Source organism: Brachybacterium horti (genome assembly GCF_054777615.1).
Genome location: NZ_BAAHAM010000001.1, coordinates 1 through 56247, shown reverse-complemented (window position 1 = coordinate 56247; position 56247 = coordinate 1). Strand labels below are relative to the sequence as shown.

Below are 56247 nucleotides of genomic sequence, written 5' to 3'. Positions count from 1 at the left end.
CGAGGCCGTCGTCGGTGACGATCACGTCGATCTCCTCGAGGTCGGCGATGCGGACGAGGCGGCGGGCGCCGGCCTTCGAGGAGTCCGCGAGGACCACCCGGCGCCCGGCCTGCTGCAGGAGCGCGGTCTTCACGGCGCCCTCGGAGGGGTCCGGGGTGTAGAGGCCCTCGGCGTCGAAGCCGTTGCAGCCGAGGAAGGCGACCTCGGGGCGCAGGGCACGGATCGCGTCGACGGTCGCGGCGCCGACGGCGGCCCCGGTCCCGGGGCGCAGCCGCCCGGGCAGGAGGTGCACGGGCGGGCCGTCGAGGGCGAGCAGCGCCTGGGCGACGTCGAGCGCATGGGTGACGACGGCGCCGGTGCGCTCGGAGAGATGGGGGACGAGGGCGAGGGTGCTCGTGCCCGCGTCGAGCTGCACGGCGGCCTCGGGGTCCAGCGGCAGGAGCGTCGCGGCGGCCGCGGCGATGCGCTCCTTGAGGTCGGTGCGGGTGCCGCGGCGGGAGGCGAGGTCCGGCTCGAGCACGGCGGCGGCGCGGGGGATGGCGCCGCCGTGGACGCGGGCGAGGACGCCGCGGCGGTCCAGCTGGTCGAGGTCGCGGCGCACGGTCTCGGTCGTGACCTCGAACTTCTCGGCGAGATCCGAGACGGCGACCCGGCCCTCGGCCGCGAGGGCGTCGAGGATCGCACGGTGGCGCTGGGGGGCGTACATGGGGATCGATCACCTGCGTCGTCGGAGGAGAGGGTGCTGCGGGGTGTGCCCACCGTAACTCCGAAGGCCACACAAAGCAACATGTGGATCTGTTGTTTTATGGGGGAGTGCGCGGAGGGCGGGGCGTGCGACGAGTTCGCCGACCGCCGAACCCCTGCCGTTCGGCGCCGCGTGGTGGCAGGGTGGGTCCCATGAAGATCACGATCGTCGGAGGACATGGCAAGGTCGCGCTGCTCGCGGAGCCGCTGCTCGCGAAGGCCGGCCACGAGGTGAGCGCGGTGATCCGCAACCCGGAGCATCGCGCCGAGATCGAGGAGGCGGGCGCGACGCCCGTCGTCGCGGACGTCGAGACGCTCGACGACGCCGGCTGGGACGCGCTGCTCGCCGGCAGCGACGCCGTCGTGTGGTCCGCGGGCGCCGGCGGCGGCGCCCCTGAGCGCACGTACCGCGTGGATCGCGACGCGGCCATCGCCTCCATGGAGGCAGCGGGGCGCCAGGGCGCCCGCCGCTACGTCATGGTCAGCTACTTCGGGGCCGGCCCCGATCACGGCGTGGACCCCGAGGACGGCTTCTTCGCCTACGCCGAGTCCAAGGCCGCGGCGGATCAGCACCTCCAGGGCACCGACCTCGACTGGACGATCCTCGGACCCAGCGGTCTCACCCTCGAGGAGCCCACCGGCCGCATCGACACGCAGGCCGCCGAGGGTCACACCGTGAGCCGCGCCGACGTCGCCGCCGTCATCGCCGAGGTCGTGGACCGCGAGGACACCCACGGCCGCTTCATCGCCTTCAACTCGGGCGAGACGCCGATCGCGGAGGCCGTCGGCCGCTCCTGAGTCCACCCGCACAGGAGAGAGGGCCCCGCACCGGACGGTGCGGGGCCCTCTCCCTGCGCTCAGGGCTCCGGGCTCAGTGGTCGGTGCGCGGGGCGGCCCCCGCCGCCTCGTCGGCGCCCGCCGCGCCGTGCTCGGACGATCCGCCGTGCTCCTTCTTCCCGAAGGGCAGCACGTGCAGCACCGCGACGATGATCGCGCCCCACACGAGCCCCAGCACGAAGCTGAAGAACGTGTTGACCAGCCAGGCGAGCGCCGCGCCCACGCCCGGGACGCCCGCGACGGCCTCCTCGAGGTGGTGGACCAGGCCGTAGGGCTGGGCGAGGCCGAAGGTGTGCAGGCCCTCGAGGATGATGTGGCCGCCCACCCACAGCATCGCGACCATGCCGACGTAGCTGATGACGGTCATGACCACGGGCATCGCCGTGACGAGCGCCTGGCCCAGCTTCTGGCTGCCCTTCCGCTCGCGACGGGACAGGGCCAGGCCCACGTCGTCCATCTTCACGAGCAGCGCGACCGCGCCGTAGACGGCGATCGTCATGAGGATGCCGACGCTCGCGAGGATGATCGCGCGCATCCAGACCGAGTCCGCGTCGATCGAGTTCATGGAGATGACCATGATCTCCGCGGAGAGGATGAGGTCCGTGCGCACGGCGCCGGAGACGATCCCCTTCTCCGAGTCCGCCCCCTTCGCCGCCGCGGGCTCCTCCTCGTGCTCGGCCCCGGAGACGAGCTCCCAGACCTTCTCCGCGCCCTCGAAGCACAGGTAGGTGCCGCCGATCATGAGGATCGGCGTGAGCGCCCACGGCGCGAGCCACGAGAGCAGCAGCGCGATCGGCAGGATGATCACGAGCTTGTTGATGAACGAGCCCCGGGCGATCCGCCAGATGATCGGCAGCTCGCGGGAGGGGTTCAGCCCCTTCACGTACTGCGGGGTGACGGCGGCGTCGTCGATCACCACGCCGGCCGCCTTCGCGGACGCCTTCGCGCTCGCGGCGGCGACGTCGTCGGTGCTCGCGGCCGCCATCTTCGCGATCGCGGCCACGTCGTCGAGCAGTGCTGCCAGGCCTCCGGCCATGCGGGTCCCCCTCAGGAGTCGTCGGGCGCCGGCCCTGCAGGTCGCGGCGGCGGCTCAGGGCCACAGCGTAGTCGGTCGCCCGGCCCTAGGCTGGTCCGCGCTGCGCGCCGCCGGCGACGCAGGAGCGACGAGGAGCAGGAGGAGCGGGAGCCGATGCGGAGATGGTCCGGGGTCGTGTCCCTCGCGGTGGGGATCTTCGTGCTCATCACGATCGAGGAGCTGCCGATCGGCGTGCTCTCCGTGATGTCCGCGGAGCTCGGGATCCCCGAGGGCGTCGCCGGGCTCGCGGTCACCGTGCCCGGCCTCGTCGCGGCCGCGACCTCCGTGACGACCCCCGTCCTCGTGCGGGGCCTGGACCGCCGGCTCGTGCTCGTCATCGCGCTGCTCTGCGTCGCGGCCTCCTCGCTGCTGACCGTCCTCGCCCCGGGCTTCGCCGTGGTGCTCGCGGCGCGGGTCCTCGCCGGGGTGTCGATCGGCCTGTACTGGGCGGTGCTGCCGATCGTCGCCGTGGGCCAGGTGGACCCCTCCCGGCACGCGACCGCCCTCACCCTCGCCTTCAGCGGCACCGGCGGCGCGCTCGTGCTCGGCGTGCCGCTCGCCACCTGGATCGGCACGCACCTGGGCTGGCGGGAGGCCTTCGCGGTGGTCGGCGCCGCGGCGCTCGTGATGGCGCTGCTCGTCGCGGTGCTCGTGCGGCCCGTGCGGGCGGCCGTCCCGGTGACCCCGGCGATGATGTGCGAGGCCGCGCGGGGACGCGGGGTGCGCCACGCCGTCGGCCTCACGCTCCTGCTGATCGTCGCCCAGTTCGTCACCTACAGCTATGTGAGCCCGCTGCTGCAGGAGGCGGGGGTGCCGCTCGGGCGCACGGGCCTGCTCCTGCTGCTCTTCGGGATCGCGGGGATGGTCGGGAACGTCGCGATCGCCCCGGTGATCCGTCGTCGCGGCGCCCCGACGGCCGTGCTCGTCGTCGCCGCAGGGCTCACGCTCTCCCTGCTCGCGGTCGCGCTGCTGCTGCGCAGCCCCCTCGCGGCCACGCTCCTGCTGCCCGCCTGGGGGCTCTTCGCCGGCGCCGCCTCCGTCACCATCCAGTCCTTCGTGGACTCCGAGGCCGGCGCGCACGTCGAGGAGGGCACGGCGCTGAACAGCGCCGCCTTCAACGTCTCGATCGCGCTCGGCGCGGCCCTCGGCGGGATCCTCCTGGAGACCGCGGGCCGCGGCGGCATGCTCGCCCTCTCGGTGCTCCTCGGCGCCGCGGGCACCGCGCTCGTGGCCCGCTACCGGGCCCGGCCCGGACCCCGCACGGCCTAGAGCACCCGGAATCCCGACGGGGGAGCGGCGTGCGGGGACCGCTCCGTCACCTCGGTGCGCTCGACCCGCGCCGACGACGGCCCGTGGCCGAGCCAGTCCACGAGCGACGCGACCTCGGCGGCCGGCCCCTCGACGTCGGCCTCGACGGTGCCGTCGAGCAGGTTCCGCACCGTCCCTGCGACGCCGAGGCGCTCCGCCTCCTGCGCGGTTGCCCAGCGGAAGCCGACGCCCTGCACCCGGCCGTGCACCCGCACGACCCGGCGCAGGGCGTCGTCACCGCTCATTCGTTGTCGCCGCCGGTGTCCGCGATGGTGCCCTTCCCGGCGTCGGCCTCGTCGGCGTTGTCGTCCCACTGCCAGCCGGCGACCTCGGGGAGGTCCTCCCCGTGGGCGTAGGCGTGGGCCCGGGCGCGGATGCGCTCGTCCGCCATCCGCTGGCGCAGCCCGGCGGAACGGGTGCCCAGGCCGTCCACGCGGTCGATCACGTCCATCACCAGGTGGAAGCGGTCGGTGTCGTTGCGCATGAGCATGTCGAAGGGCGTGGTGGTGGTGCCCTCCTCCTTGTAGCCGCGCACGTGGATCCGGCCGTTCCGGTCGTGGCGGTAGGCGAGGCGGTGGATGAGCCAGGGATAGCCGTGGTAGGCGAACACGACGGGCACGTCCTGCCCGAAGATCCCGTCGAAGTCCTTCTCGGAGAGCCCGTGCGGGTGCTCGGAGTCGTCCTGCAGGCGCATGAGGTCCACGACGTTGACCACCCTCACCTTCAGCTCGGGCATCTCCTCGCGCAGGATCCGCGCGGCCGCGAGCACCTCGATGGTGGGGATGTCCCCGGCGCACGCGAGCACCACGTCCGGCTCCTCGCCCTCGACCTCGGTGCCCGCCCAGTCCCAGATGCCCAGGCCGCGCGTGCAGTGCAGCACGGCCTCCTCCATCGTGAGCCAGTTCGGGTTCGGCTGCTTCCCGGCCACCACCACGTTCACGTACTGACGCGAGCGCAGGCAGTGGTCGTAGGTGGACAGCAGCGTGTTGGCGTCCGGCGGCAGGTACACCCGCACGATCTCCGCCTTCTTGTTGACCATGTGGTCGATGAAGCCGGGATCCTGGTGGCTGAAGCCGTTGTGGTCCTGCCGCCACACGTGCGAGCTGAGCAGGTAGTTCAACGAGGCCAGCGGCCGGCGCCACTCGATCTCGTTGGTGACCTTGAGCCACTTCGCATGCTGGTTCACCATCGAGTCGACGATGTGGATGAACGCCTCGTAGGAGGAGAACAGGCCGTGGCGCCCGGTGAGCAGGTAGCCCTCGAGCCATCCCTGGCACTGGTGCTCGGAGAGCATCTCCATCACGCGGCCGCTGCGCGCCAGGTGCTCCTCGAGGTCCTCGGGCACGAAGTCCGCGTTCCACTGCTTGTCCGTCACGTCGTAGACGGCCTGCAGACGGTTCGAGGCGGTCTCGTCGGGACCGAAGATCCGGAAGTTGTCCGGGTTCTGCGCCACCACGTCCCGCAGCCAGTCGCCGAGCACACGGGTGGGCTCGGAGATGCTGCCGCCCGGGTGGGGGACGTCCACCGCATAGTCCTGGAAGGCCGGCAGACGCAGGGCGCGCAGCACCGCGCCGCCGTTGGTGATGGGGTTGGCGGACATCCGGTGCGTCCCCGTCGGCGCCGCCGCGGCGATCTCCGGTCGCAGGGCGCCGTCCTCGTCGAACAGCTCCTCCGCCCGGTAGGAGCGGAGCCAGGCGTCGAGGTCCGCGAGGTGCTCGTCGGTGTCGCGGGCGCTCGCGAGCGGCACCTGGTGCGAGCGCCAGGACCCCTCGGTCTTCTTCCCGTCGATCTGCTTCGGGCCGGTCCAGCCCTTGGGGGTGCGGAAGACGATCATCGGCCACGCGGGGCGCTCGTACTCCCGCCCGGCCTCCGCCGCCGCGGCGGCCTCCGCCTTGATCGCGGCGACCCGGTCCAGCACCTCGTCCAGCAGGGCGGCGAAGCGGGCGTGGGTCTCGAGCGGGTCCTCGTCGTCGAACCCGCCGGTGAACACGAACGGCTCGTGCCCGTAGCCGCGCATGAGCGCCTCGAGCTCCGCGTCCCCGATCCGAGCCAGCACGGTCGGGTTGGCGATCTTGTAGCCGTTCAGGTGCAGGATCGGCAGCACGACCCCGTCGGAGTGAGGGTTGACGAACTTGTTCGAGTGCCACGAGGTGGCCATCGGACCGGTCTCCGCCTCGCCGTCGCCCACCACGGTGAAGGCGATCTGGTCGGGGTTGTCGAACATCGCGCCGTAGGCGTGCGAGAGGGCATAGCCCAGCTCGCCGCCCTCGTGGATCGAGCCCGGCGTCTCCGGTGCCACGTGGGAGGGGATCCCGCCCGGGAAGGAGAACTGCGTGAACAGGCGCTTGAGCCCGGCCTCGTCCTGCGTGATCGCCGGGTACGTCTGCGTGTAGGTGCCCTCGAGGTAGCTCGCCGCCACCAGCCCCGGGCCGCCGTGACCGGGGCCGGTCACGAAGATCGCGTTGAGGTCGCGCTGCGCGATCGCCCGGTTCGCATGGGCGTAGAGGAAGGTCAGGCCCGGGGTGGTGCCCCAGTGACCCAGCAGGCGCGGCTTCACGTGGTCCCGGGTGAGGGGGGTGCGCAGCAACGGGTTGTCCATGAGGTAGATCTGCCCCACGGAGAGGTAGTTCGCGGCGCGCCACCAGGCGTGGAGAGCGGTCAGCTCCTCCGTCGAGGGTGCGTGGGACGGAGAGTTCGGCCAGACGGTAGCGGTGTTCATGGTGCCTTCCTGGAGCCGGGGACCGGAAGCGGGCGGGAAGCGCCCGCGTCGCCAACGCTACGGCTCGCGGACGGTGCCGGGGAAGGCCTTCGGTCCCGGCGCCCTCGCCGCTCAGCGCGGGGCGATGACCGGCTCGCCGTCGGCCCCGCGGTGCATGACCTCCTGGCCGGACTGCCACACGCGCAGGGTCCGGTTCCGGACGTCGAGCGGATCGCCCTCCCAGAGCACGAGGTCCGCCTCCTTGCCCACCTCGAGGCTGCCCACGCGGTCGTCGATCCCGAGCACCCGCGCGGGGTGCAGGGTGATCGCGGCGAGGGCGTCCGCGGGGTCCATGCCGTGCTTGACGGCGAGCGCCGCCTGGTGGACGAGGAACTCGATCGGCACCACCGGGTGGTCGGTGATGATCGAGACCTCCACCCCGGCGCGGGTGAGGATCCCCGGCGCGGCGGGGGTGCGGCGGCGCACCTCGACCTTCGAGCGGGAGACGATCAGCGGTCCGTACAGCACGGGCACCCCGGCGGCGGCGACCCGGTCGGCGATGAGGTGGGACTCGGTGCCGTGGTCGAGCACGAGGTCGTAGCCGAACTCCTCGGCCAGGCGCAGCGCGGTGGCGATGTCGTCGGCCCGGTGGCAGTGCTGGCGCCACGGGATCTCGCGGGCCAGCACCTTCGCGAGCGCCGCGGAGACGAGGTCCACGTCCCGCTCCTCGGGGTCCTCCGCGGCCCACGCGCGGGCCTTCGCGAGCGCCGTGCGGATCGTCAGCGCGACCCCGAGCCGGGTCGAGGGGGTCTGCTTCTTCTCGCCGTACACCCGCTTGGGGTTCTCGCCGAGCGCCGCCTTCAGCCCCGAGGGCTCGCGCAGCACCATCTCGTCCACGACCCGGCCGTGGGTGCGCAGCGCGACCGCGAGCCCGCCGATGGGGTTGCCCGAGCCGGGGTTGACGTTCACGGCGGTGACGCCGCCGATGATCGCGTCGTCGAAGCCGAGGTCCAGCGGGTTGATCGCGTCGATCGCGCGGGCCGCGGCCATGACCGGGTCGGTCATCTCGTTGGTGTCCTCGCCGGCCCAGCCCTCGCCCTCCTCGTGAACGCCGAGGTGCACGTGCGCGTCCACGAGCCCCGGGGTGAGCCAGGCACCGCCCGCGTCCACGACCTCCGCGCCGCGGGGGACCTCCACCGCGGGGCCGACGCCGGAGATCCGACCGTCCTCGATGACCACCGTCCCCTCGACGGCGGGGGACGAGACGGGCAGGACGTGGGCGTTCGTGATCGCGAGGGTGCTCATGGGCGCACCCTTCCGCGCGGTCGGGGCCCGGTCAAGCCGGGACGGGGGCCGTGACTAGAGTGTGCCCATGTCAGCGAAGAAGCAGAAGGACACGCAGGACACCCCGCGTGGCGTGCTCATCGAGCCGAGCTGGACGGGCACCGTCCGCGACATCGACCCGCGCTCCACCCCGGGCTTCGACGGGAGGAAGAAGGACGGGCAGGAGCGGCTCGCGGCGCTCGTCGCCCCGATCGACGAGCTCCAGGAGCGGCTCTACGCCCAGTCCCGCGCGACCGGCGAGGGACCCTCGGTCCTGCTCGTCGTGCAGGGCATGGACACCTCCGGCAAGGGCGGCATCATGCGCCACGTGGTCGGCGGCGTGGACCCGCAGGGCGTGCAGATCACCGGCTTCAAGGCCCCCACCCGGGCGGAGAAGCGCCACGACTTCCTCTGGCGCATCCGCAAGCGCGTGCCCGGCCCCGGCATGATCGGTGTCTTCGACCGCTCCCACTACGAGGACGTGCTCATCCATCGCGTGCACGGCTGGGCCGACGGCAACGAGATCCGTCACCGGTACGCCGCGATCAACGCCTTCGAGAAGGAGCTCGTCGAGGCCGGGACGACGGTCGTCAAGGTCATGCTCCACCTCTCCTACGCGGAGCAGGGCGAGCGGCTCATGGAACGGCTCGAGCGCCCGGACAAGCACTGGAAGTACAACCCCGGCGACGTCGACGAGCGGCTGCGCTGGGAGGAGTACATGGATGCCTACGACAAGGCGCTCGCGGCGACCTCCACCGAGGCGGCCCCCTGGCACGTGGTCCCCGCGGACCGCAAGTGGTACGCCCGGATCGCCGTGCAGCAGCTGCTGCTCGACGCGCTGCAGGGGATCGACCCGCAGTGGCCCGCGGCGGACTTCGACATCCGCGGCGAGCTCGAGCGGCTCACGGCGACCCTCGACTGACGGGGCCGGGCAGGGCGAGCGCGGAGCCGGCTTGAGGTTCCCCCGCACGGGGGCGAGGATGGGGGCATGGCTTCCATCACCTTCAAGAACTCCCCCGTGACCACCGTCGGCGAGCTCCCCGCCGTCGGCTCCGCCCTGCCCGCCTTCGAGCTCGTGGGCCAGGACCTCGCCTCCGTCTCGAGCGCGGACCTCGCCGGCAAGCGCATCGTGCTGAACATCTTCCCGTCGCTCGACACCGACACCTGCGCGCTGTCCGTGCGCGCCTTCAACGAGATCGCCGCGGGCCTGGAGAACACGGTCGTGGTCTGCGTCTCGAAGGACCTCCCCTTCGCGCAGGCCCGCTTCTGCGGCGCCGAGGGCATCGAGAACGTCGTCACCGGCTCCGCCTTCCGCTCCTCCTTCGGCGAGGACTTCGGCGTCACCATGCAGGACGGCCCGCTCGCCGGCCTGCTCTCCCGCGCGGTCGTCATCGCCGACGCCGACGGCACCGTCACCTACACCGAGCAGGTGGCCGAGGTTTCCGAGGAGCCCGACTACGAGGCCGCGAAGGCTGCCCTGGCCTGACATGGAGATCGACCTGGAGCGCGTGCACGACGTGCTCGACGACGACGGCTCGGTCGACGGGCAGCTGCGGGTGCTCGTCGACCGGCTGTGGCCGCGCGGGGTGAAGAAGGAGCGCCTGGCGCACGACGAGTGGGACAAGGACGCGGCCCCCTCGACGGACCTGCGCCGCGCCTTCCACTCCGGCGAGCTCGACGTCGAGGAGTTCGCCGCGCGGTACCGGCGCGAGCTCGACCGGAGCGGCGCCGCCGCTGACCTGCTCGAGCGCGCGCGGAGCGCCGGTGTCTCCAGGATCACGCTGCTGTACGCGGCGAAGGACGTGGAGAAGAACCACGCGCAGGTGCTGCGCCAGGCGCTCCTCGACGCCGAGCGCGGCGAGGACGGCTGAGAGATCGGTCCGCGCAGGGGACCGGGACCTCGGTCCATCGACTCTCCCGCGCACCCTCCTACCGTGGAGGTGCCACGGCGTCCCGCCGCCGCGGTCCCCCGGAAGAGATCAGGAAGGACCACCCATGACCGAGGACGTCTCCGCGGCGCGGCCCCTGCAGCCCGGTCTCGACACCGCCCGTCGCCTGAGCCCCGAGCACGAGGAGATCGTTCGCGCGACGCTCCCCGCCGTCGGCGCGAACATCGCCGAGATCGCCGCGACCTTCTACCGCCTCATGTTCGCGGCCCGGCCCGAGCTTCTCGCCGACACCTTCAACCGCGGGAACCAGGCGCAGGGTGCCCAGCAGAAGGCGCTCGCCGCCTCCGTCGCGAGCTACGCGACGATCCTCGTGGCCCCCGAGGGGCCGAGCCCGAGCGAGATGCTCGGCCGCATCGGCCACAAGCACGCCTCCCTCGGCATCGTCGAGGACCAGTACGGCATCGTCCACGAGCACCTCATGGCCGCTATCGGTGAGGTCCTCGGTGAGGCCGTCACCGAGCCCGTCGCCGCGGCCTGGTCCGCCGTCTACTGGCACATGGCCGAGACCCTCATCTCCTTCGAGAAGGACCTCTACGCCGCTGCCGGCGTCGAGCCCGGCGACGTGTTCCGGGAGGCCGTCGTGGCGGCGCGCGTCGAGGAGAGCAGCGACGTCGCGAGCTTCGAGCTGATCTCCCCGGCCGGCGGCGCACCGCTGCCGGACTTCGTGCCCGGGCAGTACGTCACCGTCGGGGTGCGCCTGCCCGACGGGGCCCGCCAGCTGCGCCAGTACTCCCTCTCCGACGTCCCCGGCGGTGGCCGCTGGCGGATCTCCGTGCGCCGTGTCGACGCGGTCGACGCCGACCCCCGCGGTGAGGTCTCCACCTGGCTGCACGAGAACGTGGCCGTCGGTGACCGCCTCCAGGTCACCCTGCCGTTCGGCGATCTCGCCCTGGACACGGACTCCGACGCCCCGGTGGTGCTAGTCTCCGCTGGCATCGGGGCGACCCCGATCCTCGGAATGCTCCGGTACCTGGCCGTGCACCAGCGCGGACGCCGTGCGATCGTCCTGCACGCCGACGCGGACGCCCGCGACGCGGCTCTCGTCGACGAGCTCGCTCGCACCGTCGCCGGTCTGCCGCACTACACGACCTCCCAGCTCGACCTCTGGTTCGCCGCGGGCTCCGCTGAGCACGTGCCCGGCGGCGCCCCGGATCCCCGGATCACCGTGCACGAGGGCCGCATGGCGCTCGCCGGCGTGCCGCTGCCCGAGGACGCCGAGATCTACCTCTGCGGCGGAAGCGGGTTCCTGAAGGATCTGCGTGACCAGCTGCGCGCGGCCGGGGCCGACGAGGAGCGGGTGCACTTCGAGCTGTTCTCCCCGAACGACTGGCTGCTGCCGGCCTGAGGACGCCCCGGTGCCCGCCCCGACCCCCGGTGCGGGCACCGCATCCGTCCACGCGGGACGCGTGAGAGCGCCCGTCACGCCCGGCGGTAGGGTCGTCCCTCGTGGATCCCCTCTCCCTGCTCGTCCTGCTGATCATGGGCACCCTCGCGGGCGCCATCAACGCGGCCGTGGGCTCGGGGTCCCTGCTGACCCTCCCCGTGCTGCTGGCCCTCGGGATCCCGCCGGGCACGGCCGTGCGCACCAACACGATCGGCATCCTCTTCTCGACGATCGGCTCGGTCACCGGGTACCGCCGCGAGATCGCCGCCGAGGGCCGCGCCCTGATCCCGCTGATCGTCACGACGGCCGTGCTCGCCGCGACCGGCTCCGTGCTGCTGCTGCTCTCGCCCTCGGACGCGCTCGACGTGGTGGTGCCCGTCCTCATCGTCGTCGCCCTTCTCATGGTGGTCTTCCAGAAGCGGGTCACGCGCGCGATCAGCGCCCGGCGTGAGCGGCGTGCGGCGGTCGCCCCCGCCGCCGCCCGTGCTGCCAGCGCCGCGGAGCAGAGCCCGTACCGCTCCCCGGCGCTGCTCGCCGCGATGGGCGGTGCCTCCGTCTACGGCGGCTACTTCACCGCCGCCCAGGGCATCCTCTACCTCGGCGTGCTCGGCGCCTTCACGGGCAGGCCGATGGGCAGGGTCAACCACGTGAAGAACCTCGCGAGCCTCGTCGTCAACGGCGCGGCCGCGACCGTCTACCTCGTGGCGCACGTCGTGCTCGGCGTGGAGATCGTCTGGATCGCGACCGCCGCGATCGCCGTGGGCGCCCTGCTGGGCGGCTACTTCGGGGCGCACCTGGCCAAGAAGCTGCCCGAGGGCGTGCTGCGCGGGATCATCGTCCTCGTCGCGATCGTGGCCCTCGTGCGGCAGGTGCTCTGAGCCCCGAGCCCGCCCCGGCGGCGGCGCTCACCGAAGGAAGGGCAGGACCTCCGCCAGCACGGGCTCCGCGGGGCTGAGCGTGCCGCCGTGGGTGCGGCCCGGCAGCTCCACGAAGCGGGCCCCGGGGATCACCGCGGCGGCCTCCCGGGACTCCTCGCAGCGCGGGTGGTCGTCCCCGCCGGCAATCCACAGCGACGGGACCGCGAGCGCACGCAGGTCCTCCTCGGGGATCGCGGGGGTCGCATCGGTCGCGGCGAGCAGGGCCGCCATCGCGGAGGGGTCCGCGGCGAGGAAGGCCGCGCGCGTCGCCGCCTCCCGGCGGGAGGTGACCTCGGGGCCCAGGCCCTGCTCGGCGCAGAACTCCTCCATGCCGTGCTCGCGCACCGAGTCGATCACTCCCGGGTAGAACACCTGATCGACGGCGCCGTGCTGGGCGGCGGCGCTCCCGCCGAGGCTCACCAGGCGGGTCACCCGTTCCGGGTGGCGCAGCGCCGCGGTGAGCGCGACCCTCGCGCCGAGCGAGTAGCCCACGAGCGCGGCACGGTCGGTCCTCTCCGCATCGAGCACGGCGATGAGGTCGGCGACGAAGGCGTCCTGGGTGTACGCGGCGGGATCGTCGGGCTTCCCGGAGCGGCCGTGGCCGCGCAGGTCCACCCGGATCACCCGGTGCTCCGCCGCGAGCGGGGCGAGGTAGCCGAGCCCGCGCCAGATCGCGCGGGAGAGCACCGATCCGTGCAGCAGCACCACGGGCGATCCCACGCCGGTCACGTCGTAGCGCAGGTCGATGCCGTCGACGGGGGAGGGGATGACGGGCACGGAGGATCCTTCCGGGACGGACCTGCCGGCCGGCCCGAGGGGGCCGGCCGGCAGGCGCTGAGGGGAGCGGGCGGTCAGAGGGCCGCGGCGATCTCCTCGAGGATGCGGTTGAAGGTCGCCGAGGGGCGCATGACGGCCGCGGCCTTCTCGGGGTCCGGGCGGTAGTAGCCGCCGATGTCCGCGGGGGAGCCCTGCACGGCGAGCAGCTCCGCGGCGATGGTCTCCTCGCCCTCGGTGAGCTCCTTCGCGATCGGCACGAAGGCCGCCTGCAGCTCCTTGTCCTCGCTCTGCTGGGCGAGCTCCTGCGCCCAGTGCAGGGCGAGGTAGAAGTGGCTGCCGCGGTTGTCGATCGTGCCGAGCTTGCGCTGCGGCGACTGATCGGCGTTCAGCAGCGTCTCGGTCGCCCGGTCCAGGGCGTCCGCGAGCACCGCCGCGCGCGGGTTCTCCGCCGTGCGGGAGAGGTGGCGCAGGGACTCCGCGAGGGCGAGGAACTCGCCGAGGCTGTCCCAGCGCAGGTAGTTCTCCTCGACGAGCTGCTGCACGTGCTTGGGCGCGGAGCCGCCCGCACCGGTCTCGAAGAGTCCGCCGCCGGCCATGAGCGGCACCACGGAGAGCATCTTGGCGCTCGTGCCGAGCTCCATGATCGGGAAGAGGTCCGTGAGGTAGTCGCGCAGCACGTTGCCGGTCACCGAGATCGTGTCCTCGCCGCGGCGCACGCGCTCCAGGGTGTGCCGGGTCGCCTCGACCGGGTTCAGGATCCGGATGTCGAGGCCCTCGGTGTCCTCCTCGGCGAGGTACGCCTCGACCTTCGCGATGAGGTTGCGGTCATGGGCGCGGGACTCGTCGAGCCAGAACACGGCCGGCATGCCGGAGAGCCGCGAGCGGCGCACGGCGAGCTGGACCCAGTCGCGGATCGGGGCGTCCTTCGCCTGGCAGGCGCGGAAGATGTCCCCGGCCTCGACGTCGTGGCTCATGAGCACGGCGCCGGAGGCGTCGCGCACCTCGACCTTCCCGGCGGCGTCGAGCTCGAAGGTCTTGTCGTGGGAGCCGTACTCCTCGGCCTTCTGCGCCATGAGGCCCACGTTGGGGACGGTGCCCATGGTGGTCGGGTCGAAGGCGCCGTTGGCCTGGCAGTCCTCGATCGTCGCCTGGTAGACGCCCGCGTATGAGGAGTCGGGGATGACGGCGAGGGTGTCCTGCTCGGCGTCGTCCGCGTTCCACATGTGGCCCGAGGTGCGGATCATCGCGGGCATGGAGGCGTCGACGATGACGTCGGAGGGGACGTGGAGGTTGGTGATGCCCTTGGCGGAGTTCACCATGGCGAGGGCGGGGCCGTCGGCGAGGTCCTGCGCGACGGCGGCCTTGACGCCCTCGCGCGTCGCCTCGTCGAGCGCCTCCACGCCGGAGAGGATGCCGGCGAGGCCGTTGTTGGCGGAGAGCCCGGCCTCGGCGAGCACGTCGCCGTACTGCGTGAAGAGCGTCGGGAAGAAGGCGCGGACGACGTGCCCGAAGATGATCGGGTCGGAGACCTTCATCATCGTGGCCTTGAGGTGCACGGAGAACAGCACGCCGTCGGCCTTCGCGGCGGCGATCTGCTCCTGGAGGAAGGCGTCGAGCGCGGCGGCGTGCAGGACGGTCGAGTCGACGACCTCGCCGGCGAGCACGGGCAGCTCCGCCTTGAGGACGGTCTCGGCGCCGTCGGCGGCCACGTGGACGATCGAGAGGGTGTCCTCCTCCTCGAGGACCACGGACTGCTCGGAGTCGCGGAAGTCCTGGCCGTCCATCGTGGCGACGCGCGTGCGGGAGTCCGCGCTCCAGGCGCCCATGCGGTGGGGGTGGGTCCTCGCGAAGTTCTTCACGGCGAGCGGGGCGCGGCGGTCGGAATTCCCCTCGCGCAGCACCGGGTTCACGGCGGAGCCCTTGACCGCGTCGTAGCGGGCGCGGGCGTCCTTCTCTGCGTCGGTCTCGGGGTTGTCCGGGTAGTCGGGGAGGTCGATCCCCTGGCCCTGCAGCTCGGCGATCGCTGCCTTCAGCTGCGGCACCGAGGCGGAGATGTTGGGCAGCTTGATGATGTTCGCCTCGGGGGACTTCGCGAGGTCGCCGAGCTCGGCGAGGGCGTCCGCCTCCCGCTGGTCCTCGGGCAGGAGGTCGCCGAAGGCCGCGACGATGCGGCCCGCGAGCGAGATGTCCCGGGTGGCGACGTCGATCCCGGCGGTGGTGGAGAACGCCTCGAGGATCGGCAGGAACGACGCCGTCGCCAGCATCGGCGCCTCGTCGGTGTGGGTGTAGATGATGCGCGCCATGGTGTCGGGGGGCTCCCTCGGGTCGACGTGGCAGATGTCTTGACGTCAAGACTAATAGACGGCGCCTGGGCGGGGCCTCGGCGCCCGTCGGTCCGGACATGCCCACGGTACGGGAGCGGAGGAGCGTGCGGGAGGGCTCGGCCGGGACCGAGGGCCGGGCTCCCCGGTCCGGCACCGGGCGCCGCTCCTAGACTGGTCCGCATGCCTGATCCCGCTCCCTTCCTCTCCGTCCTCGACCTGCGCGAGCGCAGCCTCAGCGCCGCGGAGCTCAGCGCCGCGCTGCCCCGCGCCGAGCTCGACGTCGAGGCCGCCGCCGCGGCGGTGCGTCCCGTCGTCGAGGACGTCGCCGCCCGTGGCGCCGCCGCGGTGCTCGACGCCTCCGAGCGCTTCGACGGGATCCGGCCGGAGCATCTGCGCGTGCCCGCCGCCGCGATCGAGCAGGCCCTCGCGGAGCTCGACCCGGCGATCCGCACCGCCCTCGAGGAGTCCATCGCGCGCGTGCGAGCCGTGGACTCCGCCCAGCTCCGGCCCGACGAGCGCGTCGAGGTGGTGCCCGGCGGCACCGTCACCCAGCGCTGGGTCCCCGTGCGGCGCGTGGGGCTCTACGTGCCGGGCGGCCGCGCCGTGCTCCCGAGCTCCGTGATCATGAACGTGGTCCCGGCGCAGGTCGCCGGGGTGCGGCAGATCGTCCTCGCCTCCCCGCCGCAGAAGGAGCGCGGGGGCCTCCCGGACCCCACGATCCTCGCGGCGTGTGCGCTGCTCGGCGTCACCGAGGTGATCGCCGCGGGCGGCGCGCAGGCGATCGCCCTGCTCGCCCACGGCGCGGTGGACCTCGGCGACGGCCGCGGCCTCGACGCGGTGGACATGATCACCGGTCCCGGCAACGTCTACGTCGCCGCCGCGAAGCGCCTCGTGCGCGGCCGCGTCGGGATCGACGCGGAGGCCGGCCCCACGGAGATCGCGATCCTCGCGGACGCCGAGGCGCACCCGGCCTATGTCGCCGCGGACCTCATCTCCCAGGCCGAGCACGACCCGATGGCAGCGAGCGTGCTCGTCACCGATGCGCCGGAGCTCGTCGACGCCGTCGAGGCGGAGCTCGCCGTGCAGGTCCCGCAGGCCCCGCGCGCCGATCTGATCGCCGAGGCGCTGCGCGGCGAGCAGAGCGGCGTCGTGCTCGTGCGGGACGTCGAGCAGGGGATCGAGGTCGTCGACTCCTACGGCGCCGAGCACCTCGAGATCCAGACCGCGGAGGCCGCCGAGGTCGCCGCCCGGGTCACGAACGCGGGCGCCGTGTTCGTGGGCCCGCACGCGCCGGTGAGCCTCGGCGACTACGCGGCCGGCTCCAACCACGTGCTGCCCACGGGCGGCAGCGCGCGGTTCGGCGGCGGGCTCGGCGTGCAGACCTTCCTGCGCGGGATCCACGTCGTCGACTACGACGAGGCCGCGCTGAAGAGCGCCCGGCAGGCCGCGACCACGCTCGCCGCCGCCGAGGGGCTGCCCGCGCACGGGCGCGCGATCGACATCCGCTTCGAGCGCTGAGCAGGGCGGGGGCCGAGACGCCCTCGCCGCTCCGGAGCGGTCCGGAGAATTCGGACACCTGACGCCGGGCCGGGAAGTTGTGGGCTCCCCGGCCCTGCGCTCACGTTGTCGCGTGATGTAAGCGCTTCCATACGTGGGGCGCCGGCGCTGCGGGCCCCTCCCGACGGCGCCCCGGACGAAGGAGTCACCATGGATCACCTCTCCCGCCGCGTGTTCACCGGCCTCGGTATCACCGCCACCGCCGCCCTCGCCGCCTCCTGCGGCCGGCCCGACGCCGGCACCTCCACCGGCGCCTCCGCGAGCGCCGAGCCCCTCGCCGACGGTCCCGCGACCGGCAGCCTCACCGTCTGGGCCATGGGCGCCGAAGGCGAGAAGCTCCCCGAGCTCCTGAAGGGCTTCCAGGAGCAGAACCCCGACGTCACCGTCGAGGTCACCCCCGTCCCCTGGGACAGCGCGCACGACAAGTTCACCTCCGCGATCGCCGCCGGCACCGCCCCCGACGTCGCCCAGGTGGGCTCCACCTGGATGGCCGAGTTCGTGGGCCTGGACGCCCTCGAGCCCACCCCCTCCCAGATCGCGACCGACGACTACTTCGCCGGCGCGCTCGACTCCGTCACCGTCGACGGCACCGTCTACGGGGTGCCCTGGTACGTCGAGACCCGCGTCGTCTTCTACCGCAAGGACCTCGCCGAGAAGGCCGGCATCACCGAGCCGCCCACCGACTGGGAGGGCCTGCTCGCCCTCGCCCAGGCCTTCCAGCAGAAGGCCGACGCCACCTGGGGCATCTCCCTCCAGCCCGGCGGCCAGGGCTCCTGGCAGACCCTCATGCCGCTCATCTGGTCGAACGGCGGCGACGTCGTCGACGAGGCCGGCATCGCCTTCACCTTCGAGTCCGCCCCCAACGAGGAGGCGCTCGCCTACTACCAGTCCTACTTCACCGGGAAGGTCGCCAACCCCGCCCCGGCGGACGGCGTCACCGAGCAGGACTTCGTCTCCGGCGCGGTCCCCATGTTCATCTCCGGCCCGTGGATGATGAGCGCCGTCGAGGCGCTCGGCGGGGACGGCTTCGCCGACAAGTACGGCGTCTTCGTCATGCCGCAGAAGGAGACCAGCGCGAGCTTCCTCGGCGGCGCGAACCTCGGCGTCTTCCATGGCACGAAGAACCGCGACGCCGCCTGGAAGCTGGTCCAGCACCTCTCCACCCCCGAGGTGCAGGTCGAGTGGTTCGGCCTCTCCACCGACCTCCCCTCCCTCCAGAAGGGCTGGGAGGACAAGACCGTCGCCGCGAACGAGAAGTTCGAGGTGTTCCGGAAGCAGCTCGACACCGCCCTCGCCCCGCCCGTCATCGGCACCTGGGAGCAGGTCGCCGCGAAGTTCGACGCGCAGATCGAGGAGGTCTGCAAGAACGGCCTCGCCCCCGCGGACGCCCTGGCGACCACCCAGTCCGAGGCCCAGGGCATCGGCACCGGGGCCTGAGATGACGAGCTCCACCGCGCCGGCGCCGGCCCCCGCCTCCGCCCGCCGCCGCTCGCGCCGCGGCGGTGCGGAGGCCCGGGCCGGGCTCCTGCTGGCCCTGCCCTTCGTGGTCCTCTTCCTCGTGTTCACCGCCTGGCCGGTGCTGCAGTCGATGATCATGTCCTTCACGGACATGCGGATCTCCGACATCCGCAGCCCCTTCGCCGTGAACTTCGTGGGCCTGCAGAACTACCTCACCGCCTTCGAGGACCCGGTGTTCCGCCGCGCGGCCCTCAACACCGGCGTGTTCGTGCTGCTCGGTATGCCGCTGACGATCATCGCCGGGCTCGCCGCCGCGATCGCCCTGGACAAGGGCGTCGGGAAGCTCCGGGCCGTGTTCCGGGTCGGCTTCTACACCCCGGTCATCACCTCGATCGTCGCCGTCGCCGTGGTCTGGCGCTTCCTGCTCCAGCCCGAGAACGGCCTCGTCAACACCGTGCTCGGCTGGGTCGGGATCGACGGCCTGCACTGGCTCGGCGACCAGCGCACCGCGCTGCTCTCGCTCGTGATCATGGCGGTGTGGCGCAACTTCGGCACCTCGATGGTCATCTTCCTCGCGGGCCTGCAGGCCGTGGACCGCCAGCTCCACGAGGCCGCCGCGCTCGACGGCGCGAACGCCTGGCAGCGCTTCCGCAGCATCACGGTCCCCTCGATCCGCCCCACGCTGCTGTTCGTGCTCGTGACGACCTCGATCGGCTACCTGCAGTTCTTCGAGGAGCCCTTCGTCATGACGAACGGCGGGCCGCTCAACTCGACGATCTCTGCCTCGATGTACACCTACAGCCAGTTCGGCTTCGGCAACTACGGGGTCGCGGGCGCCATGGCGTACCTGACCTTCCTCGTCATCGCGATCGTCACCCTCGTCCAGTTCCGCCTCATGAGGGAGAAGTGATGATCGAACGTCGCCGCCCCGTCCTGACGTACATCGTCCTCACCGTCTTCCTGCTCCTGGTCATCACGCCCTTCGTGTGGATGATCCTCGGCAGCCTCAAGACCCAGGGGGAGCTGCTGCGCACCCCGCCCACCTGGTGGCCCGAGCAGCCCACGCTGGACAACTTCCGCCGCCTGTTCGAGCGGCCCTTCGGGCGCTACTTCACCAACTCCGCCGTCGTCGCCGTGGTCGTCACCGCCGGCAACCTCGTGCTCAGCTCGATGTTCGGCTACGCCCTCGCGCACCTGCGCTTCCCGGGCAAGAGGATCCTCTTCGGCATCGTGCTCGCGTGCCTCATGATCCCCGGGCTCGTCACCTTCATCCCGCAGTACGTGCTCGTGGTGAACATGGGGCTCGCCAACACGATCCCCGCGCTGATCCTGCCGTTCCTCGTGCAGCCCTTCAGCGTGTTCCTCATGCGCCAGTTCTTCCTCGGCATCCCGCGCGAGCTGCTCGAGGCGGGACGGATCGACGGCGTGGGGGAGATCGCGATCTTCTTCCGGATCTACCTCCCGCTCGCGGGCCCCGCCTTCGCGACCCTCGGGATCCTCACCTTCCTGGGCTCCTGGAACAACTTCCTGTGGCCCCTCGTGGTCTCCTCCTCGGAGAGCACGTACACCCTGCCCGTCGCCCTCGCCCTCATCTCGACCGGCCAGAACGAGACGGACTACGGACTGCTGCTCGCGGGCGCCACGCTCATCGTGCTGCCGATCCTCGTGGTCTTCCTCTTCTTCCAGCGCCACTTCATTCAGGGCATCGCCACGACCGGCATCAAGTGACCCCCCGGGGCCCACGGGGAGCCCCCCCCGTCTGCCCCGGTCGTCGGCCCCCGGCCGGCACCCGGTCGCCCGCCCCCGGGCGACCGTCCACCCCCTCCGGCAGCAGGACCCGCCGGTGCACCATCCCCCCCAGACGACGACGTCGAAGGAGCACCCCGTGCACGCCGCATCCCCCCGCCCCGACCGCCGCCCCGCCTTCCCCTGGCAGGGCACCGACCGCGCCGCGCCCGGACCGGGCCGCTCCGAGCGCGCCCACGCCGCCCCCGGGCGCCTCACCCGCCGGGGCATGCTCGGCGCCGTCCCGCTGCTCGGCGCCGGGGGAGCCCTCGCCGCCGGTGCGCCCGCCTCGGCCGCTCCCCCCGCACCCGCGGCGCCCGCCGCCCCCGGCGCGGAGGAGCGCGAGCGGACCCTGCGCCGCTGGGCCGCGGACACCTGGCGCTCCCTCGACGCCATGACCCACCCCGGCACCGGCCTCGCCGCGGACAACATCGGCGCGGACCTCGCCACCCGCTCCGGCTACACCTCGCCCACGAACATCGGCGGCCTGCTGTGGTCCACGCTCGTGGCCCGCGAGCTGGGCCTCATCACCCCCGGCGAGTCCCGCCGCCGCGTCGCCCGCACGCTGCGCACCCTCGCCGCCATGGAGCGCCACGAGCCGTCGGGCATGTACGTCAACTGGTACGACGAGGCCGACGGGTCGATCCTGCGCACCTGGCCCGGCTCCGGCGACGTGGTCGTCCCCTTCGTCTCGAGCGTCGACATGGGCTGGCTGGGAGCCGCCCTTCACGTCGTCGCCGAGGCGGACCCCTCGAACCGTCGCGCCGCCCGCGCGCTCACCGACGCCATGCGCTGGGACGTGTTCCTGGACCGCGAGGTCGAGGCGCAGCCCGGGCAGGTCGTCGGCGGGTTCTGGCTCGAGGACCCGTCCCGGGACGGCGTCATCGCCTCCGCCCCCTGGAACGGCGTGGGCGGCGAGGACGTCTGGTACCACGCGACCCACCACTACGACACGGCCGTCTCCGAGGCACGCATGGTCACCTACCTCGGGATCGCCGCGGGGCAGTTCCCCGCCGGCGTCTACTTCACGACCTTCCGCACCTTCCCGCCCGACTGGACCTGGCCCGAGACGGCGCCGGTCGGGGAGTGGGCCACGTACGAGGGCGTCGACGTCTTCGAGGGCGCGCACCCCTACCGCGGCATGCACGTCGTGCCCGGCTGGGGCGGCTCCATGTTCGAGGAGCTCATGCCGGACCTCTTCGTCCCGGAGGCGGAGTGGGCCCCGGACAGCTGGGGCGTGAACCACCCGCTCCACGTGCGCGCCCAGCGCGAGCACGGGCTCGACGAGGCCGGCTACGGCTACTGGGGCTTCTCCCCGAGCTCCGACTCGCACGCCGGGTACCGCGAATACGGCGTCGACGCGCTCGGGCTGAACCCCACCGGCTACTTCTCCGACGCCGCCGGCACCGACTGGCACGCCGGCGAGGACTATCCCCGCGGCCTCGACGGGGTCGTCACCCCGCACGCCGCGGCACTCGCCCTCCAGTACGAGCCCGAGGCCGCCTTCGCGAACCTCTCCCGGATCGAGACGGACCTCGGCGCCTACGGGGAGGGCGGCTTCCACGACGCCGTCGCCGTGGGCACGGGCGTGCGCGCGGAGCGGCACCTCTCCCTGGACCAGTCGATGATCATGGGGGCGCTGGGCAACGTGCTGCTCGGCGGGATCCTCCACGACTGGTTCGGGACACCCGCCGTCGAGGAGGCGCTGCGACCCGTCATCGCGCAGGAGCGCTTCGGCGCAGCGGGCTGACCTCGCCCCGCTGTGGGGTCGTGGCGCCTCTCAGCCGCCGAGGACCCGCAGGTCGATCGTGATCCGCCGCGCCGCGCCGTCCTCCCGGCGGTCGACGGTGAGCAGGACGCGGTCGCCCTGCGCGGGCCGGCTCGCCGCGACCTCCTCCGGCGGGAGGTGCAGCGGCGGTCCGGTGACGGAGGCCGGATCGACGTCCACGACCCAGCGGTGGCACCGCCACGGCGGGCCGGGGGTGCCGTGCGGGGCGGCCTCGTGCTCGCCCTCGTCCACCTCCTCGGGGGACAGGGCGCGATCGCGGCGCGTGTCGCCGGTGTCGACGCAGAACTCGCCGTGCAGCACGGGGCGCCTCAGGCGGTGGGCTCGGGCTCCACGGGGGCGGGGCGGCGCTCGGCGCGGGTCGCCCACAGGGCGACGGCGCGCCAGCCGAGCATGAGCACCCCGGTGAACACGGCGGAGACGATCACGAAGGACACCTCGGTGCCCGCCCCGAAGAGGGTGCGCACGGCCATCGCGGTGACGATCGTGATCGCCCAGATCAGCACGCCGTGCGGCCACAGCCGGAACGGGTGCCGCCAGGCCCGCAGCACGAGGTGCCCCAGCAGGGTGCCCAGCGCGTAGGGCCAGCCCACCTGGGCGATGTTCTCCATGGAGAGCGAGAGGTCGTGCTGGAACAGACCGATCGCCACGAACAGCAGGATCACGAGGAGATCGGCCACCAGGGCACCGAAGGAGCGGAACATCCCCCCAGGGTAGCCACGTGCTCGGTGCGGGGACGGGGACGGAGGGCCCCGCACGGTGTGGGACGTGCCGCATCGCGCGGCGGCGACGGGGCCCGGACGACCCCCTCCGCACGGCCGGTGGACCTCTACCATGGAGCCATGCCCGTCGACACCCCTCAGGACCAGGCCGTGCCTGCGTCCCTCTCCAGCACGGCGCGCCCCGGCATCCCGGCGCGACGCGACGACCTCGCGGGGGAGGAGCCCTACGGCGCTCCCCAGATCGACGTGGCCCATCTGCTGAACGTCAACGAGAACCCCTTCGGGCCCTCGGCCGCGCTCGCCGCGGACATGGGCGCCGCGGTCGCCGAGGCCGCCGCGGGCCTGCACCGCTACCCGGACCGCGAGTTCACGGCCCTGCGCGAGGACCTCGCGGCCTATCTCGCCGCCGAGTCCGGCATCCCCGCCCCGCCGGCGGAGGCCGTGTGGGCCGCGAACGGCTCCAACGAGGTCATGCACCAGCTGCTGCTCGCCTACGGCGGGCCCGGGCGCACGGCCCTCGGCTTCACCCCGCACTACTCGATGTACCCCGAGTACGCGCGGGACACCTTCACCCGCTGGGTCACCGCGGAGCGCGGGCCCGCCCCGGACTTCGCCCTCACCGCCGCGCAGGTCACCGCGGCGATCGCCGAGCACCGGCCGCAGATCCTCGTGCTCACGAGCCCCAACAACCCCACCGGCACCGCCCTCGACCCCGCCGTCGTGCGCGCCGCCGCGGAGGCCATGCTCGCCGCGGGCGGACTGCTCGTCGTCGACGAGGCCTACGGGGAGTTCCGCCGCGACGGCGTCCCGAGCGCCCTCGAGCTGCTGCCCGAGTTCGCGAACCTCGTCGTCACCCGCACCATGTCGAAGGCCTTCGCGCTCGCCGGCGGCCGGATCGGCTACCTCGTCGCGGATCCCGCGATCGTGGACGGCGTGCGGATCGTGCGCCTGCCCTACCACCTCTCCGCCGTCACCCAGGCCGTCGCCCGCACCGCCCTCGCCCACCGCGAGGAGCTGCTCTCCCAGGTGGCGACGCTGCGGGAGGAGCGGGACGCGCTCGCCGCCCATCTCACGGAGCGCGGCCACGTCGTCGCCCCGTCGGACGCCAACTTCATCTTCTTCCAGCCCCTCCTGCGCACCGCCGCGGACCGCCACGCGGTGTGGCAGGCGCTGCTCGATCGCGACGTGCTGATCCGTGAGGTGGGGCCGCAGCCCTGGCTCCGGGTCTCGATCGGCACCCCGGAGGACAACGCCGCATTCCGCACCGCCCTCGAGGAGGCAGACCCCCGATGACCACCGCCCCCGCGCGTCCCGCGCGCACCGCGAGCATCACCCGCACCACCCGCGAGTCGAGCATCGAGCTGAGCCTCGACCTCGACGGCACCGGCCAGGTGGACGTGTCCACCTCCGTGCCCTTCTTCGACCACATGCTCACCGCGCTCGGCACCCACGCGCGCTTCGACCTCACCGTGCGCGCCACCGGCGACACCCACATCGACGTGCACCACACCGTCGAGGACACGGCGATCGTGCTGGGCCAGGCGCTGCGCGAGGCGCTCGGAGACAAGAAGGGCATCGCCCGCTTCGGCGACGCGATGGTCCCGCTCGACGAGGCGCTCGCGCAGGCCGTCGTGGACCTCTCCGGCCGCCCCTACTGCGTGCACACCGGGGAGAGCGAGGCGCAGGCCCTGCACCTCATCGGCGGCCACTTCACCGGCTCGCTGACCCGCCACGTGCTCGAGTCCATCGCTCACCACGCCGCGATCTGCCTGCACGTGCGCGTGCTCGCCGGCCGCGATCCCCACCATGTCGTGGAGGCCCAGTTCAAGGCCCTCGCCCGTGCGCTCCGCGCGGCCTGCGCCTTCGACGACCGCGTCCTCGACGTCCCCTCCACGAAGGGAGCCCTGTGACCACCGCCGACCGCCCCGACCCCCAGCAGCCTGAGGAGAACCCCTCCGGCGACGGCTCCCACGACATCGACGCCGAGTTCGCGCGGCTCACCGCGGGCCTCGGCCTCGGCGACGAGCCGCTGACCGTCGACGACGTGCTCGCCGAGTCCGCCGAGGAGGAGGAGCCCGCGATCGCCGTGGTCGCGACCTCCGTCGCCTCCGCGAAGGCGCTCGCGGGCGCGATCCGCCTGGGCCGCGAGGCCCGCACCGACGGGATCGACATCCCCGGCGGCACCCGCACCCTCGACACCGAGACCGGCGCGATCGCCGTGGGCGAGCTCAAGGAGCAGTTCGCCCACGACCTCGCCGCGATCACCTCCACCGCCCTGCAGCGCACCGGCCTGGTGCTCTTCTGGCGCCGCGGGGACCGCATGACCGCGACCCGCTACAAGGCGGGGGAGCGCGGCGAGGACGTCTCGCCCGCGATCGTGCTCGGCGCCGTCGCGGACGAGGTCGAGCAGCTGCTGCTGGGCGCCCTCACCCTCGACGAGCTCGGCGAGGGCATCGACCCCTCGACGCTCACGCGCAACGAGGCGCTCTCCTGGATCTCGAAGAAGAAGCGCTGATGACGACCGCTCCTGAGGTCGTGGTCCTCGACCACGGCTCCGGCAACGTGCGCTCCGTGGTGCGCGCCCTCGAGGCCGCCGGTGCGCACGTGCAGCTCACCGCGGACCGCGAGGCGGCCCTCGCGGCCGACGGCCTCGTCGTCCCCGGCGTGGGCGCCTATGCGGCGACCATGGAGCAGGTGCTCGCCGTGGGCGGCGACCGGATCGTCGAGCGCCGCCTCGCGGGCGGCCTGCCGGTGCTCGGCATCTGCGTGGGCCTGCAGATCATGTTCGCCGCCGGCACCGAGCACGGGGTGCGCAGCAAGGGCCTGGACCAGTGGCCCGGCGAGGTCACCCGGCTCGAGGCGGAGATCGTCCCGCACATGGGCTGGAACACCGTCGAGAGCCCCGAGGGCTCCGTCCTGTTCGACGGCGTCGCCGAGGAGCGCTTCTACTTCGTGCACTCCTACGCGGCCCGCAGCTGGGAGCTCGACAGCATCGGCCCCCTGACCCCGCCGCTGGTGACCTGGGCGGAGCACGGCGGCGACCGCTTCGTCGCCGCCGTCGAGAACGGCGCGCTCACCGCGACCCAGTTCCACCCCGAGAAGTCCGGCGCGGCGGGCGCGCGCCTGCTGCGCAACTGGCTCGCGGCCCTCCCGCGCCGCGGGGCCGGGGACGAGGGGACCGCCCCGTGATCCTCGCCTTCCTCATGCTCTTCGCGGGCGGCCTGCTGCTCGGCGGCGCCTGGTCCTTCCTCCGCTCGAAGAAGCCGCTGTGGTCCGTCATCGCCCTCGCGGTGGTGGGCCTGGTGTGCCTGGGCGTCTCGATCTGGCGCATCCAGACCGGCTGACCGCCGCCCCTGCCGCCCCACCGTTCCTCACCCCCACAGTCCTGACCAGGAGACACCCCTCATGACCGCTCCCGTGCTCGAACTCCTCCCCGCCGTCGACGTGCAGGGAGGCCAGGCCGTGCGCCTGGTCCAGGGCGAGGCCGGCTCCGAGACCGCCTACGGCGCCCCGCTCGAGGCCGCGCTCGGCTTCCAGGAGGGCGGCGCCCGCTGGCTCCACCTCGTGGACCTCGACGCCGCCTTCGGCCGCGGCAGCAACGCCTCGCTGCTCGCGGAGGTCGTCGCCGCCGTGGACATGAACGTCGAGCTCTCCGGCGGCATCCGGGACGACGAGTCCCTCGCCGCGGCCCTCGCGACCGGCTGCCGCCGCGTCAACCTCGGCACCGCGGCCCTCGAGAACCCGGACTGGACCGCGGAGATCCTCGCCGAGCACGGCGACCGCATCGCCGTCGGCCTCGACGTGCGCGGCACGACCCTCGCCGCCCGCGGCTGGACCCGCGACGGCGGTGACCTCTGGGAGACCCTCGAGCGCCTCGACGCCGCCGGCTGCCAGCGCTACGTCGTCACCGACGTCACCAAGGACGGCACCCTCCAGGGGCCCAACGTCGACCTGCTGCGCGAGGTCTGCTCCCGCACCGAGGCGAAGGTCGTCGCCTCCGGCGGCATCTCCTCCCTCGCGGACCTCGAGGCGCTGCGCGGGCTCGTCGCCGACGGCGTCGAAGGGGCGATCGTCGGCAAGGCCCTCTACGCCGGCGCCTTCACCCTGCCCGAGGCGCTCGACGTCGCGGGGCGGGCGTGACCTCGCCCCAGGACCCCGCGACGAGCCCCGCCCGTCGGGACCTCCCGGCCCACTTCGTCGAGAAGTCCCCGCTCACCGACACCGCCGGGGTCTCCTGGAAGGGCCGCGACTACACCGTGAGCCCCTTCCCGGGGGACGACGGCTCCACCCCGGCCGACGTCGCCGCCGCCCTCGCCGCGCACCGCGCGGGGGAGGACCCGCACCGGCGTGCGCTTGTCGCCGCGATCGCCGGCTCCCGGCTGCTCGTGCCGATCATGGCCGTCGCGACCGAGGAGGGCGAGACCGCCCACGGCCTCACCGGGGACAACGGCGCGGACATGGCCATGGTCTCGCTGACCGCGCCGGACGGCTCCCGCGTGCTGCCCGTCTTCACCTCCGCCGCGGCGCTCTCCGCCTGGCGCCGTGAGGCGCGGCCCGTGCCCGTGCTCGCCGCCCAGGCCGCGCAGGCCGCGGTCCAGGAGGGGTGCACGTCGCTGCTGCTGGACGCCTCGGCTCCCGAGGACGACGGCGGGCCGATCCCGCTGCCGCGCTCCGTGCTGTGGGCGCTCGCCCAGGGCCGCACGTGGATCCCGCCCCACGAGGATCCCGAGCTCGCGGCCGAGCTCGACGCGATCGCGGCCGCCGTCCCCTCCGTGCTCGCGCTCGCCGCGACCCCGGGGGAGCGCACCGAGGTCGTGCTCCGGGTGCGGCTCGAGGACGGCCTGGACCGGGACGGCGTGCAGGCGGTCGTCACCGATCTCTCCGCCCGCCTGGGGGCCTCGACCCTCGTCGCGGAGCGGATCTCCTCGCTCACCCTGGCCCTGGGACGGTAGATGGACGCCTATCGCCGGGTGCTCGCGGCGCCCGGCGTGGCGGGCGTGCTCCTGCTCGGGTTCCTCGCCCGCATCCCGTTCTCCACGCTGGGCCTGCTGCTGACCCTCCACTGCGTGCGCACCCTGGACCGCTCCTACCTCGAGGCGGGCCTCGTCGTCACGGCGACGACGATCGGCACCGCGATCTCCTCCCCGTGGCGCGGCCGGCTCGTGGACACCAAGGGCCTGCGCCGGGCCGTGCTGCCCTCGATCCTCGTGCAGTCCGTCGCCGTGGTCGCCATGGCCTTCGCCCCCTTCGAGGCGGTGCTCGTGCTCGCGCTGATCGGCGGGCTGTTCGGGCTCCCGGTCTGGGCGATCGTCCGCACCTCGCTGTCCGTGCTCGTGCCGGCGACGCTGCGCCGCAGCGCCTTCGCCCTCGACTCGGTGTTCACCGAGCTGGTGTTCATGATCGGCCCGGCCGCCGTGACCCTCGCCGCGCTCGCCGCGGGCACCCGGGCGAGCCTCGTGGTCGTCGGCGTCCTCGTCGCCCTCGCCGGCATCGGCATGGCCGTGACGAACCCGCCCACCCGGAGCGACCAGCTCATGCTGCCCGCGCGGCTGCCGGCCCCGCTCGAGGCCGCGGAGGGCGCCGTCCTCGCCCAGCAGGAGCTGCTCGCCGAGCGCCGGGTGGCGGAGGACCTGCGCACGGGCCAGATCCCGGTGATCGCCCCGGGACAGGGCGACCCCGGGAAGACCGCCGCACGCCGCGCCCTGCTCACGGCCGGGGGACTGTCGGTGCTGCTCGCGACCGCGACGGGCTCCCTCGTCCTCACCGCGACGGACCTCTCGATCGTCGCGATCCTCGACGAGCGTGGCCTCGCCGCGATGATCGCCGGGATGATGGCGCTGTGGTGCGCGGGCAGCCTCGTGGGCGGCCTCGTCTACGGCGCGATGAGCCGTGGGCTCGACCCGCTGTGGGTGCTGCTGGGCCTCGGGGCGCTCTCGCTCCCGGTCGCCGTCACCGCCTCGGGGGACCTGCTCCTGCTCGCGGTGACGATCACCCTCGCGGGGCTGTTCATCGCCCCCATGATCACGGCGACGGGAGAGGCGATCGCGCAGCTCGTGCCGGAGGCCGTGCGCGGGGAGGCGATGGGCTGGCACGGCACCGCGATGACCGTCGGCGCCGCCGCGGGCTCCCCCGTGGTGGGGGCCGTCATCGACGGGGCCGGCCCGGCCTGGGGCGTGGGCGCCGCGGGAGCGGTCGCGCTCCTCGTCGCGCTCGCGGCGCTGCTCGCCCGGCGGGTGCGGCGCTCCCGGCGACGGGGTCGCTGGGAGGCCGCCGCCGGCTGAGGCGGTGGGGCGGGGTCAGGAGACCCGGCCGGTCCACTTCTCGCCCGGGGCCTCGCCCGGCGCATCGGGGAAGGGCAGTGCCTCGGCGAAGGCGAGCTGCAGCGAGCGCAGACCGTCGCGCAGGGAGCGGGCGTGCTCGTTGCCGATCTCGGGAGCCGCCGCGACGACGAGCCCGGCGAGCGCGGTGATGAGCTTGCGGGCCTCGGAGAGGTCCTTGTGGCCGGCCTCCTCCTCGTCCTCGCCGAGCCCGACCTTCACCGCGGCGGCGCTCATGAGGTGCACGCAGGAGCTCGTGATGATCTCGACGGCGGCGACGTCGGCGATGTCGCGCAGTGCCTGCGCGGCGAGCTCGTCCTCGGTGGTGGGGTGCTGCTGCTCGGTCATGGGGGTCCTTTCGGGGTCGGCGGGGGAGTGCGCGGGTCGGACGTGAATCGGGTGCGGTGGGGGAGCGGGGCTCATCCGCCGAGCGGCAGCGTGCCCCGGCCCACCTCGGGGGCGGAGGAGAAGGCGAGGTCGAGCCCGGTGACCTCGGTGCCCGCGGGGACGTCGAAGACGCCGTGGTAGACGGCGGTCTCGCCCGCGCCCACCGTGCCGAAGGCCTCGGAATCCGCGACGAGCGCCCGGTTCGCCTCCTCGGAGACGGGATAGCGGTCGCCCGCGGCGGAGACCAGCTCCATGGTGCCACCGCCGGAGCTCACCAGGAGCGGGGCCTCGCCGTCGTTCGTCATCTCGACGGTCACGACGACGAACTCGCCCTCGGGCTCGATCCGGCCGGAGGCGCCGCCCACGGAGCGCACGCCGACCTCGGTGGAGACCTCGCGGAAGGTCGCGGGGCCCAGGGCGACCGTCCCCGTCGCCGCGGCACTCGCGGCCGGGTCGGAGCTCGCGGTCGCCGCGTCCTCCCCGCCGCCGGTCAGGGCGCGAACGGCGAGGATCCCGCCGCCGGTCAGCACCGCGAGCAGGAGCACGGCGGCGACGGCGATCGCGGCGATCCGGAGGCCGCGGCCGGAGCGGGGGGCGGGCTCGTCGGCGACGGGGAGGGCGGGGGCGCGGTGGGAGCGGCGCGGGGCGACGGCGGGCGCGGGGAACCCTTCGGGCACGGGGCGCAGCACGGCTCGCGGGGAGGTCGGGGCGGGCGGCTCCGCGGCGCCACCGGCGGGGGAGTCGGCCGCGGGGGCATCAGCGGCGCCGGGGGCCTCGGAGCTGCCGGAGGCGTCGTCGGAGCCGTAGTCGTAGCTGTGGGGTGCCGCGCCGGCGTCCTCCCCGGGCGTGGGATCATGGTCCGTGGTGTCCACCGGTGCTCCTCGTCCTCGCGGCGCGGGCGTCCCCCTGCGCGATGCACATCACCCAGGACCCGCTGGACGCGGCGCTCTGCCCTGCTAGGATAGACGACCGGAACATGTCATCGGTCTGTCCGTCCCGTTCGGGATGGAGGGGCCGGGCAGTCCTCAAGTGGAGTCCCTCCCACCTCGTGGCCACCGTCCCGAGCGCAATGCGCCGGGCGACCGTCACCGGGTCAGTACCAGACCGGCCCTCACGGGTCGGCCGGCGTTCACGCGCCATGGTGTCGGGGCCTCCGCAGGAGCGGGGGCCCTTTTCTCATGTTCCGTGTCGACACCGAGGTGAGGAGCCACCATCAGCGAACAGCGCATCAACGGTCAGATCAAGGTCCCCAAGGTCCTCCTGGTCGGCCCCAACGGCGAGCAGGTCGGGATCGTCCGCGTCGAGGACGCCCTGCGACTCGCCCAGGAAGCCGATCTGGATCTGGTGGAGGTCGCCCAGGGCGCCAATCCGCCTGTTGCGCGGCTCATGGATTACGGCAAGTTCAAGTACGAAGCCAACATGAAGGCCCGCGAGTCGCGGAAGAACCAGGCCAACACCGTCCAGAAGGAAATCCGGATGGGCCTGAAGATCGACAAGCACGACTACGAGACCAAGCGTCGCAACGTCGAGAAGTTCCTCAACGGTGGCGACAAGGTCAAGGTCATGATCCGTTTCCGCGGTCGTGAGCAGTCCCGACCGGAGATGGGCATCAAGCTGCTCGGTCGCATGGCGGAGGACGTCGCCGAGCTCGGTTTCGTCGAGTCGCACCCGCGACAGGACGGCCGCACGATGGTGATGGTCCTCGGACCCCACAAGAAGAAGGCCCAGGCGATGGCCGAGGCGCGCAAGCGTCGCACCGACGCCGAGAAGGCCGAGAGCAACTCGTCGAAGCAGGCCGAGGCGCCTGCCGAGGACGTCGCGCCCACCGGCGACGAGTCCTGAGACAGCACGAAGGAGACAAGGCACCATGCCGAAGAACAAGACCCACTCGGGCACCAAGAAGCGCATCCGCGTCACCGGCTCCGGCAAGCTCATGCGGGAGAAGGCGAACGCTCGCCACCTCCTCGAGCACAAGAGCTCGACCCGCAAGCGCCGTCTCGGGAACGACACCGATGTGGCCAAGGCGGACGTCAAGCGCATGAAGAAGCTGCTCGGCCGCTGAACCTCCTCGCGGGAGGAGAGTTCCCGCAGCACTGAACTCACATACCAGCGAAGGAGAATCACGTGGCACGCGTGAAGCGGGCGGTCAACGCCCATAAGAAGCGTCGGGAAATCCTCGAGCAGGCCAGCGGCTACCGCGGTCAGCGCTCGCGCCTGTACCGCAAGGCGAAGGAGCAGGTCCTGCACTCGCAGACCTACAACTTCCGCGACCGCAAGAAGAACAAGGGCAACTTCCGCCAGCTCTGGATCCAGCGCATCAACGCTGCGGCCCGTGCGAACGGCATGACCTACAACCGCTTCATCCAGGGCCTCGGGCTCGCGGGTGTCGAGGTCGACCGCCGCATGCTCGCCGAGCTCGCCGTGAACGACGCGCCGGCCTTCGCCGCGCTCGTCGAGGTCGCCAAGGGCGCGCTGCCCGAGGACGTCAACGCCCCCGCGGCCTGACTCCACCAGCGTGAACCCCGAGCGCCCGGACCAGTCCCCGATCACCTCGCCCCGCTCCGAGCGGGTGCGGCGGATCGCGGCACTGTCCGGGCGCTCCGCGCGTCGCAAGCAGGGGCACCTCCGCGTCGAGGGCCCCCAGGCCGTCCGCTCCCTGCTCGCCGAGCGCCCGGAGCTCGCGCTCGAGCTCTTCCTCACCGCCCGCGCCGCCGAGGACCATCCCGAGCTGGCGCGGCTCGCCGCGGAGGCCGGTGTCCCGACCCGCGAGGTCGACGAGACGCTCATCCGTGCCATGACCCGCGAGCCCGGCGGCGGGGAGGGCCAGGACCGCCCCGAGAGCGGTGCCGCGGGCGCCGTCTCGCCCCAGGGCGCGATCGCCGTGGCCCGCCTCCCCGAGGAGAGCGCCGGCGCGGCCCTCGCCGCGATCGCCGCGCTGCCCGCCGAGGGGCCGCTCACCGCGGTCGTCCTGCACGAGGTGCGGGACCCCGGGAACGTCGGCACCCTGCTGCGCACGGCAGACGCCGCCGGCGCGGACCTCGTGCTGCTCACCCGCACGAGCGCGGACCCGTACTCCCCGAAGGCCGTCCGCGCCGCCGTCGGCAGCACCTTCCACCTCCCCGTGATCGCCGGCGCCGTGGCCCCCGCCCTGCTGGACGCCCTCGCCGGCCGGAGGATCACCGCCACCGCGACGAGCGGCTACGCGAGCACGGACCTGTTCGAGGCGGAGCTGCCCGAGCGGATCGCCTGGATCCTCGGCAACGAGGCCCGCGGGCTCGACGAGGCCACCCTCGCCGCCGCCCCGCTCGCCGTGCGGATCCCGCTGGCCGGTCACGCCGAATCGCTCAACGTGCACACCGCCGCGACGGTGTGCCTCTTCGAGACCCTCCGCCGCCGAACCCGATGAAGGCGCCCACAGCCCGATGAGCCCGAACCCCGCCGCAGCCTCGCCCCGCAACCGCGACGGCGGCCGCACCCTCCCCACTCCGCTCGCGGTCCCGGTCCTGCTCGCTCTGACGATCGCCGTGGCCCTGCTGGGGATCATCGCGACCGGCGCCGCCGCGCCGAACTCCCTCGTCCCGGCCTCGGGCCTGGTCACCTGGGGGATCCCCGCCGTGCGCGGCCTGCACCACCTGGGCCTGCTGCTCGCGGTGGGCGCCGGCGGGACCGCCGTGCTCCTGCAGCCCGGGCCCTCCCGCGCCGAGGTGCGCTCCCTGGGCGGCGGCCGCGGCCGGACCGTGCGCCTCGCCGCCGCCGGCGCCGGCCTGTGGGCCCTCTCCGCCCTCGCCCTCGTCCCTCTCGGCGGTCTCGAGGCGGCCGGCGCGGGGACCGATCTCGACGTCTGGCAGATCGCGCTCGGCGCGGACCTCGGCCGGATCCAGCTCGCCGTCGCGATCCTCGCCGGGTTCTCGGCCCTCCTCGGGCTGCTCGCCCGCAGCACCGTCGGCGCCGCCTGGGCGCTCGCGGCCGCGGGCCTCGGCGTCGCCGCCGTCGGCCTCGAGGGTCATGCCGGGGCGAGCCTGGACCACACCAACGCCGTCAACGCGATGGTGCTGCACCTCCTCGGCGTCTCGGTGTGGGCCGGCGGCCTGCTCGCGATCGCCCTGATCGCGCCGAGGCTGCCGGACGCCGAGCTCGCCGTCGTCGTGCGCCGCTTCTCCCCGTGGGCGCTCGCCGCGGTGGTCGTGCTCGCCCTCAGCGGCCTGGTCAACGCCTCGATCCGGCTCGACGGGCCCGGCGAGCTGCTCACCACGGCATACGGTCGCGTGCTGCTGCTGAAGACGGTGCTGCTCATGGGGCTCGCCGCGCTCGGCGCCGCCCAGCGGCGGCGCCTGGGGGAGCGGCTGCGGTTCCGCCACCTCGCCCTCACCGAGGGCGTCATGCTCGCCGTCGTCATCGGGGCGTCGATCGCGCTGGGCCGCACCGCCCCGCCCGTCCCGCAGACCGTCCCGCTCGTCGGCGACCTGCTCCGCCTCGCGCTCGTGGGCTACCTGCCGCCCACCACGCCCCTGGACCCGGCCGCCCTGGTCACCGTCTGGCACCCGGACTGGGGCAGCGTCATCATCGCCGCCGCGATGGCCGGGCTGTACCTCGCGGGCGTCGTGCGCCTGCGCCGCCGCGGCGACTCCTGGCCGCTGCTGCGCACCGCGCTCTGGCTCGCCGGCTGCCTCGCCCTCGTGTGGGTGATGAACGGGGGCGCCGCCGCGTGGGGCCGCTACCGCTTCGACGCGCACATGGTCCAGCACATGGCGATGATGATGATCGTGCCGCCGCTGTGGGTGCTCGGCGGCCCGGTCACGCTGCTCTCCCGAGCGGTCGCGCCCCGCACCGACGGCTCCCGCGGTCTGCGCGAGTGGGTGCTCGCGGCGCTCCACTCCGGGTACTCGCGCATCGTCTCGAGCCCGCCCGTGGCCGGGCTGCTCTTCGCCGGCTCGCTCGTGGTCTTCTACTTCACCCCGCTGTTCGAGCTGTCGATGCGCACCCACGTGGGCCACGTCGCGATGACCGTGCACTTCCTGCTCGCCGGGTACCTCTTCGCCTGGGTGCTGATCGGCGTGGACCCGGCGCAGAAGCCGATCAACCCCGTCCTCAAGCTCATCACCCTGCTCGTCACCCTCGCCTTCCACGCCTTCTTCGGCATCGCCCTGTACTCGGCGACGTGGATCGTGGCGCAGGACTGGTACACGGAGCTGGGGCTCTACGGGCCCGCGCAGCTCGAGCTGATCCAGGCCCGCGGCGCCTCGATCATGTGGGCCGTGTCCGAGGTCCCGACGGTGCTCTACGCGATCCTCATGGTGCTCCAGTGGATCCGTTCCGAGGACCGTCGCGCCCGCCAGTACGACCGCAAGGCCGAGCGCGACGGCGGCGCCGAGCTCGCCGCGTACAACGCGTACCTCGCGGGGCTGCAGGGAGAGTCGGCGCAGCCAGGCGGTGCGGCCGACGGCGAGGTGCCTCGGAAGGCAGAGGGGCAGGATGCCCCGCCGACGGACGGTCCGTCCCGGGGAGCGTCGTCGACCGCGTGAGGCTTGACGCCTGGACCGGGGCACTTCGCGTCACCCCCATGATCCTCGACGCGGCCCGCACCATCGCGAACATGGGGAAGTGTCCGCGGCTCCACGACTGCTACGACGCCACTGCCGATGCCGAGGACCACCAGGAGCTCGTCACGCCGAGCGTGTGTCCCGACAGCTTCTGGCGGGCGCGGCACGACCAGGACCTGGTCGGCTCCCTCACCGAGGACCGCACGGAGGAGGACAGGGCCTGCGAGATCGGCTTCGGCCTGCGCCCGGACCTCACCGGCGGCTGCCGCGGGGCCACCTTCCTCACCGCCGTGCTGCAGCAGCTCCGCCGGTCTCAGGACTCGGCGCGCATCGTGCTGAGCGTGGCCGCGTTCAACTCCGAGTGATCCGCGTGCACGAAGGCGCGGGTTTCGAGACCGTCGAGCGGTACCCCCAGCACACCAACGGCGGTGTCCATGACTTCGTGCGCATGGAGATGCAGGTTCGCTGAGCACTTCGAGTACCCGTCCGTGCGGGCCATCGAGCCCGTGGCCCGGCGTCGCCCCGGGACGGCGTTCTACGGTAGAGGTATGGACATGGGTGGTGTCGCGATCCGCCGGATTACGCTCGAGGATGCGGAGCGTGTCGGCACGATGCACTACGCATCGTTCATGGAGACGTACTCGGGCCTTGCGTCAGAGGACTTCTGGTCGCGCGCCTCGGCGCAGCGCAGCATCGAGAGTTGGGGCCGATTGCTCCGCCACGGCTTCGATGCGATCGTGGCCGAGGTCGACGGTGCGGTGGTCGGTGTCGCCGCAGCAGGTGAGGCAGTGACGCGCGGTGACCTGCAGCCGGCCCGAGAGCGGGAGCTGAGCAACCTCTACGTTCTGCAGTCCCATCACGGAACCGGCATCGGCCAGGCGCTCCTCGACGTGGTCGTGCCGCCCGGCTCCGAAGCACAGCTGTGGCTCGCGCGCGACAACCCGCGAGCGCTGCGCTTCTACGTGCGCAATGGCTTCGCGCCCGACGGGGCGGAGAACGACGGCTCGGGATTCGGCGGCATCCGAGCCGTGAGACTGGTGCGCTGACCGGAAGATCGAGCAGGAGGACATGACCGATGGCGTGGAGCACGCGGGAGCTCGCCGAGCTCGCGGGGACGTCGCTGCGAGCGGTGCGGCACTACCATGCGGAGGGCCTGCTGCCCGAACCTCCCCGCTCGACGAACGGGTACAAGCACTACGGGGTGCGGCATCTGATCCAGCTGATGCACATCAGGCGGCTGGTCGACCTGGGCGTGCCGCTGGCGGAGATCCCCGCCCTGGACCCTGCCACCGACAGCTACCGGGAGGTCCTGCAGGCCCTGGCCTCGGAGACCAGCGCCGAGATCGACCGACTGGTGGCGGTCAGGGGCGAGATCGCCCGGCTGCTCGAGGAGCCCCAGGCGTGGGAGATGTCCAGCGGGACGACGGGCAGCACGGACGGGGACTTCCTCACGGTCCTCTCCCGCGTGCTCGACGAGGACTCGCTCCGGGCATGGCGGCGCATGGGCGAGTCCATCCCCGACGCACAGGTCCTGGCCGATTTCGAGACCCTGCCCGAGGAGGCATCGGCCGAGGTGTGCGAGGACGTCGCGGCACGGATGGCGGAGGTGGTCCGCGATGCCCTCGCCGCCACCCCCGAGGTGCAGGATCTCGGGTTCGGCGAGGGCACCTCGCGCACCTTGGGGACACGGAGCATCGGCGAGGCCCTGGCCGAGCTGTACTCACCGGCTCAGCTGCGAGTGCTGGTCAGGTGCCACGAGCTGCTGTCCGCCGGATGAGCGACGCTCATGCGGTCGGGGCGGCGGCGGGCTCCTTCGCCAGGTGTCGTGCGAGGAACCGATCCGCCGCGTGGTACAGCGCCCGCACGTTCTCCGGATTGAGGATGAAGTGCCCCTCGTCGTCGAAGACGAGGTACTCCACCGCGTTCCCCTGCTCCCGCAGGCCGGCGACGATCCGGTCGGAGTTCTCCCGTCGCACCCGCACATCGTTGGCGCCCTGCACCACCATCAGCGGGGAACGGATGTCCCCGATCCGGGTGATCGGTGAGCGGGCCGTCATGTCCGCGGCCTGCGCCGGGTCCGACGGGTCGCCCACGTACCGGTACCAGTTGTTCACGAGCCCCGCTCGCGCGTACTCCGGCAGGGATCGCAGGTAGTCGACGAGGTCGGAGACCCCCACGTACTCGACCGCCGCCGCGAAGCGCTCGGGGGTGAACGCGACGCTCACGAGCGCGGCATAGCCGCCGTAGGATCCGCCGAACACTCCGATCCGCTCGGGGTCCGCGAAGCCCCGGCCGATCGCCCAGTCGACGGCGTCGAGGAGATCGTCGTGCATGCGTCCGGCGAACTCGCCCACGCCCGCTTCCATGTGCGAGCGCCCGAATCCGGCGGAGCCGCGGAACTGGGGCTGCAGCACGGCGTATCCACGGTTCGCCCAGAGCTGGACGATGGAGTCGTACCCCCACCAGTCCCGTGTCCAGGGTCCTCCGTGGGGCATCAGGACCAGGGGCAGGTCCCGCGGCTCCACGTGCCCGGGGAGAGTGAGATAGGCGGGCAGTCGCAGTCCGTCGCGGGCCGTGATCTCGATGCTCTCGACGGGGGAGAGCAGATCGACGTCCAGATGCTCCAGGCTCCGTGACAGGAGCCGACTGCGACCGGTCCGGTGGTCGTAGAGCCAGGTCTGGGGATCGCGGTCGTGCAGGAACGAGATCACCCACCGCCGCTGGTCGACATCGCTGGTGAGCGCACCGATGTCCCCGTCGCACAGCGTCCCCACCGCCTCGAGGACCTCCGCGAAGTGCGGGTCGAGGGGCTCGGTGTGCATCCGCATCCCGTGATAGCGCACCCCGAGCAGCTCGCCGGTGCGTCGGTGGCGGATCAGCGGGGAGGGCAGGTTCGTGAAGACCAGCGACCGCGTGTCCAGGTCGGCCCGGGGATGGTGATGGATCATCGTCTCCTCCCCGGTGGCCAGGTCGAGGCGGGCCGGATGCAGGTGGTCGGTGCCCCGATAGGAGCCGAACCAGATGCTCGACCCGTCCGGAGCGGCTTCGAAGGGGTGGACGTCCATCGGGTAGGCGTCCCCGTCGAAGGCGGCGATGAACGTGTCGTCCCGCCAGAGCTCCCAGGTGCCGTCCGCCCGCATGCTCCTGCGCAGCAGCGTGTCGCCGGCGAGCATCCAGGTGCTTCCCTCCCCGGGGCCGGGGGCGAGTCGGGACAGGGCGCCGGTGGCGATCTCGAGGTCGTGGAGATCGAAATCTGCGGCGTTCTCGGCGTTCATCTGCAGAGTGGCGTGGCCGGGGCGTCCCCGTCGGAGCTCGAGACCCTGGACCGTGGCGCCGGGGAACGGGGTGAGGTCCACCGCCGGGGAGTCGGGCGGGTCGAGGTCGATGCGGAAGACGTGCCAGTTCTCGTCGCCGCCGCTGTCCTGCTGGTAGAGGAGGTGACGGGAGTCATCGGCCCAGAGATAACGGACGATGGAGCGGGAGTCGTCGGCGGTGACACAGCGTGGTGCCGTGCCGGCGTCGATCTCCTCGACCCAGATGTTGAGCCGTTCGTGCCACATGGACAGGTATGCCAGCCGGGTGCCGTCCGGGGAGATCGTGATCGCCGAGCGCTCCGGCGGACGCAGGAGGTCGTCGATGGTGAAGGTCGAGGTGGTGGACATCAGAGGTTCCTCTCGTCGATCAGGTCGCGGGAGACGGAGCCGGCCGTCCAGGGGGCTGCTGCGCTCTCCTCGTGGGGCGCCTCAGCGGTGTTCTCCCCGGCGGCACGGAGCCGCGCGGTGCTGCGGCGGAACGCCCACACCACGACGAGCGCGAGCGCGATGGTCAGCGGTGCTCCCATGACGGTGTCCGCGACTCCCAGAGCGGTGATGTTCCCCGCGACGTACATCCACTGCTGCACGACGAACTTGGCGAGATGGACGACGGCGATGGCCGTGGTGGCGATGATGTGCGCACGGAAGGTGGGACCGTCCTGCCTCCAGGCGTGCGTGCCGCCGTGCACGGCGTTCCAGATGATGCCGGTCAAGGGGCGCCTCGCCACGACGGAGACCGCGGTGGGGAGGAAGATCGCCAGGGCGGCCCAGATGCCGATGACGAAGAAGTCCCGCACCGAACCGGTCCAGATCACGAGCCCGGCGGCCAGGGCCACGCCGAGCAGGCTGCCGATCGCCGAGGGGAGCTTCTCGCCACGGACCAGGCGGACCACGCACAGGGCGGCTCCTGCACCGATCGCGACGGCGAGCGTGGGCATCAGGGGGAGGAAGAGGTGCGCCACCACCAGCGCGATGACGGGAATCGTCGAGAGGACGAGCCCCGAGGCTCCTCCCATCTGGTCGATGATCTGCTCGGTGGTGGTGCTCTCGGTCCTGTCGGTATCCATCGTGCGCCTCCGTCGGGGAGTCGAGGACTGCTGTCGACGAGGAGCACACACTGTGCCGGAGCGGCACACTCCAGACCCGAACGCCCAAATGTGACCTACGACACACGGAGGCGGCGGTCCTCCTGGGAGGACCGCCGCCTCTGTGAGCAGGCGTCAGATCGCGGCGTCGCTCAGAGCCAGTCGCCCTGCGCCGCCCGCATCTCGGTGCCGATGGTGGTGTCCGGACCGTGACCGGTGTGCACCACCGTCGCGGGATCCATGACGAACAGGCGCTCCCGGATCGACTCCTCGATGGTCTCCCGGGAGGAGAAGGAGCGGCCGGTCGCACCGGGGCCGCCCTGGAACAGGGTGTCGCCGGTCATGACGGCCTGCAGCTGGTCGAGGTGGTAGCAGGTCGAGCCGGGGGAGTGGCCCGGCGTGTGCACGGCCTCGATGTCCACGCCCGCGACGGTGAACATGTCGCCGTCCTCGACGTCGGCGTCCCAGGGCAGGTCGCCGTGGGTGAGCTTCCACAGCTCGGCGTCGGCCGGGTTCAGCAGCAGCGGCGCCTCGAGCGCCTCGGAGAGCTCCGGGGCGAAGCGCACGTGGTCGTCGTGGGCGTGGGTGAGCAGGATGCCCTCGCACTCCCGCTCGCCCACGAGGCGCACGATCGCCTCGACGTCGTGCGGGGCGTCGAAGACGACGCACTGCTCGTCGTCGCCCAGCACCCACACGTTGTTGTCGACGTCGAAGGTCTCCCCGTCCAGAGTGAAGGTGCCGGAGACGACGGTCCGCTCGAGCCGCGCGGTCATCGGCCGATCACCGCCACGGTGCGCAGCGTGCCGCCCTCGTGGAGGGAGTCCAGCGCCGTGTCCACACCGGCGAGGTCCGTGCGGCCTGTGACGAAGCGGTCCAGCGGCAGGCGGCCCTGGAGGAACAGGTCGGTGAGGTAGGGGAAGTCCCGCTCGGGGAGGCAGTCCCCGTACCAGGAGGACTTCAGCGAGCCGCCGCGGCCGAACACGTCCAGCAGCGGGAGCGTGAGCTCCACGCCCGGCCGCGGCACGCCCACGAGCACGACGCGGCCGGCGAGGTCGCGCGCGTAGAAGGCGGTCTCGTAGGTCTGCGGGATGCCGACGGCGTCGATGACGACGTCCGCGCCGAAACCGCCCGTGAGCTCCTGCACCTTCTCGGCCACCTCCTGCGGGGAGAGGCCCTGCGTGGCGAGGGTGTGGGTGGCGCCGAGCTCGGTCGCCGCGGCGAGCTTCTTCTCGTCGACGTCGAGGCCGATGATCGTCGTGGCGCCCGCGAGCTTCGCGCCGGCGATCGCGGCGCAGCCCACGCCGCCCAGGCCGATCACGGCGACGCTCTCGCCGCGCTGCACCTGGCCGGTGTTCATCGCGGCGCCGAGGCCCGCCATGACGCCGCAGCCCAGCAGGCCGGCGACCTCGGCGGGGGCATCCTCGGAGACCTTGGTGCACTGGCCCTCGTGGACGAGCGTCTTCTCCGCGAAGGAGCCGATGCCGAGCGCGGGGGTGAGCTCCGTGCCGTCGGTGAGGGTCATCTTCTGCGAGGCGTTGTGGGTCGCGAAGCAGTACTGCGGCACGCCCTTCCTGCACGCGCGGCACTCGCCGCACACGGCGCGCCAGTTCAGCACGACGTAGTCGCCGACCTCGACGTGGGTCACGGCCTCGCCGACGACGGACACGCGGCCGGCGGACTCGTGGCCCAGGAGGAACGGGAACTCGTCGTTGATGCCGCCGTCGCGGTAGGCGAGGTCGGTGTGGCACACGCCGGTGGCCTCCACGTCGACGATCACGTCGTGCGGGCCGGGGTCGGGGATGACGATGTCGACGAGCTCGGCGGGCGCCTTCTCGGCGCGGGCGATGACGCCCTTCACGGTCGTGGGCACGGGGATGCTCCTTCAGCAGTGGTCGGGCTTGCCGTCCCAGGCTAGCGGGGAGCGGGGGCCGGGGCGGGCGCCGTGGCCCGACGCCCGTGCATCCCTCCTAGAATGGTCCGCGGTGCCCGCCTCGCGGCCGGCGCCTCCCGAGCACCCCAGTACGAAAGCGAACCCCGTGTCAGAGACGAACCCCGCGCCCGGCGGGCCCGCGATCGACGAGCAGGCGATCACCGCCGCCGTCGACGCCGCGCTCGCCGCGATCGCCGCGGCCCCGGACACCGCGACCCTCAAGCAGGTGCGCATCGACCACGTGGGCGACGCGAGCGTGCTGAGCACCGCGAACCGCGCGATCAAGGACCTCCCCAAGGACCAGAAGGCCGCCGCGGGCAAGCTCGTGGGCCAGGGCAAGGGCCGCGTCCAGCAGGCCCTCGCCGCCCGCCAGGGCGAGCTCGCCGCCGCCGAGGAGGAGACCGCGCTCGCCGCTGAGACCGTGGACATGACCCTGCCCACGGACCGCCGCCCCCGCGGCGCCGCGCACCCGCTGAGCACGCTCACCGAGCGCATCGAGGACTTCTTCGTCGGCATCGGCTGGGAGATCGCGGAGGGCCCCGAGGCGGAGTCCTCCTGGCTGAACTTCGACGCCCTCAACGCGGACCCCGAGCACCCCTCCCGCTCGCTGCAGGACACCCTGTACCTCGCGCCCGAGGGGTCCGGCATGCTGCTGCGCACCCAGACCTCGCCGGTGCAGGTCCGCGCCATGCTCGAGCGCGGCGCCCCGCTGTACGTCGCGTGCCCCGGGACCGTCTACCGGGCCGACGAGATCGACGCGACCCACTCACCCGTCTTCCACCAGGTCGAGGGCCTCGCGGTCGACAAGGGGCTGACGATGGCGAACCTGGTCGGCACGCTCGACGCCTTCGCCGCGCACGTCTTCGGCGGGGCGCCCGTGACGCGTCTGCGTCCCAACCACTTCCCGTTCACCGAGCCGAGCGCGGAGATGGATTTCCGCTGCTTCTCCTGCGACGCGCGCCTGGGCCTGGACCATGACGCGGACCCGGAGTGCCGCGTCTGCGGCGGCACCGGCTGGATCGAGATGGGCGGCTGCGGCATGGTCCACCCCAACGTGCTCCGCGCCGCCGGGGTGGACCCCGAGGAGTACCAGGGGTTCGCCTTCGGGCTGGGCATCGAGCGCATCCTCATGCTGCGCAACAGCGTCGCGGACATGCGCGACATGGTGGAGGGCGACGTCCGCTTCTCCCAGCACTACGGGACGGAGATCTGACATGCCTCGCATTCCCCTGACCTGGCTCGCCGAGCACACCACGCTGCCCGCCGGCACCAGTGCCCAGCAGGTCGCGACCGACCTCTCCCGCGTGGGCCTCGAGGAGGAGGCGATCTTCGGCGCGCAGGTGACCGGCCCCCTCGTGGTGGGCCGCGTGCTCGCGCTCGTCAAGGAGCCGCAGAAGAACGGCAAGACCATCAACTGGGTGCGCGTCGACGTCGGTCCCGAGCACAACGAGGACCTCGACGACCCGAAGGACCCGCAGCCCGGCGAGGAGCGCCCCAGTCGCGGCATCATCTGCGGCGCGCACAACTTCGTCGAGGGCGACCTCGTCGTCGTCTCCCTGCCCGGCACGGTGCTCCCCGGCGACTTCGCGATCGCCGCGCGGAAGACATACGGCCACACCTCCGACGGCATGATCTGCTCGGGCGACGAGCTGGGTCTCGGCCCGGATCCCGACGGCGAGGACGGCATCATCGTCCTCGGCCGCGGGCACGCGAAGGGCCTCACCGGCGAGCCCGGCGACGACGCGATCGCCCTGCTGGGCCTGGCCGACGAGGTCGTCGAGATCAACGTGACCCCGGACCGCGGCTACTGCTTCGCCATGCGCGGCGTGGCCCGCGAGTACTCCCACGCGACCGGCGCCGCCTACACGGACCCCGCGCTCACGGTCGAGGTCCCGTCCCTCGCCCCCGGCGGCGTCGCCGTCGAGCGCCGTGACGACGCCCCGCTCCGCGGCGTCCAGGGCTGCACCCGCTTCGTGGCCCTCGAGGTCACCGGGGTGGACCCCTCCGCGCAGACCCCGCGCTGGATGGCCCGCCGCCTCACCCTCGCCGGCATGCGCCCGATCTCCCTGATCGTCGACGTGACGAACTACGTGATGCTCGACCTCGGCCAGCCGCTGCACGCCTACGACGCGGCGACGCTCAACGCGCCGATCGTCGTGCGCCGCGCCCGGGCGGGGGAGACGCTCACGACCCTCGACGACGTGGAGCGCACGCTCGATGCCGAGGACCTGCTCATCACCGACGGGGCGGACGCCTCGCGCGTCCTCGGCCTCGCCGGCGTCATGGGCGGCGCCTCCACCGAGGTCTCCTCGAGCACCACCGACATCGTCCTGGAGGCCGCGACCTTCGATCGTGTGAGCGTGGCCCGCACCGCGCGCCGCCACCGCCTCCCCTCCGAGGCCTCCAAGCGCTTCGAGCGCGGCGTGGACCCGCGGCTGCCGCTGATCGCGGCGACCCGGGCTGCGCAGCTGATCGTCGAGCACGGCGGCGGCACGATCGCCCGCGAGGTCACCGATGACGGCACCGTCACGGACCCCGCCCCGATCCGCCTCGCGCGCGACGCGGCCGAGCGCCTCGTCGGCATCCCCTACACGGCGGAGCAGGTGCGTGGAAGCCTCGAGCAGATCGGGTGCGAGGTCGAGCCGGACGGTGAGGACCACCTCGTGGTCACGCCGCCCTCCTGGCGGCCGGACCTCCTCCTCGCCGAGGACCTCGTCGAGGAGATCGCCCGCCTCGTGGGCTACACGGAGATCCCCTCGGTCCTGCCCACCGCCCCGGGCGGCCGCGGCCTCACCGTCGCGCAGCGCGCCCGCCGCTCCGCGCAGCGCGCCCTCGCCGAGGCCGGCCTCGTCGAGGTCAAGGTCTCCCCGTTCGTGCCCGTGGACGTCCACGACACGCTCCGCTACGCGGCCGACGACGAGCGCCGCCGGGCGGTGCGCCTGCTGAACCCGCTCGCCGAGGACGAGCCGCTGCTGCGCACCTCGATGCTGCAGAGCCTGCTCCCCACGGCGCGGCGCAACCTGGGCCGCGGCGAGGAGTCCGTCGCGATCTTCCAGCGGGGCTCCGTGTTCCGCGCCTCCGGCGGGGGCGTCGCACCGGTGCCCGCCCCGGCGACGCGTCCCAGCGAGGCGGAGCTCGCGGCGATCGCCGCGGCGCTGCCGGAGCAGACCTCCGTCCTCGGCGCCGTGCTGGGCGGGCCCTCCGGCCCGGACTCCTGGCAGGGAGCCCCCGAGGCGTGGGGCTGGACCGATGCGCTCGACCTCGCCCGCCGGGCCGCCGCCGCGGTGGGTGCGGAGCTCGAGGTGCGGCAGCGGGAGATCGCCCCGCTGCACCCGGGCCGCGGTGCCGAGCTGCGTGTCCTCACCTCCGCGGGCGACTCCGTCGTCGTGGGTCTCGCGGGTGAGCTGCACCCCTCGGTGATCAAGGCGTTCGGTCTGCCCGCGCGCACCGCCGCGTTCGAGCTCGACATCGAGGCGGTCATCGCCTCGGCCCCCGCCGTGGTGCTGGCCGCACCGGTGCCCACCTTCCCGCCGGCGAAGGAGGACTTCGCCTTCGTGGTGGAGGAGTCCGTGCCGGCGAGCGCCGTCGAGGCCGCGATCCTCGTGGGCGCGGGCGATCTCGCCGAGCGCGTCCACCTGTTCGACGTCTTCACCGGCGAGCAGGTGGGCGAGGGCCGCAAGTCGCTCGCCTTCGCGGTGCGACTGCGCTCCGCCGAGGGGACTCTCGGCGCGAAGCAGATCGGCGCCGTGCGCGAGAGCATCGTGGCGGCGGTCGCGAGCGCCGTCGGCGGAGAGCTGCGCGCCTGAGCCGACGGCTCGCCGGGCTGTGGGGCGGTTCGATCTCCGAGGTGCCGCCCGTCAGCCCGGCGGGCGCCGGGCCGAGCGGCTCGACTTGGGAGAACATGCAGCAGTGTGTATACAATTGCCTCATGTCTGCCGAGCCCGCTCCCGCCGTCGTCCCGACCCCCGCCGCCCCGGCGGGCCGTCGCCTGCGGGCCGCGATCGTCGGCGCCTCCGGTTACGCGGGCGGTGAGGCCCTGCGCCTGCTCTCCCAGCACCCGCTCGTGGAGGTCGCCACGCTCACCGCGCACTCGAGCGCGGGCCGGCACCTCTCCGAGGTCGCGCCCCACATCGACCTCGGCGCCGACCTCGTGCTCCAGGAGACCACGGTCGAGGTCCTGCGCGGCCACGACGTCGTCGTCCTCGCGCTGCCCCACGGGGAGTCCGGTCGGATCAGCGCCGAGCTGCGCGCCGAGGACCCGGACGTGCTCGTCCTCGACCTCGGCGCGGACCACCGCCTCGAGAGCGCCGAGGACTGGGCGGAGTACTACGGCACCGAGCACGCGGGCACCTGGACCTACGGCATGCCCGAGCTCCCGCTCGCCACCGGGCCCAGCCAGCGCGAGCTGCTCGCCGGCGCCCGCGAGATCGCCGTCCCCGGCTGCAACGCGACCGCCGTCTCCCTCGCCCTCGCCCCGCTCGTGCGGGCCGGGCTCGTGGACGCCACCGCGCTCTCCGCGGTCCTGCCCGTCGGCTACTCCGGCGCCGGGCGCAGCCCCCGGCAGCACCTCCTGCTCACGGAGGCCGGCGGCGGCGCGCGGCCCTACGGCGTGGGCGGCACGCACCGCCACATCCCGGAGATCCTCCAGAACCTGCGCCGCGCCGCGGGCGAGGACCCGTCCCGGCGCCTCACCTTCACCCCCGTGCTCGTGCCCTTCAGCCGCGGCATCCTCGCCGTGTGCACCGCCCCGGTCGCCGAGCGGACGACGACGTCGGACCTGCTCGCCGCCCTCGACGGCGACTACGGCTCCGAGCACTTCGTGACCGTGCTGCCCGAGGGCGTCGTCCCCGCGACCCAGGAAGTCGTCGGCGCGAACACCCTGCGCGTGGGCGCCGCGGTGGACCGCCGCAGCGGCCAGGCCACCGTCATCGCCGCGATCGACAACCTCGTCAAGGGCACCGCGGGCGCGGCGATCCAGTCGATGAACCTCGCCCTCGGCCTGCCCGAGGCGACGGGCCTCGTCCGCACCGCGCTCGCCCCCTGATCCCGCCGGCCCCCAGGCCCGCCGATCCCGAACCACCGCTCCACCCCGCGAAGGACCTCACCGTGTCGATCACCCGCCCCCAGGGATTCCGCGCCGCCGGCCTCGCCGCCGGCATCAAGGCCAACGGCCGCCGCGACCTCGCGCTCGTCGTCAACGACGGCCCGCGCGACACCGCCGCCGCCGTGTTCACGAGCAACCGCGTGCAGGCGGCGCCCGTGCTGTGGTCGCGCCAGGCCGTCGCGGACGGCCGTGCCCGCGCGGTGGTCCTCAACTCCGGCGGCGCGAACGCCTGCACCGGCCCCGAGGGCTTCGCGGACGCCCACCGCACCGCCGAGCACCTCGCGGGCGTCCTCGGCGTCTCCGCGCAGGACGTCCTCGTCTGCTCCACCGGGCTGATCGGCGAGCGCCTGCCGATGGAGCCGCTGCTCTCCGGGGCCGGCGCCGCCGTCGACGCGCTCGACGCCGGCGAGCAGGCGGACGCCGCCGCCGCGCAGGCGATCATGACCACCGACACGGTCCCCAAGACCGCCGAGGTCGTGCTGCCCTCGGGCGTCGTCGTCGGCGGCATCGCCAAGGGCGCGGGCATGCTCGCCCCGCAGCTCGCGACGATGCTCGTCGTGCTCACCACCGATGCGGACGTCGACGCGGCCACCGCCCAGGAGGCGCTCGCCGCGGCGACCCGCACCACCTTCGACCGGGTCGACTCCGACGCCTGCATGTCCACCAACGACACCGTCATCCTGCTGGCCTCCGGGGCGAGCGGCACCGCGGTGGACGCCGCGGAGCTCGGCGAGGCCGTGCGCGCCGTGAGCGCCGACCTCGCCCGCCAGCTCGTCGCCGATGCCGAGGGTGCGAGCCACGACGTGCACGTCGTGGTCCGCTCCGCGAGCAGCGAGGACGCCGCGCTCGCCGTGGCCCGCGAGATCGCCCGCTCGAGCCTCGTGAAGACCGCGATCTTCGGCAACGACCCCAACTGGGGCCGGATCGTCTCCGCCGCCGGCTGCGTGCCCGAGACGGTCGCCCCCTTCGACGTCGCGGACCTCTCCGTCACCGTCAACGGCGTCGAGGTGTGCCGCGGCGGGGGCGCCCACCGCGACCGCTCCGAGGTGGACATGACCCCGCGGGAGACCGTCATCGAGGTGGACCTCGGGGCGGGCGCCGCGGAGGCGGACATCTGGACCAACGACCTCACCCATGCCTACGTCGAAGAGAACAGCGCGTACTCCTCATGAGCGGCACCACCGCATCGACGGGCAAGAACCCCCTCACGGAGCTGACCCCCGCGCAGGAGGGCGCCCGCGCCAAGTCCGAGATCCTGATCGAGGCGCTGCCCTGGATGCAGCGCTTCGCGGGGAAGATCGTCGTCGTCAAGTACGGCGGCAACGCGATGATCGACGAGGAGCTGCGCCGCGCCTTCGCGGCGGACGTCGTCTTCATGCGCCAGGCCGGCATCCACGTGGTCGTCGTCCACGGCGGCGGTCCCCAGATCAACGCCATGCTGCAGCGCGTCGGCATCGACTCGGAGTTCCGGGCCGGCCTGCGCGTGACCGACGACGAGACGATGGACGTGGTCCGCATGGTCCTCGTCGGCAAGGTCGGCCGGGAGCTCGTGGGCCTCATCAACGGCCACGGCCCCTCCGCGATCGGCATGTCCGGGGAGGACGCCCGGCTCTTCTCCGCCGTCCGCCGCGGCGCCGTCGTCGACGGCGAGCAGGTGGACCTGGGCCACGTCGGCGCGGTGACGCAGGTGCGTCCCGAGTCGATCCAGGACCTGCTGGACGCCGGGAGGATCCCGGTGGTCTCCTCGATCGCCCCGGAGATCGACGAGGACGGCGAGCCGACGGGCGCCGTGCTCAACATCAACGCCGACCTCGCCGCGGCCGCGCTCGCCGCGGGGCTCGACGCCGAGAAGCTGGTGGTCCTCACCGACGTCGAGGGCCTGTACCGGGACTGGCCGGACCGCGACTCCCTCATCCCGGAGATCGCCGCGAGCGAGCTGAAGGCCATGCTGCCCACGCTCACCGCGGGCATGATCCCCAAGGCGGAGTCGCTGCTGGACGCCGTGGACGCCGGCGTGCGCACGGCCGCGATGATCGACGGCAGGATCGCCCACGCCCTCCTGCTCGAGGTGTTCACCGACAAGGGCGTGGGCACGATGGTGAGGAGGGACGACTATGTCTGAGCAGAGCACAGCCACCGGCGCCGAGGAGTTCGCGCAGCGCTACTCCCGGTCCCTGATCGGCGTCTTCGGCGCGCCGCAGCGCGTGCTCGTGCGCGGTGAGGGCGTGCACGTCTGGGACGCGGACGGCAACCGCTACCTCGACCTCCTCGGCGGCATCGCCGTGAACGCCCTCGGCCACGCCCACCCCGACGTCGTCGCGGCGCTCGGCAAGCAGGCGGAGACCCTGGGGCACGTCTCGAACTTCTTCGCGACGCCCACCCAGATCGAGCTCGCCGAGCGGCTGCTGCAGCTCGCGCAGGCGCCGGGCGGCTCCGGGGTGTTCTTCACGAACTCCGGCACCGAGTCCAACGAGGCCGCCTTCAAGATCGCCCGCCGCACCGGTCGGCCGCGGATCATCGCCCTCGAGCGCTCCTTCCACGGGCGGACGATGGGCGCCCTCGCCCTCACCCACAAGGAGGCCTACCGCGCCCCCTTCGAGCCGCTGCCCGGCGGCGTCGAGTTCCTCCCCGCGGAGGACCTCCCCGCGCTCGAGGCAGCGCTCGCCACCGGGGACGTGGCCGCCGTCGTGCTCGAGCCGATCCAGGGCGAGGCCGGCGTCATCCCGCTCACCGAGGCCTACCTGCGCGGCGTCCGGGAGCTCACCGCCGCCCACGGCACGCTCATGATCCTCGACGAGGTGCAGACGGGGATCGGCCGCACGGGGGAGTGGTTCGCCCACCAGCGCTTCGAGGGCATCGTCCCGGACGTCATGACCCTCGCCAAGGGCCTCGGCGGCGGCTTCCCGATCGGCGCCGTCGTCACCTTCGGCGAGCACGCCAGCACGCTGCTGTCCCCGGGCCAGCACGGCACGACCTTCGGCGGGAACCCGCTCGGCGCGGCCGTCGCCCTGGCCGTCCTCGGCACGCTCGCCGAGGAGGACCTCCTGGCCGCCGCGCGCACCCTCGGGGCGCACATCACCGCCGAGGTCGCGGCGCTCGCCGAGCGGGATGCGCGCGTCGAGGGCAGCCGCGGCGCCGGGCTGCTGCAGGGCATCGCGCTCGCCGCCCCGATCGCGCCGCAGGTGGTGACCGCGGCCCTCGAGGCCGGCTTCATCGTCAACGCCGCGAATCCCTCGACCATCCGCCTCGCCCCGCCGCTCGTCGTCACCGGCGAGCAGCTGACGAGCTTCCTCACCGCGCTGCCCGCGCTGCTGGACCGCGCCGAGCAGCTCACCGCGGGCACCGACCCCACCCCCGAGAAGAGGTCCTGACATGCCCCGCCACTTCCTGCGCGACGACGACCTCGCCCCGCACGAGCAGAAGGAGGTCCTCGCCCTCGCCCTCGAGCTCGCCGCGGACCGCTTCGCGCGCCGGCCCTTCGAGGGGCCGCGCACCGTCGCCGTCCTGTTCGACAAGTCCTCCACCCGCACCCGGGTCTCCTTCGCGACGGGCGTCGCCGAGCTCGGCGGAAGCCCTCTGATCATGGAGGCGGGCTCGAGCCAGCTGGGCCGCGGCGAGTCGATCGCGGACACCACCCGCGTGCTCACCCGCATGGTCTCCACGATCGTGTGGCGCACCTTCGGCCAGGACCGGATCCGCGAGATGGCGGCGCACTCCACGGTGCCCGTGATCAACGCGCTCACGGACGAGTTCCATCCGTGCCAGATCCTCGCGGACCTCGTGACGATCGCCCAGCACACCGGGGGCCTCTCGGGTCCCGACGAGCCCGCGCTCGCCGGCCGCTCCCTCGCGTACCTCGGCGACGGGGCGAACAACATGGCGCACTCCTACCTGCTGGGCGGCGTGACCGCCGGGATGGACGTGCGCATCGCCGCTCCCGCGACCCACCTGCCCGACGGCGCGATCGTGCGCCGTGCCCAGGAGATCGCCGCCCGCACGGGCGGCGCGGTCACCGTGACCGACGACCCCGAGGCCGCCGCGCGCGGCGCGAGCGCCGTCGTCACCGACACCTGGGTGTCCATAGGGCAGGAGGGCGAGGCCGGCCGCGGCGAGGAGACCTTCCACCGCTACCAGGTCACCGAGCACCTCATGGACCTCTCCGGTGGGGTCTTCCTGCACTGCCTGCCCGCGTACCGGGGCAAGGAGGTCGCCGCCTCGGTGATCGACGGGCCCCGCAGCGTCGTCTGGGACGAGGCGGAGAACCGCCTCCACGCCCAGAAGGCGCTCATGACCTGGCTCGTCGAGCACCCGGACGCGCAGAGCGCCGAGCACGCCCTGCCTCGACGATCGAGCCGTCCGTGACGGAGACCCGGCGCGGCCTCGCGCAGACCAAGACCTCCCGACAGCAGCGGATCGCCTGGATCCTCACCCGCCAGGAGGTGGGCTCGCAGTCCCGCCTGGCGGAGCTCCTGGCGGACGAGGGGATCGAGGTCACCCAGGCCACCCTCTCGCGGGACCTCGTGGAGCTGCAGGCGGAGAAGGTCCGCGGCTCCTCGGGCAGCCTCGTGTACCGCACCCCTCCCGAGGGGGCGCTGCTCCGTCCCGCCGGCACCACCGGCGAGTCGGAGGTGCTCGAGGCGCGGCTGCCGCGGCTCGCGGAGGGCCTGCTCGTCTCCGCCGAGGCGAGCGCGAACCTCGTGGTCGTGCGCACCCCGCCGGGGGCGGCGCAGTATCTCGCCTCCGCCCTGGACCGTTCGGTGATGCCGGACGTCCTCGGTACCATCGCGGGGGACGACACGGTGCTGCTGATCGCGCGCGACCCCCTCGGCGGGGAGCGCCTCGCGGCGCGGCTGCTCGAACTCGCGGACGGCCGAGCCGGCGCCGAGGATCCCGCCCCCTGACCCTGTCGCCCGCCCTGCCCCGCGGCACGACATGCATGACCAGAACGACCGGAACCACCCCCAAGGAGCATCACCCGTGACCGAAAAGATCGTCCTCGCCTACTCCGGCGGCCTCGACACCTCCGTCGCCATCGGCTGGATCCACGACGCCACCGGCGCCGACGTCATCGCCTGCGCGGTGGACGTGGGCCAGGGCGGCGAGGATCTCGAGGTCATCCGCCAGCGCGCGCTGGACTGCGGCGCCGTCGAGGCGTACGTGGCCGACGCCCGCGACGAGTTCGCGGAGGAGTACTGCATGCCGGCCCTCAAGGCGAACTCCCTGTACATGGACGCCTACCCGAACGTCTCGGCGATCTCCCGCCCGGTGATCACGAAGCACCTCGTGAAGGCCGCGAAGAAGTTCGGCGCGACCACCGTCGCCCACGGCTGCACCGGCAAGGGCAACGACCAGGTGCGCTTCGAGGTCTCGATCACCTCGCTCGCGCCCGAGCTCAAGTGCATCGCCCCCGTCCGCGATCTCGCCCTGACCCGCGACCGCGCGATCGAGTACGCCGAGCGCAAGGGCCTGCCCATCGCGACGACGAAGCACAACCCCTTCTCGATCGACCAGAACGTGTGGGGCCGCGCCATCGAGACCGGCTTCCTCGAGGACATCTGGAACGAGCCCACGAAGGACGTCTACAACTACACCGACGACCCGGCCTTCCCGCCGGTCGCCGACGAGGTCGTCATCTCCTTCGAGCGCGGTGTGCCGGTCGCGATCGACGGCCGCACGGTCACCCCGCTCGAGGCGATCCAGGAGATGAACCGTCGGGCGGGCGCCCAGGGCATCGGCCGGATCGACATCGTCGAGGACCGTCTCGTGGGCATCAAGTCCCGTGAGGTGTACGAGGCACCCGGAGCGATGGCCCTGATCACCGCGCACCAGGAGCTCGAGCGCGTGACCCTCGAGCGCGAGCAGGCCCGATTCAAGCGCCAGGTGGGCGACCGCTGGACCGAGATGGTCTACGACGGCCAGTGGTTCTCCCCGCTGAAGAAGTCCCTGGACGCCTTCATCGAGGACACCCAGCGCTACGTGAACGGCGACATCCGCATGACGCTCCACGGCGGCCGCGCGACCGTGACCGGTCGTCGCAGCGAGACGGGCCTGTACGACTTCAACCTCGCGACCTACGACGAGGGCGACACCTTCGACCAGGCCAGCGCCCGCGGCTTCATCGACATCTACGGTCTCGCCGCGAAGCAGGCGGCGGCGCGCGACGTGGCCCTCGGCAACGGCGAGGACCTCAGCACCGAGGACGCGAAGTGACGTCGGCCCCCTCCTCCGATCCCGCCGGCGCCCCGGGCGCCTCGGCGGCCCTCTGGGGCGGCCGCTTCGGCTCGGGGCCGGCGGCGGCGCTCGCCGCGCTCTCGAAGTCCACGCACTTCGACTGGCGGCTCGCCCAGTACGACCTGCGCGGCTCGAAGGCGCACGCGAACGTGCTGCATGCGGCCGGGCTGCTCTCCGAGGACGAGCTGACCCGCATGCAGGAGGCGCTCGACGTGCTCGCGGCCGACGTCGCCTCGGGGGCGTTCGCCGCGGCGGAGGACGACGAGGACGTGCACACGGCCCTCGAGCGCGGTCTCATCGAGCGCGCGGGGACGGAGCTGGGCGGCAAGCTGCGCGCGGGCCGCTCCCGCAACGACCAGATCGCGACCCTCATCCGCCTGTTCATCCGTGACCAGGCGCGCGCGGTGGGGGACCGGGTGCTGGATCTCGTGGAGGTGCTCCTCGAGCGCGCCCGCGAGGTGCACGGCGTCCCCATGCCGGGGCGCACGCACCTCCAGCACGCGCAGCCGCTGCTGCTGAGCCACCACCTGCTCGCCCATGCCTGGCCGCTGCTGCGGGACGTGCAGCGCCTGCGGGACCTCGACGCCCGCACGGCCGTGTCCCCGTACGGCTCGGGCGCGCTCGCCGGTTCGAGCCTGGGGCTGGACCCGCAGGCCGTCGCCGCGGAGCTCGGCTTCGCGGACTCGGTGTGGAACTCGATCGACGGGACCGCCTCGCGGGACCTCACGGCGGAGTTCTCCTTCGTGCTCGCGATGATCGGCATCGATCTCTCGCGCCTCGCGGAGGAGGTCATCCTGTGGAACACGAAGGAGTTCTCCTTCATCACGCTGGACGACTCCTTCTCCACCGGCTCCTCGATCATGCCGCAGAAGAAGAACCCGGACATCGCGGAGCTCGCCCGCGGCAAGGCCGGGCGCATCGTCGGTGACCACGTGGGCCTGCTGACCACGCTCAAGGCGCTGCCGCTCGCGTACAACCGCGACCTGCAGGAGGACAAGGAGCCGGTCTTCGACCAGGTGGACTCCCTGGATCTCGTGCTGCCGGCATTCACCGGGATGATGGCGACGCTCGTGTTCCACACGGAGCGCATGGCGGAGCTCGCCCCGCAGGGCTTCTCCCTCGCGACGGACATCGCGGACCATCTCGTGCGCGCGGGGGTGCCCTTCCGCTCGGCGCACGAGATCTCCGGCGCCTGCGTGAAGGCCGCGGAGGAGCAGGGCAAGGAGCTCTGGGACCTCACGGATGCCGAGCTCACGGGGATCTCCGAGCACCTGGACCCCTCGGTGCGGGAGGTGCTCTCCGTGGAGGGCTCGATCGCCTCGCGCGATGCGAAGGGCGGCACCGCCCCGGTGCGTGTGGCCGAGCAGGGCGACGCCGTCGAGGCGTCCCTGGGGGAGCTGCGCGGCTTCACCCGGGACCGCTGAGCTGCGCGGCCGCGTCCCGCTGACGCACCGCCGTCCCACCGCCGACGGGCGTCGACCTCCGGGTCGGCGCCCGTCGGCCGTCCTCGCTCTCCTCCTCGGCGTTCGCCTCCCGGCGGCGCCGCCCGCGAAATGCCGTCGCGCCCCGGTCCGGGCCTGGGGGACAATGGACCGCGGCGCCCGATCGGGCGCCGCCAGCAACCCTGGAGAGGAACCTGATCGATGCAGACCGTCCTGGACGACCTCGACTGGCGAGGACTCGTCGTGCAGACCACCGGGCGCGAGGCGCTCGGCAGCGCTCTGGCGGACGGACCGATCAGCCTCTATTGCGGCTTCGACCCGACCGCCGCCTCCCTGCACGTCGGCCACCTGACCCAGGTGCTCACGATGCGGCGCTTCCAGCTCGCGGGGCACCGGCCCTTCGCCCTCGTGGGCGGGGCGACGGGTCTGATCGGTGACCCGCGGATGTCCGGGGAGCGCGTCCTGAACGACGAGTCGGTCGTCGCCGGCTGGGTGGAGTCGCTGCGCGGGCAGATCTCCCGCTTCCTCGACCTCGAGGGGGAGTTCGGCGTGCAGATGGTCAACAACCTCGACTGGATCGGGGAGATGAGCGCCCTGCAGTTCCTCCGGGACATCGGCAAGCACTACCGCATGGGGACGATGCTCGCGAAGGAGACGGTCGCGCGCCGGCTCGCGAGCGACGAGGGCATCAGCTACACGGAGTTCAGCTACCAGGTACTCCAGGGCACCGATTACCTCGAGCTGCACCGTCGCCACGGCGTCACCCTGCAGTACGGGGGCAACGACCAGTGGGGGAACCTGCTCTCGGGAGTGGATCTCATCCACAAGGTCGAGGGCCACGACGCCCACGCGATGACCACCCCGCTCGTCACCAAGGCTGACGGCACGAAGTTCGGCAAGAGCGAGGGCGGGGCGATCTGGCTGGACGCGGAGCTGACGAGCCCGTACGCCTTCCACCAGTTCTGGCTGAACGCGGCCGACGCCGACGTCATGAACTACCTGCGGTTCTTCACGTTCCGTGAGCGGGAGGAGCTCGCCGAGCTCGAGCAGGCGACGCTCGAGGCGCCGCATCGCCGCGCGGCGCAGAAGCTCCTCGCCCAGGACATGACGACCCTCGTGCACGGGCAGGGGGCGACGGACCAGGCCGAGGCCGCCGCTGCTGTCCTGTTCGGCAAGGGGGACGTGCGCTCCCTGGACGAGCCGACGGTCCGCGCGATCGCCGGCGAGCTGCCCGGCGCCGAGCTCCCGGGTCACACGCCGCTCGTGGACGCGTTCATCGCCGCGGGGATCGTCGACTCCAAGGGCGCCGCGCGACGCGGGGCCGACGAGGGCGGTCTCTCGGTGAACGGCGAGAAGATCGCGCCCGATCAGTTGACCGGAGAGATCGGCGCGCTGTCCCCGCTCCCCGGTGGCCACCTGCTCCTGCGGCGCGGCCGCAAGAGCGCGGCGATGGTCCGCCTCGCCGGCTGATCGCGGTCACCACCTTCTGGACGCCCCCGTCCGCACCCACCGGTGCGGGCGGGGGCGTCCGTCGTCGGTGCGATGCGGTGCGGTGCCGGCCGTGCGCCGACCGGGAGAGAGCATCCGCGGAACAGTGCCCGGCGAGGGTGGACGGCTCCGCGGATAGCACGACGACGTACCCGCCCGCACTTTTTGTCGCCCCGACGTGAGGCCACTCTCAAGGCTAGGTCACATCCACGTGAGCAAGGGATGACGCAGGGCCAGGAAAGTAGCCCTGACCTGCGCGGATAACCTCTACGCCGGGTGAATCGGGGGTGAACGATGCGGTTTGACGCCCCGCTCCGGTGCCCGTAATGTTTTCTCTTGTCAGCGCGACGGACGCCGAGACGGACGGACCGCCCCCGAGAGGGAGCGGGGACGGACGAGGAGGCCGACGGAGCACGGGCCCGATCTCTCGAGGATCGGCCGCACGGAGCGGGACACGGAAGGATCGCAGCGCGATCAGGAAGTGACCCGGACCACGCGGGTCGGAGTTGCGAAGGCCCCGAGGAACTGCTAGAGTAGTGACTCGCGCCGGAACGACGACGAGACAGAGTCGCCGAGCGGTTCATCCGAACGGCGCAGCACCTCGAAGTCCCACCGTTAACGGTGTGGTGACGATGTGTGCGTGTTGCTTGATATCTCAATAGCGTGTCTATTTGTTGATGCCAATATTTGATTGGCAGAATATACGGATGATTAGCAGTTACATGCTGGTTGTTTGTTTTTTTGTCAGGTTTATAGTTTTTCATG

Annotated in this window: 54 protein-coding genes (1 of these 54 only partly in view); 39 read left to right on the top strand and 15 right to left on the bottom strand. The window is 73.0% G+C overall.

Annotated features, from left to right (window positions below; translation table 11 throughout):
- Positions 1 to 706, bottom strand: the 5' portion of a protein-coding gene (locus ACYVAP_RS00270) for a DeoR/GlpR family DNA-binding transcription regulator (RefSeq protein WP_498859064.1). Its footprint begins 56 nt before the window's first position; the window shows 706 of its 762 coding nt (coding positions 1-706); the start codon lies at positions 704 to 706; its stop codon lies off the left edge, out of view.
- A 191-nt stretch (positions 707 to 897) separates the two neighbouring features.
- On the opposite strand from ACYVAP_RS00270, the gene ACYVAP_RS00265 reads away from it, so the two are divergent.
- Positions 898 to 1542 carry an SDR family oxidoreductase gene (locus tag ACYVAP_RS00265; protein ID WP_498859063.1) on the top strand — a complete coding sequence of 215 codons (645 nt, stop codon included), beginning with the start codon at positions 898 to 900 and terminating at the stop codon, positions 1540 to 1542.
- A gap of 73 nt (positions 1543 to 1615) precedes the next feature.
- Here ACYVAP_RS00265 and ACYVAP_RS00260 read toward each other — a convergent pair whose 3' ends face one another.
- Positions 1616 to 2617, bottom strand: a complete 1002-nt coding sequence (locus ACYVAP_RS00260; RefSeq protein WP_498859062.1) for a DUF808 domain-containing protein — start codon at positions 2615 to 2617, stop codon at positions 1616 to 1618.
- 153 nt (positions 2618 to 2770) lie between these two features.
- Here ACYVAP_RS00260 and ACYVAP_RS00255 point away from each other — a divergent pair, with 153 nt between their 5' ends.
- Positions 2771 to 3925, top strand: coding sequence for an MFS transporter (locus ACYVAP_RS00255; RefSeq protein WP_498859061.1), 1155 nt, complete (start codon positions 2771 to 2773; stop codon positions 3923 to 3925).
- Here the strand turns inward: ACYVAP_RS00255 and ACYVAP_RS00250 are convergent.
- From ACYVAP_RS00250 to ACYVAP_RS00240, 3 genes are all read right to left on the bottom strand, one after another.
- A complete protein-coding gene (locus ACYVAP_RS00250; RefSeq protein WP_498859060.1) occupies positions 3922 to 4209 on the bottom strand; it encodes an acylphosphatase in 288 nt (95 codons plus the stop codon). The genes ACYVAP_RS00255 and ACYVAP_RS00250 overlap by 4 nt on opposite strands.
- On the bottom strand, positions 4206 to 6683 hold the full coding sequence (locus tag ACYVAP_RS00245) for a phosphoketolase family protein (RefSeq protein ID WP_498859059.1): 2478 nt from the start codon (positions 6681 to 6683) through the stop codon (positions 4206 to 4208). Before ACYVAP_RS00245 ends, ACYVAP_RS00250 begins: the two co-directional genes overlap by 4 nt.
- Positions 6684 to 6794: 111 nt before the next feature.
- Positions 6795 to 7967, bottom strand: a complete 1173-nt coding sequence (locus ACYVAP_RS00240) for an amidohydrolase (protein WP_264449835.1) — start codon at positions 7965 to 7967, stop codon at positions 6795 to 6797.
- A 67-nt stretch (positions 7968 to 8034) separates the two neighbouring features.
- Here ACYVAP_RS00240 and ACYVAP_RS00235 point away from each other — a divergent pair, with 67 nt between their 5' ends.
- The 5 genes from ACYVAP_RS00235 (at position 8035) to ACYVAP_RS00215 (ending at position 12196) form a co-directional block, all read left to right on the top strand.
- A complete protein-coding gene (locus ACYVAP_RS00235; protein WP_264449834.1) occupies positions 8035 to 8907 on the top strand; it encodes a polyphosphate kinase 2 family protein in 873 nt (290 codons plus the stop codon).
- Positions 8908 to 8973: 66 nt separating this feature from the next.
- Complete coding sequence (tpx, locus tag ACYVAP_RS00230; protein ID WP_498859058.1) at positions 8974 to 9471, top strand: thiol peroxidase; 498 nt, start codon at positions 8974 to 8976, stop codon at positions 9469 to 9471.
- A 1-nt stretch (position 9472) separates the two neighbouring features.
- On the top strand, positions 9473 to 9856 hold the full coding sequence (locus ACYVAP_RS00225) for a DUF488 domain-containing protein (RefSeq protein ID WP_498859057.1): 384 nt from the start codon (positions 9473 to 9475) through the stop codon (positions 9854 to 9856).
- A gap of 124 nt (positions 9857 to 9980) precedes the next feature.
- A complete protein-coding gene (locus ACYVAP_RS00220; RefSeq protein ID WP_498859056.1) occupies positions 9981 to 11279 on the top strand; it encodes an NO-inducible flavohemoprotein in 1299 nt (432 codons plus the stop codon).
- A 101-nt stretch (positions 11280 to 11380) separates the two neighbouring features.
- Positions 11381 to 12196 carry a sulfite exporter TauE/SafE family protein gene (locus ACYVAP_RS00215; protein WP_498859055.1) on the top strand — a complete coding sequence of 272 codons (816 nt, stop codon included), beginning with the start codon at positions 11381 to 11383 and terminating at the stop codon, positions 12194 to 12196.
- Positions 12197 to 12223: 27 nt separating this feature from the next.
- On the opposite strand, the gene ACYVAP_RS00210 is transcribed toward ACYVAP_RS00215, so the two are convergent.
- Both ACYVAP_RS00210 and ACYVAP_RS00205 read right to left on the bottom strand, forming a co-directional pair.
- Positions 12224 to 13012: an alpha/beta fold hydrolase gene (locus tag ACYVAP_RS00210; protein WP_498859054.1), complete on the bottom strand. Its 789-nt coding sequence runs from the start codon at positions 13010 to 13012 to the stop codon at positions 12224 to 12226.
- 74 nt (positions 13013 to 13086) lie between these two features.
- Positions 13087 to 15315 carry an NADP-dependent isocitrate dehydrogenase gene (locus tag ACYVAP_RS00205; RefSeq protein WP_498859053.1) on the bottom strand — a complete coding sequence of 743 codons (2229 nt, stop codon included), beginning with the start codon at positions 15313 to 15315 and terminating at the stop codon, positions 13087 to 13089.
- 201 nt (positions 15316 to 15516) lie between these two features.
- On the opposite strand from ACYVAP_RS00205, the gene hisD reads away from it, so the two are divergent.
- The 5 genes from hisD to ACYVAP_RS00180 all read left to right on the top strand — a co-directional run bounded on the left by hisD (position 15517) and on the right by ACYVAP_RS00180 (position 21886).
- Positions 15517 to 16854 carry a histidinol dehydrogenase gene (gene hisD / locus ACYVAP_RS00200; protein ID WP_498859052.1) on the top strand — a complete coding sequence of 446 codons (1338 nt, stop codon included), beginning with the start codon at positions 15517 to 15519 and terminating at the stop codon, positions 16852 to 16854.
- A gap of 189 nt (positions 16855 to 17043) precedes the next feature.
- Positions 17044 to 18330, top strand: a complete 1287-nt coding sequence (locus ACYVAP_RS00195) for a sugar ABC transporter substrate-binding protein (protein ID WP_498859051.1) — start codon at positions 17044 to 17046, stop codon at positions 18328 to 18330.
- Between the two features lies 1 nt (position 18331).
- Positions 18332 to 19261 (top strand): carbohydrate ABC transporter permease, encoded by a 930-nt coding sequence (locus ACYVAP_RS00190; RefSeq protein ID WP_498859050.1) that lies wholly within the window; start codon positions 18332 to 18334, stop codon positions 19259 to 19261.
- Entirely contained in the window at positions 19261 to 20079 is an 819-nt protein-coding gene (locus ACYVAP_RS00185) for a carbohydrate ABC transporter permease (protein ID WP_137770267.1), read from the top strand. Before ACYVAP_RS00190 ends, ACYVAP_RS00185 begins: the two co-directional genes overlap by 1 nt.
- A 286-nt stretch (positions 20080 to 20365) precedes the next feature.
- The gene (locus ACYVAP_RS00180; protein ID WP_498859842.1) at positions 20366 to 21886 is read left to right on the top strand and encodes a glucoamylase family protein; all 1521 of its coding nucleotides are present in this window, start codon (positions 20366 to 20368) and stop codon (positions 21884 to 21886) included.
- Between the two features lie 30 nt (positions 21887 to 21916).
- Here the strand turns inward: ACYVAP_RS00180 and ACYVAP_RS00175 are convergent, their stop codons facing one another.
- Together ACYVAP_RS00175 and ACYVAP_RS00170 are read right to left on the bottom strand one after the other, a co-directional pair.
- The gene (locus ACYVAP_RS00175; RefSeq protein ID WP_498859049.1) at positions 21917 to 22225 is read right to left on the bottom strand and encodes a hypothetical protein; all 309 of its coding nucleotides are present in this window, start codon (positions 22223 to 22225) and stop codon (positions 21917 to 21919) included.
- Between the two features lie 8 nt (positions 22226 to 22233).
- On the bottom strand, positions 22234 to 22626 hold the full coding sequence (locus ACYVAP_RS00170; RefSeq protein WP_259362485.1) for a DUF3054 domain-containing protein: 393 nt from the start codon (positions 22624 to 22626) through the stop codon (positions 22234 to 22236).
- A 138-nt stretch (positions 22627 to 22764) separates the two neighbouring features.
- Between ACYVAP_RS00170 and ACYVAP_RS00165 the strand changes: the two genes are divergently transcribed.
- The 8 genes from ACYVAP_RS00165 (at position 22765) to ACYVAP_RS00130 (ending at position 28925) form a co-directional block, all read left to right on the top strand.
- Positions 22765 to 23937: a histidinol-phosphate transaminase gene (locus ACYVAP_RS00165; protein WP_498859048.1), complete on the top strand. Its 1173-nt coding sequence runs from the start codon at positions 22765 to 22767 to the stop codon at positions 23935 to 23937.
- Entirely contained in the window at positions 23934 to 24554 is a 621-nt protein-coding gene (gene hisB / locus ACYVAP_RS00160) for an imidazoleglycerol-phosphate dehydratase HisB (RefSeq protein ID WP_343904577.1), read from the top strand. Before ACYVAP_RS00165 ends, hisB begins: the two co-directional genes overlap by 4 nt.
- Entirely contained in the window at positions 24551 to 25159 is a 609-nt protein-coding gene (locus tag ACYVAP_RS00155) for a hypothetical protein (protein WP_498859047.1), read from the top strand. The genes hisB and ACYVAP_RS00155 overlap by 4 nt, the downstream gene beginning before the upstream one ends.
- Positions 25159 to 25833: an imidazole glycerol phosphate synthase subunit HisH gene (gene hisH, locus ACYVAP_RS00150; protein ID WP_137770273.1), complete on the top strand. Its 675-nt coding sequence runs from the start codon at positions 25159 to 25161 to the stop codon at positions 25831 to 25833. Before ACYVAP_RS00155 ends, hisH begins: the two co-directional genes overlap by 1 nt.
- The gene (locus ACYVAP_RS00145; RefSeq protein ID WP_168198061.1) at positions 25830 to 25988 is read left to right on the top strand and encodes a CG2302 family histidine operon protein; all 159 of its coding nucleotides are present in this window, start codon (positions 25830 to 25832) and stop codon (positions 25986 to 25988) included. The genes hisH and ACYVAP_RS00145 overlap by 4 nt, the downstream gene beginning before the upstream one ends.
- 61 nt (positions 25989 to 26049) lie before the next feature.
- Positions 26050 to 26784, top strand: coding sequence for a bifunctional 1-(5-phosphoribosyl)-5-((5-phosphoribosylamino)methylideneamino)imidazole-4-carboxamide isomerase/phosphoribosylanthranilate isomerase PriA (gene priA, locus ACYVAP_RS00140; protein WP_137770274.1), 735 nt, complete (start codon positions 26050 to 26052; stop codon positions 26782 to 26784).
- Positions 26781 to 27596 (top strand): SseB family protein, encoded by an 816-nt coding sequence (locus ACYVAP_RS00135; protein WP_137770275.1) that lies wholly within the window; start codon positions 26781 to 26783, stop codon positions 27594 to 27596. Before priA ends, ACYVAP_RS00135 begins: the two co-directional genes overlap by 4 nt.
- Entirely contained in the window at positions 27597 to 28925 is a 1329-nt protein-coding gene (locus ACYVAP_RS00130) for an MFS transporter (RefSeq protein WP_264449820.1), read from the top strand.
- A 15-nt stretch (positions 28926 to 28940) separates the two neighbouring features.
- Here the strand turns inward: ACYVAP_RS00130 and ACYVAP_RS00125 are convergent, their stop codons facing one another.
- Complete coding sequence (locus tag ACYVAP_RS00125) at positions 28941 to 29309, bottom strand: DUF1844 domain-containing protein (protein WP_259362492.1); 369 nt, start codon at positions 29307 to 29309, stop codon at positions 28941 to 28943.
- A 71-nt stretch (positions 29310 to 29380) separates the two neighbouring features.
- On the bottom strand, positions 29381 to 30220 hold the full coding sequence (locus ACYVAP_RS00120) for a hypothetical protein (protein ID WP_498859046.1): 840 nt from the start codon (positions 30218 to 30220) through the stop codon (positions 29381 to 29383).
- A 340-nt stretch (positions 30221 to 30560) separates the two neighbouring features.
- Between ACYVAP_RS00120 and infC the strand changes: the two genes are divergently transcribed.
- The 8 genes from infC (at position 30561) to ACYVAP_RS00080 (ending at position 36665) form a co-directional block, all read left to right on the top strand.
- On the top strand, positions 30561 to 31190 hold the full coding sequence (infC, locus tag ACYVAP_RS00115; protein WP_137770279.1) for a translation initiation factor IF-3: 630 nt from the start codon (positions 30561 to 30563) through the stop codon (positions 31188 to 31190).
- Between the two features lie 25 nt (positions 31191 to 31215).
- Complete coding sequence (gene rpmI / locus ACYVAP_RS00110; RefSeq protein WP_137770280.1) at positions 31216 to 31410, top strand: 50S ribosomal protein L35; 195 nt, start codon at positions 31216 to 31218, stop codon at positions 31408 to 31410.
- A 62-nt stretch (positions 31411 to 31472) separates the two neighbouring features.
- A complete protein-coding gene (rplT, locus tag ACYVAP_RS00105; RefSeq protein ID WP_137770281.1) occupies positions 31473 to 31853 on the top strand; it encodes a 50S ribosomal protein L20 in 381 nt (126 codons plus the stop codon).
- A gap of 10 nt (positions 31854 to 31863) precedes the next feature.
- Positions 31864 to 32754 carry a TrmH family RNA methyltransferase gene (locus tag ACYVAP_RS00100; protein WP_498859045.1) on the top strand — a complete coding sequence of 297 codons (891 nt, stop codon included), beginning with the start codon at positions 31864 to 31866 and terminating at the stop codon, positions 32752 to 32754.
- Positions 32755 to 32770: 16 nt separating this feature from the next.
- Positions 32771 to 34870: a bifunctional copper resistance protein CopD/cytochrome c oxidase assembly protein gene (locus ACYVAP_RS00095; protein WP_498859044.1), complete on the top strand. Its 2100-nt coding sequence runs from the start codon at positions 32771 to 32773 to the stop codon at positions 34868 to 34870.
- A gap of 38 nt (positions 34871 to 34908) precedes the next feature.
- Positions 34909 to 35253, top strand: coding sequence for a GNAT family N-acetyltransferase (locus ACYVAP_RS00090; RefSeq protein ID WP_498859043.1), 345 nt, complete (start codon positions 34909 to 34911; stop codon positions 35251 to 35253).
- 183 nt (positions 35254 to 35436) lie between these two features.
- Complete coding sequence (locus tag ACYVAP_RS00085) at positions 35437 to 35934, top strand: GNAT family N-acetyltransferase (protein ID WP_498859042.1); 498 nt, start codon at positions 35437 to 35439, stop codon at positions 35932 to 35934.
- 29 nt (positions 35935 to 35963) lie between these two features.
- Positions 35964 to 36665 carry a helix-turn-helix domain-containing protein gene (locus ACYVAP_RS00080; RefSeq protein WP_498859041.1) on the top strand — a complete coding sequence of 234 codons (702 nt, stop codon included), beginning with the start codon at positions 35964 to 35966 and terminating at the stop codon, positions 36663 to 36665.
- A 7-nt stretch (positions 36666 to 36672) separates the two neighbouring features.
- Here the strand turns inward: ACYVAP_RS00080 and ACYVAP_RS00075 are convergent, their stop codons facing one another.
- From ACYVAP_RS00075 to ACYVAP_RS00060, 4 genes are all read right to left on the bottom strand, one after another.
- The gene (locus tag ACYVAP_RS00075; RefSeq protein ID WP_498859040.1) at positions 36673 to 38550 is read right to left on the bottom strand and encodes a S9 family peptidase; all 1878 of its coding nucleotides are present in this window, start codon (positions 38548 to 38550) and stop codon (positions 36673 to 36675) included.
- Positions 38550 to 39269 (bottom strand): DUF3159 domain-containing protein, encoded by a 720-nt coding sequence (locus ACYVAP_RS00070; protein ID WP_498859039.1) that lies wholly within the window; start codon positions 39267 to 39269, stop codon positions 38550 to 38552. Before ACYVAP_RS00070 ends, ACYVAP_RS00075 begins: the two co-directional genes overlap by 1 nt.
- A 170-nt stretch (positions 39270 to 39439) precedes the next feature.
- Positions 39440 to 40060, bottom strand: coding sequence for an MBL fold metallo-hydrolase (locus tag ACYVAP_RS00065; protein WP_498859038.1), 621 nt, complete (start codon positions 40058 to 40060; stop codon positions 39440 to 39442).
- Positions 40057 to 41157 carry an MDR/zinc-dependent alcohol dehydrogenase-like family protein gene (locus tag ACYVAP_RS00060; RefSeq protein ID WP_498859037.1) on the bottom strand — a complete coding sequence of 367 codons (1101 nt, stop codon included), beginning with the start codon at positions 41155 to 41157 and terminating at the stop codon, positions 40057 to 40059. Before ACYVAP_RS00060 ends, ACYVAP_RS00065 begins: the two co-directional genes overlap by 4 nt.
- 166 nt (positions 41158 to 41323) lie before the next feature.
- Here ACYVAP_RS00060 and pheS point away from each other — a divergent pair, with 166 nt between their 5' ends.
- From pheS to tyrS, 11 genes are all read left to right on the top strand, one after another.
- Positions 41324 to 42430 carry a phenylalanine--tRNA ligase subunit alpha gene (gene pheS / locus ACYVAP_RS00055; protein ID WP_498859036.1) on the top strand — a complete coding sequence of 369 codons (1107 nt, stop codon included), beginning with the start codon at positions 41324 to 41326 and terminating at the stop codon, positions 42428 to 42430.
- Between the two features lies 1 nt (position 42431).
- Positions 42432 to 45023: a phenylalanine--tRNA ligase subunit beta gene (gene pheT, locus ACYVAP_RS00050; protein ID WP_498859035.1), complete on the top strand. Its 2592-nt coding sequence runs from the start codon at positions 42432 to 42434 to the stop codon at positions 45021 to 45023.
- A gap of 122 nt (positions 45024 to 45145) precedes the next feature.
- Positions 45146 to 46261 (top strand): N-acetyl-gamma-glutamyl-phosphate reductase, encoded by a 1116-nt coding sequence (argC, locus tag ACYVAP_RS00045; protein ID WP_498859034.1) that lies wholly within the window; start codon positions 45146 to 45148, stop codon positions 46259 to 46261.
- Between the two features lie 62 nt (positions 46262 to 46323).
- Entirely contained in the window at positions 46324 to 47493 is a 1170-nt protein-coding gene (argJ, locus tag ACYVAP_RS00040; RefSeq protein WP_498859033.1) for a bifunctional glutamate N-acetyltransferase/amino-acid acetyltransferase, read from the top strand.
- Positions 47490 to 48443: an acetylglutamate kinase gene (argB, locus tag ACYVAP_RS00035; RefSeq protein ID WP_498859032.1), complete on the top strand. Its 954-nt coding sequence runs from the start codon at positions 47490 to 47492 to the stop codon at positions 48441 to 48443. Before argJ ends, argB begins: the two co-directional genes overlap by 4 nt.
- A complete protein-coding gene (locus tag ACYVAP_RS00030; protein WP_498859031.1) occupies positions 48436 to 49692 on the top strand; it encodes an aspartate aminotransferase family protein in 1257 nt (418 codons plus the stop codon). Before argB ends, ACYVAP_RS00030 begins: the two co-directional genes overlap by 8 nt.
- 1 nt (position 49693) lies before the next feature.
- Positions 49694 to 50683: an ornithine carbamoyltransferase gene (gene argF, locus ACYVAP_RS00025; RefSeq protein ID WP_498859030.1), complete on the top strand. Its 990-nt coding sequence runs from the start codon at positions 49694 to 49696 to the stop codon at positions 50681 to 50683.
- Positions 50680 to 51222 (top strand): arginine repressor, encoded by a 543-nt coding sequence (locus tag ACYVAP_RS00020; RefSeq protein ID WP_137770292.1) that lies wholly within the window; start codon positions 50680 to 50682, stop codon positions 51220 to 51222. Before argF ends, ACYVAP_RS00020 begins: the two co-directional genes overlap by 4 nt.
- Positions 51223 to 51298: 76 nt before the next feature.
- Positions 51299 to 52531, top strand: a complete 1233-nt coding sequence (locus tag ACYVAP_RS00015) for an argininosuccinate synthase (RefSeq protein WP_137770293.1) — start codon at positions 51299 to 51301, stop codon at positions 52529 to 52531.
- A complete protein-coding gene (gene argH / locus ACYVAP_RS00010) occupies positions 52528 to 53976 on the top strand; it encodes an argininosuccinate lyase (RefSeq protein ID WP_498859029.1) in 1449 nt (482 codons plus the stop codon). The genes ACYVAP_RS00015 and argH overlap by 4 nt, the downstream gene beginning before the upstream one ends.
- A gap of 219 nt (positions 53977 to 54195) precedes the next feature.
- Positions 54196 to 55464, top strand: coding sequence for a tyrosine--tRNA ligase (tyrS, locus tag ACYVAP_RS00005; protein ID WP_498859028.1), 1269 nt, complete (start codon positions 54196 to 54198; stop codon positions 55462 to 55464).
- Positions 55465 to 56247 lie beyond the last annotated feature (783 nt).

Excerpts from the sequence above, each read along its gene's own strand:
- ACYVAP_RS00265 (WP_498859063.1), top strand. The coding sequence starts at position 898 with ATGAAGATCACGATCGTCGGAGGACATGGCAAGGTCGCGCTGCTCGCG.
- ACYVAP_RS00260 (WP_498859062.1), bottom strand. The coding sequence starts at position 2,617 with ATGGCCGGAGGCCTGGCAGCACTGCTCGACGACGTGGCCGCGATCGCG.
- ACYVAP_RS00255 (WP_498859061.1), top strand. The coding sequence starts at position 2,771 with ATGCGGAGATGGTCCGGGGTCGTGTCCCTCGCGGTGGGGATCTTCGTG.
- ACYVAP_RS00250 (WP_498859060.1), bottom strand. The coding sequence starts at position 4,209 with ATGAGCGGTGACGACGCCCTGCGCCGGGTCGTGCGGGTGCACGGCCGG.
- ACYVAP_RS00245 (WP_498859059.1), bottom strand. The coding sequence starts at position 6,683 with ATGAACACCGCTACCGTCTGGCCGAACTCTCCGTCCCACGCACCCTCG.
- ACYVAP_RS00240 (WP_264449835.1), bottom strand. The coding sequence starts at position 7,967 with ATGAGCACCCTCGCGATCACGAACGCCCACGTCCTGCCCGTCTCGTCC.
- ACYVAP_RS00235 (WP_264449834.1), top strand. The coding sequence starts at position 8,035 with ATGTCAGCGAAGAAGCAGAAGGACACGCAGGACACCCCGCGTGGCGTG.
- tpx (WP_498859058.1), top strand. The coding sequence starts at position 8,974 with ATGGCTTCCATCACCTTCAAGAACTCCCCCGTGACCACCGTCGGCGAG.
- ACYVAP_RS00225 (WP_498859057.1), top strand. The coding sequence starts at position 9,473 with ATGGAGATCGACCTGGAGCGCGTGCACGACGTGCTCGACGACGACGGC.
- ACYVAP_RS00220 (WP_498859056.1), top strand. The coding sequence starts at position 9,981 with ATGACCGAGGACGTCTCCGCGGCGCGGCCCCTGCAGCCCGGTCTCGAC.
- ACYVAP_RS00205 (WP_498859053.1), bottom strand. The coding sequence starts at position 15,315 with ATGGCGCGCATCATCTACACCCACACCGACGAGGCGCCGATGCTGGCG.
- hisD (WP_498859052.1), top strand. The coding sequence starts at position 15,517 with ATGCCTGATCCCGCTCCCTTCCTCTCCGTCCTCGACCTGCGCGAGCGC.
- ACYVAP_RS00195 (WP_498859051.1), top strand. The coding sequence starts at position 17,044 with ATGGATCACCTCTCCCGCCGCGTGTTCACCGGCCTCGGTATCACCGCC.
- ACYVAP_RS00190 (WP_498859050.1), top strand. The coding sequence starts at position 18,332 with ATGACGAGCTCCACCGCGCCGGCGCCGGCCCCCGCCTCCGCCCGCCGC.
- ACYVAP_RS00185 (WP_137770267.1), top strand. The coding sequence starts at position 19,261 with ATGATCGAACGTCGCCGCCCCGTCCTGACGTACATCGTCCTCACCGTC.
- ACYVAP_RS00180 (WP_498859842.1), top strand. The coding sequence starts at position 20,366 with ATGCTCGGCGCCGTCCCGCTGCTCGGCGCCGGGGGAGCCCTCGCCGCC.
- ACYVAP_RS00170 (WP_259362485.1), bottom strand. The coding sequence starts at position 22,626 with ATGTTCCGCTCCTTCGGTGCCCTGGTGGCCGATCTCCTCGTGATCCTG.
- ACYVAP_RS00165 (WP_498859048.1), top strand. The coding sequence starts at position 22,765 with ATGCCCGTCGACACCCCTCAGGACCAGGCCGTGCCTGCGTCCCTCTCC.
- hisB (WP_343904577.1), top strand. The coding sequence starts at position 23,934 with ATGACCACCGCCCCCGCGCGTCCCGCGCGCACCGCGAGCATCACCCGC.
- hisH (WP_137770273.1), top strand. The coding sequence starts at position 25,159 with ATGACGACCGCTCCTGAGGTCGTGGTCCTCGACCACGGCTCCGGCAAC.
- priA (WP_137770274.1), top strand. The coding sequence starts at position 26,050 with ATGACCGCTCCCGTGCTCGAACTCCTCCCCGCCGTCGACGTGCAGGGA.
- ACYVAP_RS00130 (WP_264449820.1), top strand. The coding sequence starts at position 27,597 with ATGGACGCCTATCGCCGGGTGCTCGCGGCGCCCGGCGTGGCGGGCGTG.
- ACYVAP_RS00125 (WP_259362492.1), bottom strand. The coding sequence starts at position 29,309 with ATGACCGAGCAGCAGCACCCCACCACCGAGGACGAGCTCGCCGCGCAG.
- rpmI (WP_137770280.1), top strand. The coding sequence starts at position 31,216 with ATGCCGAAGAACAAGACCCACTCGGGCACCAAGAAGCGCATCCGCGTC.
- ACYVAP_RS00095 (WP_498859044.1), top strand. The coding sequence starts at position 32,771 with ATGAGCCCGAACCCCGCCGCAGCCTCGCCCCGCAACCGCGACGGCGGC.
- ACYVAP_RS00090 (WP_498859043.1), top strand. The coding sequence starts at position 34,909 with ATGATCCTCGACGCGGCCCGCACCATCGCGAACATGGGGAAGTGTCCG.
- ACYVAP_RS00085 (WP_498859042.1), top strand. The coding sequence starts at position 35,437 with ATGGACATGGGTGGTGTCGCGATCCGCCGGATTACGCTCGAGGATGCG.
- ACYVAP_RS00080 (WP_498859041.1), top strand. The coding sequence starts at position 35,964 with ATGGCGTGGAGCACGCGGGAGCTCGCCGAGCTCGCGGGGACGTCGCTG.
- ACYVAP_RS00075 (WP_498859040.1), bottom strand. The coding sequence starts at position 38,550 with ATGTCCACCACCTCGACCTTCACCATCGACGACCTCCTGCGTCCGCCG.
- ACYVAP_RS00070 (WP_498859039.1), bottom strand. The coding sequence starts at position 39,269 with ATGGATACCGACAGGACCGAGAGCACCACCACCGAGCAGATCATCGAC.
- ACYVAP_RS00065 (WP_498859038.1), bottom strand. The coding sequence starts at position 40,060 with ATGACCGCGCGGCTCGAGCGGACCGTCGTCTCCGGCACCTTCACTCTG.
- pheT (WP_498859035.1), top strand. The coding sequence starts at position 42,432 with ATGCCTCGCATTCCCCTGACCTGGCTCGCCGAGCACACCACGCTGCCC.
- argC (WP_498859034.1), top strand. The coding sequence starts at position 45,146 with ATGTCTGCCGAGCCCGCTCCCGCCGTCGTCCCGACCCCCGCCGCCCCG.
- argB (WP_498859032.1), top strand. The coding sequence starts at position 47,490 with ATGAGCGGCACCACCGCATCGACGGGCAAGAACCCCCTCACGGAGCTG.
- ACYVAP_RS00030 (WP_498859031.1), top strand. The coding sequence starts at position 48,436 with ATGTCTGAGCAGAGCACAGCCACCGGCGCCGAGGAGTTCGCGCAGCGC.
- argF (WP_498859030.1), top strand. The coding sequence starts at position 49,694 with ATGCCCCGCCACTTCCTGCGCGACGACGACCTCGCCCCGCACGAGCAG.
- tyrS (WP_498859028.1), top strand. The coding sequence starts at position 54,196 with ATGCAGACCGTCCTGGACGACCTCGACTGGCGAGGACTCGTCGTGCAG.